The 57,671-nt window shown below is 44.8% G+C and carries 54 protein-coding genes and 2 tRNA genes; 26 read left to right on the top strand and 30 right to left on the bottom strand.

All coding sequences use genetic code 11. The features are described 5' to 3' along the window. Positions 1-320: 320 nt before the first annotated feature. Positions 321-392, bottom strand: a tRNA-Met gene (locus GVY04_01890). Between the two features lie 152 nt (positions 393-544). Further along, positions 545-1,396: a prephenate dehydratase gene (pheA, locus tag GVY04_01895; GenBank protein NBD14925.1), complete on the bottom strand. Its 852-nt coding sequence runs from the start codon at positions 1,394-1,396 to the stop codon at positions 545-547. A gap of 274 nt (positions 1,397-1,670) precedes the next feature. Here pheA and GVY04_01900 point away from each other — a divergent pair, with 274 nt between their 5' ends. Then, positions 1,671-2,255, top strand: a complete 585-nt coding sequence (locus tag GVY04_01900) for a DUF1997 domain-containing protein (protein ID NBD14926.1) — start codon at positions 1,671-1,673, stop codon at positions 2,253-2,255. A gap of 233 nt (positions 2,256-2,488) precedes the next feature. After that, the gene (locus GVY04_01905; GenBank protein ID NBD14927.1) at positions 2,489-3,721 is read left to right on the top strand and encodes a hypothetical protein; all 1,233 of its coding nucleotides are present in this window, start codon (positions 2,489-2,491) and stop codon (positions 3,719-3,721) included. Here GVY04_01905 and GVY04_01910 read toward each other — a convergent pair. After that, the gene (locus tag GVY04_01910; protein ID NBD14928.1) at positions 3,701-4,333 is read right to left on the bottom strand and encodes a ribonuclease HII; all 633 of its coding nucleotides are present in this window, start codon (positions 4,331-4,333) and stop codon (positions 3,701-3,703) included. The two genes, GVY04_01905 and GVY04_01910, sit on opposite strands and share 21 nt — an antisense overlap. A gap of 46 nt (positions 4,334-4,379) precedes the next feature. Between GVY04_01910 and GVY04_01915 the strand changes: the two genes are divergently transcribed. Then, positions 4,380-5,276 (top strand): ROK family protein, encoded by an 897-nt coding sequence (locus GVY04_01915; GenBank protein ID NBD14929.1) that lies wholly within the window; start codon positions 4,380-4,382, stop codon positions 5,274-5,276. Then, positions 5,218-5,427, top strand: coding sequence for a hypothetical protein (locus tag GVY04_01920; GenBank protein NBD14930.1), 210 nt, complete (start codon positions 5,218-5,220; stop codon positions 5,425-5,427). The genes GVY04_01915 and GVY04_01920 overlap by 59 nt, the downstream gene beginning before the upstream one ends. Before the next feature lie 91 nt (positions 5,428-5,518). Here the strand turns inward: GVY04_01920 and aroA are convergent, their stop codons facing one another. The 3 genes from aroA to GVY04_01935 form a co-directional block, all read right to left on the bottom strand. Beyond that, entirely contained in the window at positions 5,519-6,871 is a 1,353-nt protein-coding gene (gene aroA / locus GVY04_01925) for a 3-phosphoshikimate 1-carboxyvinyltransferase (GenBank protein ID NBD14931.1), read from the bottom strand. Positions 6,872-6,996: 125 nt separating this feature from the next. Further along, the gene (locus tag GVY04_01930; protein NBD14932.1) at positions 6,997-7,461 is read right to left on the bottom strand and encodes a hypothetical protein; all 465 of its coding nucleotides are present in this window, start codon (positions 7,459-7,461) and stop codon (positions 6,997-6,999) included. A gap of 92 nt (positions 7,462-7,553) precedes the next feature. Beyond that, on the bottom strand, positions 7,554-10,616 hold the full coding sequence (locus GVY04_01935) for a DEAD/DEAH box helicase family protein (GenBank protein NBD14933.1): 3,063 nt from the start codon (positions 10,614-10,616) through the stop codon (positions 7,554-7,556). Between the two features lie 269 nt (positions 10,617-10,885). Here GVY04_01935 and GVY04_01940 point away from each other — a divergent pair, with 269 nt between their 5' ends. The 3 genes from GVY04_01940 to GVY04_01950 all read left to right on the top strand — a co-directional run bounded on the left by GVY04_01940 (position 10,886) and on the right by GVY04_01950 (position 14,460). After that, entirely contained in the window at positions 10,886-13,042 is a 2,157-nt protein-coding gene (locus GVY04_01940) for a polyribonucleotide nucleotidyltransferase (GenBank protein ID NBD14934.1), read from the top strand. A gap of 144 nt (positions 13,043-13,186) precedes the next feature. After that, entirely contained in the window at positions 13,187-13,582 is a 396-nt protein-coding gene (msrB, locus tag GVY04_01945; GenBank protein NBD14935.1) for a peptide-methionine (R)-S-oxide reductase MsrB, read from the top strand. Positions 13,583-13,851: 269 nt separating this feature from the next. Continuing rightward, complete coding sequence (locus GVY04_01950; GenBank protein NBD14936.1) at positions 13,852-14,460, top strand: Uma2 family endonuclease; 609 nt, start codon at positions 13,852-13,854, stop codon at positions 14,458-14,460. Here the strand turns inward: GVY04_01950 and GVY04_01955 are convergent. Further along, positions 14,457-15,737, bottom strand: coding sequence for a hypothetical protein (locus tag GVY04_01955; protein ID NBD14937.1), 1,281 nt, complete (start codon positions 15,735-15,737; stop codon positions 14,457-14,459). The two genes, GVY04_01950 and GVY04_01955, sit on opposite strands and share 4 nt — an antisense overlap. Positions 15,738-15,896: 159 nt before the next feature. Between GVY04_01955 and GVY04_01960 the strand changes: the two genes are divergently transcribed. The 3 genes from GVY04_01960 to GVY04_01970 all read left to right on the top strand — a co-directional run bounded on the left by GVY04_01960 (position 15,897) and on the right by GVY04_01970 (position 22,130). Next, the gene (locus GVY04_01960; protein NBD14938.1) at positions 15,897-18,785 is read left to right on the top strand and encodes a pyruvate phosphate dikinase PEP/pyruvate-binding protein; all 2,889 of its coding nucleotides are present in this window, start codon (positions 15,897-15,899) and stop codon (positions 18,783-18,785) included. Positions 18,786-18,924: 139 nt separating this feature from the next. Beyond that, positions 18,925-20,637, top strand: a complete 1,713-nt coding sequence (locus GVY04_01965) for a flavin oxidoreductase (protein NBD14939.1) — start codon at positions 18,925-18,927, stop codon at positions 20,635-20,637. An 83-nt stretch (positions 20,638-20,720) separates the two neighbouring features. Then, the gene (locus GVY04_01970) at positions 20,721-22,130 is read left to right on the top strand and encodes a hypothetical protein (GenBank protein ID NBD14940.1); all 1,410 of its coding nucleotides are present in this window, start codon (positions 20,721-20,723) and stop codon (positions 22,128-22,130) included. A gap of 6 nt (positions 22,131-22,136) precedes the next feature. On the opposite strand, the gene GVY04_01975 is transcribed toward GVY04_01970, so the two are convergent. Then, entirely contained in the window at positions 22,137-23,696 is a 1,560-nt protein-coding gene (locus GVY04_01975; protein ID NBD14941.1) for a TAXI family TRAP transporter solute-binding subunit, read from the bottom strand. A 269-nt stretch (positions 23,697-23,965) separates the two neighbouring features. Here GVY04_01975 and GVY04_01980 point away from each other — a divergent pair, with 269 nt between their 5' ends. Continuing rightward, the gene (locus GVY04_01980) at positions 23,966-24,484 is read left to right on the top strand and encodes a DoxX family membrane protein (protein NBD14942.1); all 519 of its coding nucleotides are present in this window, start codon (positions 23,966-23,968) and stop codon (positions 24,482-24,484) included. Positions 24,485-24,496: 12 nt separating this feature from the next. Beyond that, positions 24,497-24,964 (top strand): c-type cytochrome, encoded by a 468-nt coding sequence (locus tag GVY04_01985; GenBank protein ID NBD14943.1) that lies wholly within the window; start codon positions 24,497-24,499, stop codon positions 24,962-24,964. A gap of 28 nt (positions 24,965-24,992) precedes the next feature. Here the strand turns inward: GVY04_01985 and GVY04_01990 are convergent, their stop codons facing one another. Then, a complete protein-coding gene (locus tag GVY04_01990) occupies positions 24,993-26,780 on the bottom strand; it encodes an N-acetylmuramoyl-L-alanine amidase (GenBank protein NBD14944.1) in 1,788 nt (595 codons plus the stop codon). Positions 26,781-26,960: 180 nt separating this feature from the next. Here GVY04_01990 and GVY04_01995 point away from each other — a divergent pair, with 180 nt between their 5' ends. From GVY04_01995 to GVY04_02020, 6 genes are all read left to right on the top strand, one after another. Further along, on the top strand, positions 26,961-28,049 hold the full coding sequence (locus GVY04_01995) for a hypothetical protein (protein ID NBD14945.1): 1,089 nt from the start codon (positions 26,961-26,963) through the stop codon (positions 28,047-28,049). Positions 28,050-28,060: 11 nt separating this feature from the next. After that, on the top strand, positions 28,061-28,468 hold the full coding sequence (locus GVY04_02000; GenBank protein ID NBD14946.1) for a hypothetical protein: 408 nt from the start codon (positions 28,061-28,063) through the stop codon (positions 28,466-28,468). Between the two features lie 57 nt (positions 28,469-28,525). After that, on the top strand, positions 28,526-29,845 hold the full coding sequence (locus tag GVY04_02005; GenBank protein ID NBD14947.1) for a sorbosone dehydrogenase family protein: 1,320 nt from the start codon (positions 28,526-28,528) through the stop codon (positions 29,843-29,845). Between the two features lie 3 nt (positions 29,846-29,848). After that, the gene (locus tag GVY04_02010; protein ID NBD14948.1) at positions 29,849-30,412 is read left to right on the top strand and encodes a hypothetical protein; all 564 of its coding nucleotides are present in this window, start codon (positions 29,849-29,851) and stop codon (positions 30,410-30,412) included. 82 nt (positions 30,413-30,494) lie between these two features. After that, positions 30,495-32,300: a pyruvate kinase gene (gene pyk / locus GVY04_02015; protein ID NBD14949.1), complete on the top strand. Its 1,806-nt coding sequence runs from the start codon at positions 30,495-30,497 to the stop codon at positions 32,298-32,300. A 335-nt stretch (positions 32,301-32,635) separates the two neighbouring features. Further along, positions 32,636-34,000 (top strand): hypothetical protein, encoded by a 1,365-nt coding sequence (locus GVY04_02020; protein ID NBD14950.1) that lies wholly within the window; start codon positions 32,636-32,638, stop codon positions 33,998-34,000. A 15-nt stretch (positions 34,001-34,015) separates the two neighbouring features. On the opposite strand, the gene GVY04_02025 is transcribed toward GVY04_02020, so the two are convergent. The 6 genes from GVY04_02025 to GVY04_02050 all read right to left on the bottom strand — a co-directional run bounded on the left by GVY04_02025 (position 34,016) and on the right by GVY04_02050 (position 38,213). Continuing rightward, entirely contained in the window at positions 34,016-34,381 is a 366-nt protein-coding gene (locus GVY04_02025; GenBank protein ID NBD14951.1) for a DUF1818 family protein, read from the bottom strand. A gap of 72 nt (positions 34,382-34,453) precedes the next feature. Continuing rightward, entirely contained in the window at positions 34,454-34,687 is a 234-nt protein-coding gene (locus GVY04_02030) for a DNA-directed RNA polymerase subunit omega (GenBank protein ID NBD14952.1), read from the bottom strand. 74 nt (positions 34,688-34,761) lie between these two features. Next, entirely contained in the window at positions 34,762-36,114 is a 1,353-nt protein-coding gene (gene ftsY, locus GVY04_02035) for a signal recognition particle-docking protein FtsY (protein NBD14953.1), read from the bottom strand. 24 nt (positions 36,115-36,138) lie between these two features. After that, entirely contained in the window at positions 36,139-36,783 is a 645-nt protein-coding gene (gene nusB, locus GVY04_02040) for a transcription antitermination protein NusB (protein NBD14954.1), read from the bottom strand. A 241-nt stretch (positions 36,784-37,024) separates the two neighbouring features. Then, complete coding sequence (locus GVY04_02045; GenBank protein NBD14955.1) at positions 37,025-37,528, bottom strand: hypothetical protein; 504 nt, start codon at positions 37,526-37,528, stop codon at positions 37,025-37,027. Positions 37,529-38,142: 614 nt separating this feature from the next. Further along, positions 38,143-38,213: transfer RNA gene (locus tag GVY04_02050), tRNA-Gly, on the bottom strand. Positions 38,214-38,325: 112 nt separating this feature from the next. Between GVY04_02050 and GVY04_02055 the strand changes: the two genes are divergently transcribed. The 3 genes from GVY04_02055 (at position 38,326) to GVY04_02065 (ending at position 41,515) form a co-directional block, all read left to right on the top strand. Then, positions 38,326-38,997, top strand: a complete 672-nt coding sequence (locus GVY04_02055) for a biotin--[acetyl-CoA-carboxylase] ligase (protein ID NBD14956.1) — start codon at positions 38,326-38,328, stop codon at positions 38,995-38,997. A 162-nt stretch (positions 38,998-39,159) separates the two neighbouring features. Then, positions 39,160-40,722 (top strand): lysine--tRNA ligase, encoded by a 1,563-nt coding sequence (gene lysS, locus GVY04_02060; GenBank protein NBD14957.1) that lies wholly within the window; start codon positions 39,160-39,162, stop codon positions 40,720-40,722. Positions 40,723-40,726: 4 nt separating this feature from the next. Further along, complete coding sequence (locus GVY04_02065; GenBank protein NBD14958.1) at positions 40,727-41,515, top strand: RNA methyltransferase; 789 nt, start codon at positions 40,727-40,729, stop codon at positions 41,513-41,515. Between the two features lie 102 nt (positions 41,516-41,617). Here the strand turns inward: GVY04_02065 and GVY04_02070 are convergent, their stop codons facing one another. Further along, the gene (locus GVY04_02070) at positions 41,618-42,361 is read right to left on the bottom strand and encodes a DUF3153 domain-containing protein (protein ID NBD14959.1); all 744 of its coding nucleotides are present in this window, start codon (positions 42,359-42,361) and stop codon (positions 41,618-41,620) included. A 179-nt stretch (positions 42,362-42,540) separates the two neighbouring features. Between GVY04_02070 and GVY04_02075 the strand changes: the two genes are divergently transcribed. Further along, on the top strand, positions 42,541-43,236 hold the full coding sequence (locus GVY04_02075; protein ID NBD14960.1) for a hypothetical protein: 696 nt from the start codon (positions 42,541-42,543) through the stop codon (positions 43,234-43,236). 447 nt (positions 43,237-43,683) lie between these two features. Here GVY04_02075 and GVY04_02080 read toward each other — a convergent pair whose 3' ends face one another. Together GVY04_02080 and GVY04_02085 are read right to left on the bottom strand one after the other, a co-directional pair. After that, positions 43,684-44,034 (bottom strand): 4a-hydroxytetrahydrobiopterin dehydratase, encoded by a 351-nt coding sequence (locus GVY04_02080; protein ID NBD14961.1) that lies wholly within the window; start codon positions 44,032-44,034, stop codon positions 43,684-43,686. 15 nt (positions 44,035-44,049) lie between these two features. Next, a complete protein-coding gene (locus GVY04_02085) occupies positions 44,050-44,685 on the bottom strand; it encodes a bifunctional phosphoribosyl-AMP cyclohydrolase/phosphoribosyl-ATP diphosphatase HisIE (GenBank protein NBD14962.1) in 636 nt (211 codons plus the stop codon). 225 nt (positions 44,686-44,910) lie between these two features. Here GVY04_02085 and GVY04_02090 point away from each other — a divergent pair, with 225 nt between their 5' ends. After that, positions 44,911-45,660 carry a DUF2974 domain-containing protein gene (locus GVY04_02090; protein NBD14963.1) on the top strand — a complete coding sequence of 250 codons (750 nt, stop codon included), beginning with the start codon at positions 44,911-44,913 and terminating at the stop codon, positions 45,658-45,660. An 85-nt stretch (positions 45,661-45,745) separates the two neighbouring features. Here the strand turns inward: GVY04_02090 and GVY04_02095 are convergent, their stop codons facing one another. The 4 genes from GVY04_02095 to GVY04_02110 form a co-directional block, all read right to left on the bottom strand. Further along, positions 45,746-46,285, bottom strand: a complete 540-nt coding sequence (locus tag GVY04_02095; GenBank protein NBD14964.1) for an NAD(P)H-quinone oxidoreductase subunit J — start codon at positions 46,283-46,285, stop codon at positions 45,746-45,748. A 1-nt stretch (position 46,286) separates the two neighbouring features. Continuing rightward, positions 46,287-47,039 carry an NADH-quinone oxidoreductase subunit B gene (locus GVY04_02100; protein NBD14965.1) on the bottom strand — a complete coding sequence of 251 codons (753 nt, stop codon included), beginning with the start codon at positions 47,037-47,039 and terminating at the stop codon, positions 46,287-46,289. Continuing rightward, positions 47,030-47,392 carry an NAD(P)H-quinone oxidoreductase subunit 3 gene (gene ndhC, locus GVY04_02105; protein NBD14966.1) on the bottom strand — a complete coding sequence of 121 codons (363 nt, stop codon included), beginning with the start codon at positions 47,390-47,392 and terminating at the stop codon, positions 47,030-47,032. Before ndhC ends, GVY04_02100 begins: the two co-directional genes overlap by 10 nt. A gap of 143 nt (positions 47,393-47,535) precedes the next feature. Next, positions 47,536-47,901 carry a cupin domain-containing protein gene (locus GVY04_02110; protein NBD14967.1) on the bottom strand — a complete coding sequence of 122 codons (366 nt, stop codon included), beginning with the start codon at positions 47,899-47,901 and terminating at the stop codon, positions 47,536-47,538. A 200-nt stretch (positions 47,902-48,101) separates the two neighbouring features. Here GVY04_02110 and GVY04_02115 point away from each other — a divergent pair, with 200 nt between their 5' ends. After that, the gene (locus GVY04_02115) at positions 48,102-48,506 is read left to right on the top strand and encodes a RusA family crossover junction endodeoxyribonuclease (GenBank protein NBD14968.1); all 405 of its coding nucleotides are present in this window, start codon (positions 48,102-48,104) and stop codon (positions 48,504-48,506) included. Then, positions 48,506-49,186: a hypothetical protein gene (locus tag GVY04_02120; protein NBD14969.1), complete on the top strand. Its 681-nt coding sequence runs from the start codon at positions 48,506-48,508 to the stop codon at positions 49,184-49,186. The genes GVY04_02115 and GVY04_02120 overlap by 1 nt, the downstream gene beginning before the upstream one ends. Before the next feature lie 30 nt (positions 49,187-49,216). Here the strand turns inward: GVY04_02120 and pyrR are convergent, their stop codons facing one another. Both pyrR and GVY04_02130 read right to left on the bottom strand, forming a co-directional pair. Continuing rightward, positions 49,217-49,747 (bottom strand): bifunctional pyr operon transcriptional regulator/uracil phosphoribosyltransferase PyrR, encoded by a 531-nt coding sequence (gene pyrR / locus GVY04_02125; GenBank protein ID NBD14970.1) that lies wholly within the window; start codon positions 49,745-49,747, stop codon positions 49,217-49,219. A 28-nt stretch (positions 49,748-49,775) separates the two neighbouring features. After that, the gene (locus GVY04_02130; protein NBD14971.1) at positions 49,776-50,255 is read right to left on the bottom strand and encodes a DUF2062 domain-containing protein; all 480 of its coding nucleotides are present in this window, start codon (positions 50,253-50,255) and stop codon (positions 49,776-49,778) included. Positions 50,256-50,446: 191 nt separating this feature from the next. On the opposite strand from GVY04_02130, the gene GVY04_02135 reads away from it, so the two are divergent. Beyond that, positions 50,447-51,379 (top strand): NAD-dependent epimerase/dehydratase family protein, encoded by a 933-nt coding sequence (locus GVY04_02135; GenBank protein ID NBD14972.1) that lies wholly within the window; start codon positions 50,447-50,449, stop codon positions 51,377-51,379. A 113-nt stretch (positions 51,380-51,492) separates the two neighbouring features. Here the strand turns inward: GVY04_02135 and GVY04_02140 are convergent, their stop codons facing one another. From GVY04_02140 to GVY04_02165, 6 genes are all read right to left on the bottom strand, one after another. Beyond that, entirely contained in the window at positions 51,493-52,572 is a 1,080-nt protein-coding gene (locus GVY04_02140) for a DUF3086 domain-containing protein (GenBank protein NBD14973.1), read from the bottom strand. A 29-nt stretch (positions 52,573-52,601) separates the two neighbouring features. Beyond that, the gene (locus GVY04_02145) at positions 52,602-53,051 is read right to left on the bottom strand and encodes a DUF3119 family protein (protein NBD14974.1); all 450 of its coding nucleotides are present in this window, start codon (positions 53,049-53,051) and stop codon (positions 52,602-52,604) included. 38 nt (positions 53,052-53,089) lie between these two features. Beyond that, on the bottom strand, positions 53,090-53,890 hold the full coding sequence (locus GVY04_02150) for an MlaE family lipid ABC transporter permease subunit (protein NBD14975.1): 801 nt from the start codon (positions 53,888-53,890) through the stop codon (positions 53,090-53,092). 1 nt (position 53,891) lies between these two features. Continuing rightward, entirely contained in the window at positions 53,892-56,588 is a 2,697-nt protein-coding gene (locus GVY04_02155) for a HAMP domain-containing protein (protein ID NBD14976.1), read from the bottom strand. Between the two features lie 155 nt (positions 56,589-56,743). Further along, on the bottom strand, positions 56,744-57,286 hold the full coding sequence (locus tag GVY04_02160; GenBank protein ID NBD14977.1) for a chemotaxis protein CheW: 543 nt from the start codon (positions 57,284-57,286) through the stop codon (positions 56,744-56,746). Positions 57,287-57,298: 12 nt separating this feature from the next. Continuing rightward, positions 57,299-57,670 (bottom strand): response regulator, encoded by a 372-nt coding sequence (locus tag GVY04_02165; protein ID NBD14978.1) that lies wholly within the window; start codon positions 57,668-57,670, stop codon positions 57,299-57,301. Between the last annotated feature and the right edge of the window lies 1 nt (position 57,671).

The following is a 57,671-nucleotide window of genomic DNA, read 5'->3' on the forward strand; positions in this document are numbered from 1 at the left end:
TGTCCTGGACTAACCCAGTTGGGCGAGATTCCGCCCTCTTACATCTAATCCAAACTAGAGAAACATCTGGAAGTGTTTACTCGCTAACCGCTCATGGCTCTATTCGCAGCTACGGGGAGGTTATCTCTCCCCAATCCCCCACCTCACGAAGTAGGTGGGGGTCATTGAATCTTGGGGTTAATATCCATGCCTAAACTTTGCCTAAATTTTTTGGGTAATTAGTCCTTTTTAGAGAGAATAGTCTAGATTGAAAAACCAGTCAACAACACAAAAAGACCGTCTGGCGATCTTTTAAGGCTTATCTTTATTCCAACTAAAAATGGCTCAGGCGTGATTTGAACACGCGACCAAGGGCTTATGAGTCCCCTGCTCTACCGCTGAGCTACTGAGCCGCTTACGAAAGCGTTTACTATGCTAACACAGTTATTTAAGGGGAGCAAGGTAAGATTCAATTTTTCTTTTCATCAATTTATTGGATCTGAAACTTGAAATACTGAGATGACCAAAATTCCTGAAGCTAAGCGCTCATTCATCACTCTGCACTTTAATGAATGGGTAACACATCATAATTCCCAAAAATTTTGAGGACTTCTGTATATTGAGGCAAATCTTCTAACGCTGCTTGAACATGAGGCTGACTGGCATTGCCTTCAATATCAATGAAAAAGAGATACTCCCCTAAAGAACGTTTAGTGGGGCGAGATTCAATGCGGGTTAAATTGATTTCTCGTTGGGCAAAAACAGAAAGCGGACGAACTAGTGCCCCCGGTTTGTTAACCCCTGTACTAAAGCCAAGGGAAATATACTTGCCGTTTGTGGCGGGTTCTAAACCGACAACCCAAAACCGAGTGCAGTTGCCAGGGTAATCATTGAGAGATGAAACTAAAATCGGTACATTGTATAGTTTTGCAGCCCGAGAGGACGCGATCGCGCCACACCGTTTACTTTCTGCTTCTTGCGAGAGATAATGTAAGGCTTCGACAGTGGAAGCGGTAGGGACTAACTGTACTTGGGGGAGACAAGACTCCAGGGCTTTTTGGCACTGGGCAAGGGCTTGAGGATGGGAATAAACGGTTTGAATTTCTTCTAAAGCAGTGGCATGAGAGAGTAGGGAATGCGTAATCGGTAGCACTAATGCCTTTTGAATTTGTAGTCCTTCCAATTGCCACAAGGTATCTAGGGTAACGGTTACACTTCCTTCTGTCGAATTTTCCACGGGAACAACTGCAAAATCGGCTTCTTGTTCAGCGACCGCCTTTAAAGTTTGAGCAATACTAGCATAGGGACATAATAGCGAGTCCTGTCCATGAGTACGCTGCAACCATTGTGTATACGCTAAAGCTGCCGTCTCGGCATTCGTCCCAGTCGGCCCTAAATGAGCAATGGAGAAAGTCATATTGTTTATTAACGAAAAAAGGAATCGCAAGGGAAGATTAAACTAATTATCTATGATCAATATCTTTGTAATCAATTTTCTATCACTTGCAGCAGAGTTGTTTTCTCAATTCCTTTGTTGCTTTGGAGAGAGGATAAAGCTAACTGGAGTTTTTTATACTTATTATTAAGCGATGTGAAGTTTTTTAATGCATACGCTCGCTCATGATTCTGCCCTGTCTTGACAGTGAGAGGATTGAAATGAGAGTCCACGCTGAGAGAGTCTTAACCAAACTATGGAAACTGTACGATTTACCGCGTCTGAGTCTGTTAATTTGACCGTTCCGCCGGAAAATACGCCCATTCAACATTATTTACGCCAACCGCAACGTTTAGTAAAAACAATTGCGAATCCTAAACTAATGACACCTCTCTCGGAGAACCGCTTTCGCTTGAAAATGCGCCCTCTCAATTTTCTGGATATTTATCATTTTCAACCTTCGGCAGTGCTGAAAGTAGTTGCTGATACTAAGGGGGCTGTTACTCTGACATCAGAAAGCTGTGAAATTTTAGGAAACGATTATATTAATGATCGCTTTTCTCTTCAACTGAAGGGCAAATTGGAACCCATTCAAGAAAATGGTAAAACTTACCTGAGAGGCGTTGCTGATTTAACCGTTGATGTGAACTTACCGCCTGCTTTGTGGTTTACTCCCCGACCGATGTTAGAGACAACAGGAAATGGTTTATTGAAAGGGGTATTGAGTCGCATTAAACAAAAGCTAATGAATCAGTTGATTTCTGATTATCACGCCTGGGCCAATCAAACGACAACAACGACTAACCAACAAGCTTCTCTATCTTCTCCCAAAACAGCTTGAAATTAAGCTCGCATTCTTGAGTTGACTAAGGGACAATATGGATTAGTTGGTAGGCTTGAAGCTGAATCATTTGTTCTTTATAAAGTAATCAGAGCATGAGGCACAACGAACCAATCATCAAGCAAGTGCCTCTAGCTAAGATAATAATTTGCTGTAATTTAAGATGAGGGTTTGTAATTGATGATTGACCTGGGCATAATTAAGGAGAAATGAATTGCTTTTCTCCTTAATCTATGTATTTTAGCGGTTCAGTTTACCATTCTCAGCATACTCTGTTTTCTCGGTTAATTTTTCCTTGTGCTCAAGTTAAAAAGCTCCTGCAAAGGGTTTATGATTTTATATTACAAAGCATTTGGACTGAGCTAATTTCCGGGAAGACTATCAAAAATGAGGTTGCGAACCTCGTTTTATTTTTTATTTTCTGTTTATTTTCCATTGCATTTTTCCACTTACAAACCTATCGAGGAATTCTGCTAGTTTTATTTTTTAGTTTGTGGCTGATAGATCGCGCGATCGCGCAGAAGTATTATCAAAAAGGCAGCAGTAAATATCCCGTTTCTCTCCACATTACTGAGAATAAACTTTATTTCAAAGAATATTTACCTAAAAATCAAACTATTGATTTAGAATTTAACCGTGAACAAATTAAAGAAAGCGCGATCGTTTCCCGTACCCTTTACAGTGATGGCTTTCAAGCAGAGATTAAGCAATGTTGGCAAGTTCTCCTTTTTTTGCAAGACGGTACCGAAATTCTAGTCGATGAACAACCTAAGCCAGAAAAAGCACTCAGTAAAGCCAAAAAATTAGCAACCCAATTAGAGATTCCGATTATTTTATTAGAGAGTGAAGGGAATCATTCTTACGCAACACATGAGTTATCCCCGATTGCAACAGCAAACTCGAATACGATTCAAATTGAGTTACAAAATCAGCAATATCATATTTATTCGCAATGGCGACTGCAAGATAGTTGGCAACTATTGAAGCAAATTTTAGTCCAGTCAGGTTTTCTCCTATTTGTCATCATTAGTACAAACTTTATGGTTCGATGGGGTGGTTTTTTAAATGCGGTTTTTATCCCTTTTTTTAACCAACAGCAAACCACTATTTATTTACCGAGTATATGGGAAATATTACGTTTTAATTTAGATATAGAAAGCTATTTTGAAATTGGTCTAGCCGTTGGCATTATCATATTTCAAGGCGCAAAAATTAGTCGTACCCAACACATTTATCTCGATCAGTCCTTGCTTAAATATTATGTAGGTCATCAGAAACAAGAGCAATTAAAGACAGCAGATATTGAAGCCATTATTTTAATTCCAGAACCTAATTTAATGGTGTTAATTGTTGCTAATCGTCAAGCCCTAATGATCGAGCATTTACCTACCCCTGACGCCTATCGAAAAATGGTAGAAAAAATTGAATTTGCCCTTAATCAGCAATCAGTGAAGAGTCATCCTTGACTGATTCTGACAAGGACGAAAAGAGAGACGATGTTGCGGAGACGGACCATATTCTTGTAGCGCAAGACGATGGGCTGCTGTTCCATATCCCTTGTTGGTTATTAGATGATACTGAGGATATTGGTTGCCCCAAAGACGGACAATCAGGTCATCGCGCCAGACTTTTGCGATAATACTCGCAGCACCAATGGCGCGCGATCGCGCATCTCCTTGTTTTAAAGTTACCTGCGACAGCTTTAAGCCGGGGACTGGAAACCGACCATCCACAAAGCAGAGATCCGGTTGCGGGGTTAACTTTTGTACCGCCCGTCGCATCGCTTGTAGAGAGGCTTGTAAGATATTAATCTCATCAATTTCTTTGGCGGTGGCGTAGCCAATGCGGACATCACTAACAACCGTTTTAATTTGTTGGGCTAACTCTTCTCGCCGTTTGGCAGAAAGTTTTTTACTATCTTTTGCGGCAATTTCGTTTAACTGCGATAGTTCTGCAACGGAGATAACCACTGCTGCTGCAACTACAGGACCAAATAATGCGCCTCTTCCCACTTCATCTACTCCTGCAACCAAAGTTGAGGGGTGCATTTTGGCAAGCGTCTGTGCTTCGAGATTCATGAGTTAATGGGATAATGGTCAGTTGTTGATCTAATCATTACTCATTGTGCAACAGCCTACAGTTATCGGCATCGATTTAGGCGGAACTGCGATTAAGCTGGGACGATTTCTCCAGGATGGTACTTGTCTGCAGCAGACAACAGTACCGACACCGCAGCCCCCTGATCCAGAAGCAGTTGCAGAGTTACTGCGGATTGCGGTGCAAGAAGTAGATCCAGAACAAACCAGTGGCGCGATCGGCATTGGTACACCGGGACCCACAGATGCAACAGGTCGTATTGCCTTGATTGCCATCAATCTCCTTGGTTGGCGCAATGTTCCCCTCGCCGATTTATTAGAAGCAAAGATTGGACTCCCCACGTTTGTTGCTAATGATGCCAACTGTGCGGGTTTAGGAGAATCTTGGTTGGGTGCGGGGCGCAATGTCAACAATCTGATTCTCCTGACTCTGGGAACAGGGGTTGGTGGCGCAATTATTATCAATAATCAATTGTTTACAGGGGCTTATGGCGCAGCAGGAGAGTTAGGCTTAATTACTCTCAATCCACACGGCGATCCCTGTAATAGTGGCAATCATGGGTCTTTAGAACAGCATTTATGTGTGCAAGCGATCCAGCGGAGAACGCAAAAAACCCCCGCTGAACTCGGAAAACTGGCAGCAGCCGGAGACAAAACGGCCCTTACCTTTTGGGAAGCGTATGGACGCGATTTAGGGGCAGGATTAGCAAGTTTAATTTATGTGCTGACCCCGGAAGCCATTATTATCGGCGGCGGAATTAGTGCCAGTGCAGAATTCTTTTTACCTGCAACTTGGCAAGAAATTGAAAAGCGGGTGGTTAGTATTTCACGGATGAATCTCCAGCTTTTAACCGCTGAACTAGGCAATCGAGCGGGAATGGTTGGTGCAGCTAAGCTGGCTTGGCAGAAATGGAAAGGGAGATAAGGGAGATAAGGGAGACAAGGGAGATAAGGGAGATAAGGGAGATAAGGGAGACAAGGGAGACAAGGGAGACAAGGGAGACAAGGGAGACAAGGGAGACAAGGGAGACAAGGGAGACAAGGGAGACACCCTCATCCCTGAAATAAATAATTGATCGCCCAATATTCTCTGTTCCCTAATGACCAATGACTAATGACTAATGACCAATGACCAATGACCAATGACCAATGACTAATGACCAATGACTAATGACTCTGACAGATCTCTTGTAAAGTCTCTGTAAAGCCTGGATAAGAAATACTCACTGCTTGCGCCCCATGAATTGTTGTTTTACCTTTAGCATTAAGAGCAGCGATCGCGAAACTCATGGCAATGCGATGATCGTTATAGGCTTCGATGTCAGTGCCGGTAAGTGTCCCTTCTCCTTGGATTTCAAAGCCATCCGGATATTCAGTAATTGCTGCGCCCATTTTAGATAACTGTGATGCCATCACCGCAATCCGATCACTTTCTTTGACTCGTAGCTCTTCTGCATCTTTAATCAGGGTTTTCCCCTTAGCAAAAACTGCTGCTACTGCTAAAATCGGGATTTCATCAATTAAACGCGGAATTAAATTCCCCCCAATTTCTGCGCCCTTTAACTGACAAGATCGGATGCGTAAATCAGCAACGGGTTCTCCGGCAATAATCCGTTCTTCTTCAATGGTAATATCGGCTTCCATGCGAGTGAGTGCCTCTAAAATACCAGTCCGTGTCGGATTAATCCCTACATTGGCAATCACTAACTCAGAATCGGGAACAATCGAGCCAGCAACTAACCAAAAGGCAGCCGAACTGATATCACCAGGCACGACCACGATTCTGCCTTGGAGTGTTGGTTGTCCCTCCAGGGTAACCGATTTTGTTTCTGGATCTGTGGTAATATTTGCCCCAAACGCTGCCAACATCCGTTCACTATGATCCCGCGATAGCGAAGGTTCAATCACAGTTGTATTCCCGTTTGCCATCAGTCCAGCCAGGAGAATACAAGATTTGACTTGAGCCGACGCGATGGGAGAACAATACTCAATTGCTTTCAATGATTGCCCTTGAATCGCTAAGGGAGTACGAGAATTGTTTTGTCTTCCCCAAATCTGCGCTCCCATTTGCAATAGCGGTTGCACGACCCGCGACATGGGGCGCGATCGCAGCGATTCATCACCATTAATGACAAAAAAACGATTTGCATGAGAGGCGAGTAAGCCCAGCATCAACCGCACTGTTGTTCCTGAATTTCCCGCATCTAAAACTTCTGTTGGTTCTTGCAAGTGGTCTAATCCCACCCCTTCTACAACAACTTCTTGAGCATTGAGTTCAGAAATACGAGCCCCCATTGCTCGGAGACAACGGGCAGTACTCCGGGGATCTTCTCCTAATAATAACCCCCGAATCCGGGTTTCTCCTCGCGCGATCGCGCCAAACATTAAAGCCCGATGGGAAATGGATTTATCGCCGGGAATCTTCACATTTCCTTGCAATGTCACCCCTTGATCCGGTCGTTCAATGACTAACGTTTGCTGTAAATCAGTCTCATGAATTGTAATGATCGAATTAGACATATTTTTTAATGAATCATAGATTCAGTGAGAAATATCAGGAAGTTTGGCTACAAATAAAATTTATGCTCATCTTACCATTATTGACTTAAATCATCAATTTATAGCGATCCAATAAGTTACTTGGTTTATCTGTTCCGATTCAACTGCCGCACTAACCAATAACTAATTGAAAGTGCAAAAATTGCCACTGCCAAAGAAATTAAATCAGTATTTGAATATTTTTTCAAATCAAAGATAATAATTTTACGTGCTACTGCAATCAGGGAAGTCGCAATGACCAACTCAACTTGGAAAATATGTTTTCTTAAATAAGCCGTAATATTATCTAACAGTTCTAACGCAATTAAAATATTTAGAAATAAGCCAAAAACTTCTAAAATCGTTTGATTAAAAAAACCAGAGGGAGGCGATCGGAATAAAATTTGGCTTAAGACAAACATCAAATCAACAAGTGCAACTAAAATAACAATAAGCAGCGCAATGGTTAAGATTTTAGCGACAATTGTTTCTACGCCTTCAGTGATATTTAAAAATTTTTCTTCTTCCCATAATTTAGATATTGATCGGATGAAATTGCGCACTTTTCTCATGTTTATTCTTAACTCATAACACGGCTTTTGCTACTCTCATCAATTGAAAAATGATAGAGACGGGTAAAGGAAAAAGGTAATATAACAATGATTTATCCCTCTTCATCAAGCACCGCTTTCCGATCTAATAACACCAAATCTCGTAACTGTTCTGTATCCAATTGCGTGAGCCAATCTTCACCGGCATCAACCGTTTGCTCTGCTAATTGCTTTTTACTTTCAATCATTTCATGAATCCGTTCTTCTAGGGTGCCGGTACAAATAAATTTATGGACCTGGACATTTTGTTTTTGTCCAATCCGAAATGCCCGATCCGTTGCTTGGTTTTCGACTGCCGGATTCCACCAACGATCAATGTGGAAAACATGATTAGCCCGAGTTAAATTTAAACCCGTTCCTCCTGCTTTAATGGAAAGAATAAAAAATGGCGGAGCATCGGGATCATTTTGAAAGCGGTCCACCATTTCTTGGCGTTGCTTTTTGCGAGTTGCACCGTATAAAAAAGGAATCGAGCAATTAAATTCTTTTTGAAGATAAGCTTGTAATAATTTTCCCCATTCAGCAAATTGGGTGAAAATTAAAGCGCGATCGCGCTCAGCCGTCAACTCTTCTAACATTTCAACTAAGCGCAATAATTTACCAGAGCGTTGGGCAGAATCTAAGACTTTTTCTTTGTTTAATAATGCCGGATGATTACACAACTGTTTGAGCTTCATTAACAGTGTTAGGATTTTACCATGACGTTGAATCCCTTCCGCCGCTTCAATATCAGACAGGGCTTTCTCGACAATTTCTTGATAGAGTTTCGCCTGTTCGCTGGATAAGCCACAATAGACATTCATTTCCTGTTTTTCCGGTAAATCTTGGATAATGTCTTGATCCGTTTTCAGCCGTCGTAAAATGAAGGGTTGAACCAGAGAACGCAGGGTTTGTAAGGAATCGCGATCGCCGTATTTTTCAATGGGGGTGGCAAAACGGCGTTGGAAAAATTGCTGTGACCCTAAATAACCTGGATTCAAAAAGTCAAGAATTGACCACAATTCAGAAAGGCGGTTTTCCAGGGGGGTTCCCGTGAGAGCAATCCGAAAATTGGCTTCTAATCCCCGCACGGCTTTCGACTGCTTGGCTTGCGGGTTTTTAATATTTTGCGCTTCATCTAAAATAATCCCGTCCCAAAGCACAGTTTTGAGTGTGGTTGCATCCCGCTGGGCTAGCACATAACTCGTAATCACTAAATCATATTTTTGGGCTTGTTTGGCAAAGGGCTGCCCTTGCTTGCGCTTTTCACCGTAATGAACCAGCGTTGAACAATAATGACTGGCAAAGCGTTGCACTTCTCGTTCCCAATTGCCTAAAACAGAAGTGGGACACACTAAAAGGACAGGGGCAGACAGTTCTTCTTTTTCTTTAAGATGGAGGAGTAGCGCGATCGCCTGAATCGTTTTCCCTAACCCCATATCATCAGCTAAACAAGCCCCTAAGCCCCACTTTTGCAAAAAGGCAAGCCAACCTGCCCCTCGGGCTTGATAGGGACGTAATTCTCCGCGAAAGCCTGCCGGTGTTGCAATGGGAGTCAGCGCCTGATTGCCACTAAGATTGGTAATTAACTCCCGCAATGCCCCGCTGGCTTCAAAATCAACAATGGGTAATTTGCCCATGGTCTGGGTTTCACCACTGGTGAGACGCACGGCATCTTCAACAGAGAAATTCATTTGTTCATCACTTACCTTAAGAAGATTTTGCGCTGCTTTCACATCACTGGGTTGTAAGGCTAACCATTTCCCATTCACTTCCACTAATGGCGATTGTTGGGCTAATAATTGTTGAAACGCTTCTGGGGAAAGGGTTTCTTCATCCACTGCTAATTCCCACTGATAGTCAAGTAAACTCTGTAAGCCTAACTTTTGTCCCTTTTTCGGGGCTTTTGCTTTCACCTTTACCCCCAAACGTCGTTCCCCGCTACCGGGGGCTAAACCGGGAGGAAGCATAATACCAAAACCATTTTCTGATAAACGCCAGGCACTGGCGCGAATAAACTCATAAGCCGCGATCGGATCGAGAGAACAACCTGTGGGCGTGGGCTGTTGTAAACTATCGCGAATCGTCGGATACAGGCGTAAGGCTAAACCTAACCCTTGTAGTAAGCTTTCTTGAGGCTGTTTAACCTTTCTTTCCTCATAAACCAGTTCAGTGGTTGCAGCCTGCCAAATCGTAGTTGCCGGTAAAAAACAATTTTCATCGTCACGGGCTTGTAAACCATATTCTAAATACCAATTTTCCGTTGCCTTTTCTGGAGGAAGCAGTTGGAAACAAGGGCGAAACGGGTTTTGTCCTAGAGATTTTAAGACCTGATCTCCCAAATAATCCTTGACAGGCGCAATCCAGAGCTGCAACGCTTTATCGAGACGGTGTAAATTCATCTCATCTACCGAAAAAGTCGGTTCGGAACTCGCCAGCGCGGTAAACCATTGTTTGAGGAGAGGGGTGGTGACAGGGGGAAAGGTTTGTACCGAACACCGTCGAATTTCAGTATCAATGACGGTACTGATAAAACTGATAATAAGCGCTTGGGGAGATACCTCTAAATCATGGGCGCGGCAACTCGTGGGCATTTGTTCGGCAAAAGTTTGTAAACGGGCTTGGTCACTCGGGGCATCAAACAGAGGTTGCCAAACCGTTTTTCCTTTCCCTGCGCTTGGCACTTGCAGTTCCGGTAAAAACTTAGATCGCGCCAGTAATTGACAACTCCAGCGGTAAAGATGCGACCAAAATTGTAAACTTCCCGTTTCGGTGGTTGTTGATAAGAACGGGAGAAGACTCGCTAGAGGGAGGTGATAGCCTGACACTCGCCAAGGTTCTAGAGAAAGATTGTCCGGCGCTGGTGGTGTTTGCTGGGAGAGAAGGGGAAGGAATTGTTGCTTACTACTGTCTTGAGTGGGAAGGGATAGTAATAATGAGCGGTAATCGGTTAATTCTTCGGCGGAAATTTGTTGCTGCGTCAACGCACGTTTCAGTTCAGCTTCATCCAGGGCAAAAGGGTGGTCACTGGGCAGATTTTCTGCCTTGATGCCTGTACAACTGCGCCAGGTTTCTCCCCAAATAAAAAATGTTTGTTCTTGCGGATGAGACAACCAAATTCCGTGTAATTTCGTCATTATTGATACTTTTTTGCTTCCTGGGTCTAACAACGCTAAAGATGCCAAGGGAAGCGCCGCTTGCTGGTTCTCCCAAGACATCTTTTGAACTGATACTTTCTACCTTACCGTGAAATGAGAGAGGGAGTGGTGGAGATCAGGTAAGGCGGTGAAAGACCAATGACCAATGACTAATAACTAATGACGAATAACCAATAACAAATTCTTTAGTGCTAGCATTGCCACAGAGAAAGAGCATAGCTATAGTCACATAAGGAAAAGAGACGATAATGATGGAATTTGAACAGTCAATATCCTTTGATGGTCGGGATATTCGGCTTCAAGTCGGACGGTTTGCACCACAAGCCGGTGGTTCTGTCCTCATTGAATGTGGAGATACATCAGTCCTGGTCACAGCGACTCGCAGCGGAGGACGAGAAGGAATTGATTTCTTACCGTTAATTGTCGATTACGAAGAAAGACTTTACGCCGCCGGTCGCATTCCCGGTGGTTTTTTACGACGAGAGGGTCGTCCCCCAGAAAAAGTGACGTTAACCAGTCGTTTGATTGACCGCCCGTTACGTCCCTTATTTCCGCAGTGGATTCGGGATGATATTCAAGTGGTGGCAACAACGTTATCCATGGATGAATTAGTGCCGCCAGATGTGTTAGCGGTCACCGGAGCTTCCCTTGCCGTCATTTGTGCGCAAATTCCCTTTTATGGTCCCATGGCAGCGGTACGCGTCGGTTTAGTGGGAGATGACTTTATCATTAATCCCACCTATGACGAAATTAATAACGGTGATTTAGATTTAGTCGTCGCCGGAACCCCTGATGGCGTGGTCATGGTAGAAGCAGGGGCGAATCAACTCCCGGAACAGGATGTCATTGAAGCCATTGAGTTTGGTTATGAAGCGGTTCGGGATTTAATTGAAGCGCAAAAGCAGTTAATGAAAGACCAAGGCATTACCTTAGCGACGGAAGAACCGCCGCAAGTGGATCCGAAATTGGAAGATTTTATTAAAGCCAAGGCCACGGAACCGATTAAAAAAGTGCTGCAACAGTTTGATCTCGATAAAAATGGACGAGATGAATTGTTGGATCAAATTAAGGAAAACGAAATTGAAAACGCGATCGCGCAACTGCCTGAAGATGATCCGCTGCAAGTTTTAGTCACTGAAGATCCCAAAGCCATTGGCAAGGTCTTTAAAGAGGTCACCCGTAGCCTAATGCGGGGTCAAATTGTTGAAGAAGGGGTGCGCGTCGATGGACGGAAACTCGATGAAGTCCGTCCGGTGAGTTGTGATGTGAGTGTGCTTCCGAAACGGGTTCATGGTAGTGGCTTATTCCGGCGGGGGTTGACGCAAGTCCTCTCTCTCGCCACCTTAGGTACTCCCGGGGATGCCCAAGATTTAGCGGATGAACTGCATCCCAACGAAGAAAAACGCTATCTCCACCACTATAATTTTCCCCCTTATTCGGTGGGAGAAACCAAACCCTTACGTTCCCCTGGGCGACGGGAAATTGGGCATGGGGCATTAGCTGAACGGGCCATTATACCAGTGCTTCCTTCTAAAGAGGATTTCCCTTATGTTTTACGGGTCGTCTCTGAGGTTTTATCCTCCAATGGTTCCACCTCGATGGGGTCAGTATGTGGTTCCACCCTCGCCTTGATGGATGCGGGCGTTCCCATCAGTAAACCGGTGAGTGGGGCGGCTATGGGCTTGATTAAAGAAGCAGATGAAGTGCGCGTCTTAACCGACATCCAAGGGATTGAAGATTTCCTTGGCGATATGGACTTCAAGGTCGCCGGAACCGATAGTGGAATCACGGCGCTACAAATGGATATGAAAATTACTGGCTTAAGTTTGGATGTGGTGCGCCAGGCGATCGAGCAAGCCCTTCCCGCACGGTTACATATCCTAGAGAAAATGCTAGCGACCCTTGATAAACCGAAACCGGAACTCTCTCCCTTTGCCCCCCATCTCATCAACTATAAAATTGATCCTGACTTAATTGGATTAGTGATTGGACCCGGTGGGAAAACCATTAAGAATATTACCGAACAAACCGGGGCAAAAGTTGATATTGAAGATAGTGGTGCAATGACGATTTCCGCATCCGACCGCGAAAGCGCGATCGCGGCGCTGAATCAAATCAAAGGACTGACTCGTAAAATTAGTGAAGGGGATGTTTGTCTCGGTCGCGTCACCCGCATTATTCCCATTGGTGCCTTTGTGGAACTCATGCCCGGCAAAGAAGGGATGATTCATATTTCTCAGCTTGCTGAGTATCGCGTGGGTAAAGTCGAAGATGAAGTCGCTGTCGGCGATGAAGTCGTGGTGAAAGTGCGAGAAATTGATAACAAAGGACGTTTGAATTTAACCCGCCTCAATATCCATCCTGATGAAGCGGCTGCTGCGCGGGCTGCGGTGGAAGCTGAATAACCCATCAAGATTCCCTCCCACTAAGCTGAAACCATAGTGGGAGTTGCACTAGCAGCCGCCTTCCTTTTCCAGTTTCCCGAACACTCTGAGGGGTTAAAAACGCTACACTACAAATAAAGACGTTAAGAATTATTAATTAAAATCATGGTTGAGAAAGTCAAAAAATCTGAGCAAGAGTGGAAGCAACAGTTAACCCAAGAACAGTTTCGGGTAACCCGCCAAAAAGGAACTGAACGCGCCTTTACTGGCGAATATCACGATAAGAAAGAACCCGGGACTTATAAATGTGTCTGCTGTGGTCAACCCCTATTTAGTTCTGAAACCAAGTACGATTCAGGGACTGGCTGGCCCAGTTTTTATGCTCCCATTAAGGATGACAACGTCAGTTATGAAACAGATCGGAGCTTGTTTATGACACGCACGGAAGTCTTATGTTCCGCCTGTGATGCCCATCTCGGTCATGTGTTTGAGGATGGGCCTAAACCCACGGGAAAACGCTATTGCATGAACTCTGCTGCTTTAAATTTTGAGCGTGAATAGTGCGCCGAAAACGACCTTGTTTCAGTGAGTTGATCGCGCCATAATACTCACCAGAAAGAGGAAAAGCGCGATCACCTTTCTTTTTAAACCGTTCTTTTGCCTCTGCCAAGGCAGATTCCATATTGTTTAATCATACCTGGCTTTTGCTTCGGCATTTGGGCGTAATTCCCCTAAACGATCACAGAGGGGGATTCTCTTAGAGCGTGAAATCAGTCTTTGCCTAAATAGTCAGTTACAAAGTCTTTAGCGATTTCATAAGATGACAAAGGATGCTAACTCAAACGCAACCCATTAGTTTTGAAGAATTTTGCGATTGGTATCCGGATGATGGCAAGCGCTACGAGTTAATTGAAGGAGAAATTATTGAAATTTTGCCCACTGGGACTCATGAAGATATTAGTGGTTTTCTCGTAGCAGAATTAAACTTAGAAATTCGTCGCCATCAACTCCCTTATTCGATTCCGAGAACTTGTCTGGTTAAACCTTCACAACCCCGATCTGGCTATCAACCTGATGTGACTGTCATTAACCGTAATTTGCTCAAAAATGAACCCCAGTGGTCACAAGCCTCAGTGCTAAAAAACGGTGAAACGATTCCGTTAGTGATTGAAGTGGTGAGTACCAATTGGCGAGATGATTATGGACATAAATTTATAGAATATGAAGCGATGGGCATTTCTGAATATTGGATTGTTGATTATCGTGGCTTGGGAGGAGTGCGATATATCGGTCAACCTAAACAACCGACAATTACGGTTTGTCAGTTAGTTGACGGTGAATATCAAATGCAATGTTTGCGAGGGAATCAAGTTTTAGAATCGAGGATTTTTCCTGAATTACACTTATCGACCACTACCATTTTTGAAGCAGGCAGTTAATTCTTTTTAAACCGTTCTTTTGCTTCTGCAAACGCCGATTCCATTGTCTTTTGAATCTTTTTGGGATCGGGTTTCTTGCCTCCCATTAAATCCCCAAAATAAACACACGCCCCTTCCCCTAACGCCCAAGTGTAAGCTGCTGCCCAAGATGCCGCGATCGCGCTGCCGAAACCCGGGATAAATTTAATCAATTCGCGTCCCACCAGTTGGGCAAAAAATCCCCCGGCAATCGCACTCACCACTCCTCCCGCTTGCGAAAAAGATAGCGGCTGTCCATATAGTTTTCCCAATAACCCCACTAAAGAGACTTGTAAGGTGGTTAAAACGGGCATTGTGGCAAAGGGTAACGGTACAGCAGCCACCGTCCCCGCAATAATGGAAAACGCTAGAATATAGCGCCGTCCAACATCTCGATAGAGGTTGCCTAATTTCTTGCCGACAGAGGTGTCTAATAGCTCATACATTGCCTTGGCTTCTGCTTCTGGGAGTAACTCCCCTAACTGATCGCGGAGGGCTTCTAAGCCATAAAAAACGGGGGGATAGCCATCTTCTTCTAAAGTGAAGTCAATTAAAACCGCGCGATCATATAGCCCAGCAAAGGTTTCTTCAATTTTCTGAAAAGGACGTTGCACACTTTCCCACTCTGGCGGATAGTCGGGATGAGTCTCTACAGAGGAAGGATACACTTCGTGGGCACAAGTGACCGCTAGTAAACAGGGAACATCTGGATTTTTTCGCCGTAAGTCAGCGGCGGTTTCTCGGAGGGTATCAGTAGCAAAATCATTAATTTTTACGGTTAAAATAACAATCCGAGCCCGATGGTCTGAACTATCCTCTAAATTAGTTTGTAAGTCCTGAATAATAAGGGGGGTATTTTCTTCAATATCGCCTAAGCCTACGGTATCTGTAAAAATCACTAACGGCAGTTCGGGCGACGGATAGGGATACTGTTCGGTATGTTGCGTATGGGGGCGAAACCCTTGCCCGACAATTGCGGCGGAAACCCCAGTTAAGCCTCGCACAATGGAACTTTTTCCCGCTTGGGGTTTACCCACTAAAATAATTTCCGTGGTGGGCAGTTCCGCGCGAACTCGTTCTAAAATTTCTCCCACTTCCGCTTCGGAAACGGTAAACCATTGGGCGAGTTTTGCCGTTGCTTTTTGGAAGGGGAGAGACGCTTGCACACGATTTGTGGTATTCTGCCAGACTGACGCGATCGCGCGCCGCCAAGATTGATTCTCGGCATTAGAAGATGAATTTTTCTGTTGACGATTCATCGGGATGAGAAGACGGCTAAAAGCAATTTGAACGTTCTTGATCCGGTAAGGTTTCGGTAACTGTCAGTTCAGGGAAAGCGGGATGTTAAACTTCCCTTGATCGGTTGTTTCCCCTTTTCCCCAATTGATCCTTTTTCCTAAAATGATTGCGTAAAACTTATGACCCTCACACAACTTGGCGGGGCTTTCCTCATTTTCATTCTTGGCCCCCTTTTCGGCGCCTTACCTCTCATTCATTGGCTGACTTTAAGTTTGACCGGTCAAAACTTAAAACGTCTTGGCACCGGCAATGTTTCGGTCTCAGCAGCATTTTATCATGGCGGCAAAGGCGTTGGAATTCTTGCCGTCCTCTCAGAAGCCGCAAAAGGGATGGCAGTGGTGTTGCTGGCGCGTTCCTTTTTTCCCAATGATCCGGCTTGGGAACTGGTGGCTTTAATTGCCTTGGTAATTGGGCGTTACTGGGGGGGCAAAGGGGCAGGAACTACTAATGTTATGTGGGGCATTCTCGTTCACGACCCGATTGCAGCGGGTTTAATTTTACTGATTAGCGGTATTAGTTTTACTATTTTGCGCGATCGCGCTGCGGGACGAAACGGGGTTTTAGTGCTAATGGCGGTGATTATTGGCTTACGCAACATCAACGATCCCCCAACCATAATGGCGGTAATTGCCCTGTCGCTTCTTTTATTTGGGATTTACTATAAAATTCCAGATGACCTGGATTTACCGAGTAAGGACGGGCAAAACAGTGCCATGTTTAAATTCTTTCGTGGCGATCGCGCGATCGTCTCCCTCGATGATGCTCTTTCAGCGAAAAAAGTTGGACAGAAAGCGGCTACTCTCTCTCAACTCAAACGTTGGGGATATCCCGTTCCCACAGGTTGGGTTCTCCCCGCTGGAGATGACCCCCTGCCTTTGCTAGAATCGGCATCTCCCTCCCCAGAGAATCCCTTAATTGTTCGCTCTTCGGCGGTGGGAGAGGACACTGAAGAAAGTTCTGCGGCTGGGCAATATCAAAGTATTTCTCATATTACTAACCCAGAAGCCCTCAGAGATGGAATTTTACAGTGTCAGGGGTCTTATCATAATCCGACGGCTGCCCAATATCGTCGCCAACATCAACAAGGAGAAACCGCAATGGCAGTGTTAGTCCAGCAGCAAATTCGAGGTGTCTTTTCTGGCGTTGCTTTCAGTCGCGACCCGATCACCCAAATGGATGATGCCGTTCTGATCGAAGCCCTTCCCGGAGAAGCCGCAACCGTCGTTTCTGGACAGGTGACACCACAACAATATCGCGTGATTCCCGGTTCCCCTCCCACCATTGAAGGAGAAGGGGAAATTCCCGAATCTCTCTTGCAAGATGTGGCCCAGTTAGCCCGAGAATTAGAGGAACGCTTTCATGGTTTTCCTCAAGATTTGGAATGGACGTTTGATGGGGAAAAACTTTGGATCTTGCAAAGTCGTCCTATTACCACCTTGCAACCGATTTGGACACGCAAAATTGCAGCAGAAGTGATTCCGGGCTTAATTCGTCCGCTGACTTGGTCGATTAATCGTCCGTTGACGTGCGGAGTCTGGGGAAAACTATTTACCCTCGTTCTCGGCGATCGCGCCAAAGGACTCAAGTTTAAAGAAACGGCAACTTTACACTATAGCCGGGCTTACTTTAATGCCACCCTTTTAGGGAAAATCTTTCGGCGCATGGGACTCCCCCCAGAAAGTTTAGAATTTCTGACGCGGGGGGCAGAATTTACTCGTCCTTCTCTGCTTTCTACCCTACGCAACCTTCCGGGATTACTGCGCTTAGCCAAACGAGAATGGCGCTTAGCCAGCGATTTTGCCGCCGATCAAGACGCTTTGTTCACCCCGACGCTACAAGACTTACAACAACAATCCGCTCGTGAGTTATCGCCCCAAGCATTGCTCACCCGGATTGAAATGATTCTCACCACTCTCCATTCCGCCACGTACTATAACATTCTTGCGCCATTAAGTTTTTCCCTACGCAAAAATGTCTTGCAAGTCGAAGATGACGCCTTAGATTACAAGGCTTTACCGGAAGTTGCCTCTAGCCAAGCTTTAGCCCAAATTGCCCAAGATGCGAGAAACTTAGTCCCCATGGACAAAATTGAACCCATGAGTGCTCCCTCCTTATTTGCGATGCTAGCGGAATTACCGGATGGGGAAAGCATCTTAGAACAGTTCCAAGATTGGTTAAAGCAATATGGCTATTTAAGCGAAACCGCCACTGATATTGCAATTCCCCGCTGGCAAGATAATCCTCGTCCCGCGCGATCGTTATTTACCCAATTTTTCTTTAGCGAACAACTCCAAACCAATCAAAAAGGGAACCAATCAGGGCATCGCAATTGGCAAGAAAATACGGTTCAGCAACGCTTAAATCTCAAAGCAGAAGTGGCAGAAGTTTATAATCGCTTATTAGCTCATCTGCGCTGGAGTTTTCTCGCCCTAGAACGGGTTTGGTTAGAAACCAGACTCCTCAATGAAGAAGGAGAGGTCTTTTTCTTGAAGTTATCAGAAATTCGCCATCTGGTGAAAAACGATGACCCCAAATTGCGCGAGGACATTTCCCAACGCGTCGCAGATCGCCGTTTCTGGTTTGGCGAAGATGAAAAACTCCCTGCTGTTCCCTATGTGGTTTATGGAAACCCTCCCCAACGAGACTCCATAGTGGTGTCTCCTCAATTGAGATCGCAACAACGTTGGCAAGGGATTGCCGCGAGTTCTGGGCAAGCCATTGGTCGGATTAAAGTGATTCAGGATCTTTCACAACCCATTACCGTGGATAAAGAAACGATTTTAGTGGTTCCTTATACCGATGCCGGTTGGGGGGTTGTGCTTACGCAAGCAGGCGGTTTAATCTCAGAAGTAGGAGGAAGATTGTCTCATGGCGCAATCATCGCCCGCGAATATGGCTTACCGGCAGTAATGGACCTCCCCAATGCTGTCCACCTCTTCCAAGACGGTCAACTCGTTAAAATTGACGGACAAACTGGAATTATTGAGTTACTTGAGGATCAAGAATGATCAAAACTCGATATAGTGTCTCTCAGTTGAGTGAAGTAGTCATTAGTCATTAGTCATTAGTCATTAGTCATTTGTTATTCGTCATTAGTCATTAGTCATTAGTCATTGGTTATCACTTCATCATTCATTATTCATTCTTATGCAACCTCGAGATACACAAGTCCTTCCCATTGCTTCTGAAACAACAGTTTATCGGTCTCGGACGTGGGATCGGCTGAAATTTGAAATTGAATATGGCTTACAACGCGGTACAACCGCCAATTCTTATCTTATTCAAGCAGACAAAACTGCACTCTTTGATCCACCAGGGGAGTCCTTTACGGAAATTTTTCTGAATGCTCTGCAGCAGCGCATTTCTCCCGCTGCAATTGACTATATCGTTCTCGGTCATGTTAATCCCAATCGGGCTGAAACGCTGAAAGCTCTCCTCAAGCTCATTCCTAATGTGACGCTTGTCTGTTCTAACCCAGCAGCCATTTCCCTAGAGAAACTTTTGGGGGAAACCAAAGCGAATTATTGGGTGATTAAAGGAGAGGAAACGCTCGATTTAGGTCAAGGTCACAGCTTAGAATTTTTATTAACCCCAACCCCGCGCTGGTCGGATCAACTTTGTACTTACGACCCAAAAACGCGGATTCTCTTTACAGATAAGTTTTTTGGGGCGCACGTTTGTGGGGAACAAATATTTGATGAAGGATGGCAAGTGTACCAGGAGGACCGTCGCTACTATTTTGATTGTTTGATGGCCCCTCATGCTAGTCAAGTGGGGAGTATTTTAGAGAAATTCCAAGGGAAACCAGCCCAGATTTATGGAACGGGTCATGGTCCGATTGTTCGCTACGGGTTTCATGAATTAACCAATGCCTATCGAGAGTGGCTGCAAGGACAACAAGCCCAAGCGACAAAAGTTGTCCTCTTATATGCTTCAGCTTATGGGAATACGGCAACGGTTGCCAACGCGATCGCGCGCGGTGTGACCAAAGCGGGTGTCGCAGTGGAGTCTATTAACTGTGAGTTTGCGGATCCTGAAACAATTAAATCGGTTCTCCAAAACACCGCAGGCTTTATTATTGGTTCACCCACTCTCGGCGGACATGCCCCGACGCAAGTGCAAACGGCGTTAGGCATTATCCTTGCCAATGCGGAAAAAACACAACTTGCGGCTGTTTTCGGATCTTACGGCTGGAGTGGCGAAGCCATCGATCTCCTGGAACAAAAAATTAAAGATGCTGGTTTTCGCTTCGGCTTTGATCCGATTCGCGTCAAGTTTAAGCCCACCGATGCCACCTTGAAATACTGCGAGGAAGCGGGAACTGATTTTGCCCAGAAGCTGAAACGGAAACAGAAAAAACAAGCGGCACGCCAAAGTGTAACCGATTCTCAAGCAGCGCGCACGGAACAGGCGTTAGGACGGGTGGTCGGTGCTTTGTGTGTCGTGACAGCCAAAAAAGGGGAATTAGCAAACGGAATGCTCGCTTCTTGGGTCTCGCAAGCGACGTTTTCGCCGCCCGGATTAACCGTTGCGGTCGCCAAAGAACGCGCGATCGAGTCGTTAATGCACGTGGGCAGTCCTTTTGTGCTCAATATTCTACCGGAAGGGAAACAACTGCAAAAGCAGTTTATGAAAAACTATTCTCCGGGAGAAGATCGCTTTGCTGACATTGAAACCGAAGAAGCCGAAAATGGCTGTCCGATTCTCAAACAAGCCTTAGCTTATATTGAATTACAAGTGCAAAATCGCATGGAATGCGGCGATCACTGGCTTGTCTATGGGATAGCGAAATCCGGGAAAGTCCTTGAACCGGAAAAAGTGACGGCAGTCCATCATCGTAACTCAGGTAGTCATTATTAATCATTTTCTTATGTCCAACTCAGATTAATATGAGGCTAAATTTCTAATCATCAGAATGCCATCTAGTCAAGATATCTCTTAAGATGACCCATACGCAAAAACAGCCTCAAGCCCAAAATTCTCAAACATCCAACCACCTAGATGAATGGCGTCAGCAATCCGGCTACCTCAGCACATCCGGGTCTGAAGCTGAGTCCATTCATATCCTGTTAGGTCGATTTTTAGCTAATCGCGATTCACCGAATCCTTTAGTTGAATGCTCACTGCTTGCTGATAATGAAACGTTTGCATGGGGGAAAGGTCAGCCGTTAGAAAAAGTAATCGATTCCCAAGCTGCCCTGGAAAAACTAATGCTGAATCCACAGCTATATCGGAACGCGATCGCGATTATCGAACCTTGGGAACATGTGGGCTATAACCCTCTCGGTGAACCCGTTCGTGCTTCAGTCAACGTTGCTTACATTGCCCAAAAGATTGCCGACTGTGACTCGATTGTGTTTCCCATTTGGGCCTCTGGCAGCTTCAACCTTGACCAGCTGATTCCCATAATTAGCGCAAGTGTAGCGATTGTGGTTGAGGGAGGAGATTCTTCAGTGCGCGACCCAGCCAGCTTTGCTGGGGCCAACTGTAGTCACGAAGAGACGGTTGAAGTGGTTGAGCAAATCCTCCTCTCGCGAGCGCAGACTAGTGCCGCTGCTCTCTTGATTTATCTCGGTCATCAACTTGCCGCTCATGCCCATGTCAGTTTGATTAAAAAGGCCGTTGCTCAAGTGTTGAAAACGGATCACTTGATTGCCGATTCCAATGACAGATTCCTGTCTGGCCTCAAGCTTGTCTGCCGTAAAATTCAAGCAATCGGAGAATCTCTGACAGTGAGAAAAGGTGAAGGGCATATCGTTGCTGTGGGTTGGGATCATCCAGAATTTGCTGTCGGGCCGAATGAGACCAAAGAAGTGGGCAATCGTCAACTGATTCCCTATCAATCTCCTGATTTGGTTAGCTCTGATGTTCCGGAAGACCTAATTCTGGCACATGAGGTGGCCGCTGACGAACATGAAGGGGTGATTGATACTTCGATCCAGTATGAACATGAGCTGAATATTTCCATGTTTCATTCCGATGAAGTGAATGAAGAGGCGATATTATTTGCTAACTGGGCCTACCGTCTATTGCACAATGCCTTGATTCCCTGCCGTCATATTATTGCTAATAGCCCTCTGTCTTGGTTGATTAAGCTGCCAGATGCGGTTGAGATTCTCTGTTCTACAGCAGAAGAAGGTAAAGTGGTAACGGAATGTTCAGCGACCTGCATTAACTACCGAGACTTTGAAACCAAAGAAGTGCGTCGTTCCTTTACCTGTCAGTTTCATCCGGAACTGTTGAGCGACCTGAGGGCGATTGGTGTCCGCCAGCCCCCTTCTTACCAAGAGTTGAAGCACGATGATGGAGCGCGCTTGTTTGCTCGTCTGCTCTATGCAGGGATGCAGGAATAGTCCTCTCTATTCTGAAGAAGATGGTACCGGTATTGTCTCTGCTGATGGTTTTGGCTTCGGTGCGAGGGTCATGACGGAAATTAGCGTTAACTCCGTTAACTCCATGTAGGCTTGAATATCTACCTGATTGGACAGCAGCATCTCTCGATATTGTTGTTTAATCTGGCTCAGTTTGCTCAGCGCAGCTTCCGGGTCACTCTGCAAGGTCTCTTGCCAATCATCTAGTAGGAGTAAGGTATTCAGAATCTGCTCACGACGTTGTTGATCTAACACCGAGCGACATTGATCGCTAAAGGTTTGAGTTGTCTGTTGGACCTGAGCATAGACATCATCGGGAATCTTACCGGCAATAAATTGCAGTCGATTATCCTGGCTGAGTTCTTCAATTTCCCCGAGGGCTTCTTGAGGCGATTGGGTTAACCGTTCGTTAATTTCTATAATGCGCTGATGAGTGCGGTCAACCAGATGTTGAGATTGCCGCTTCTGCCAATACCGCAACACCATGCCAGCAACGCTCGTCCCTACGAGGAGAAAGAGCCCAGCTTGTAAATCGCTATTGTTTTCCCAATAGCGAACCCACACCCGACGCGGATCCCCATGTTCATAGACATCCACGGCATCGGGATGAACGAAGAATAATCCCTGACGTAGCAGTAAATTTGGATCGCCCGAGTGTAGCTCAGGATAGAAAGTTGCATAGCGCCGAGCGGTTGCAATGAGCGACCAAGTAATGAGGCGAACTGTCTTGGGATTGGCATCTGGGCGAGTTATTAGCACTGTAGGCGTGGTAAGGCTGCTTACTGTTTGATTGGGGACGTTGGGAAAAACACCGTAGATGCCTTCGGGAATCGTCGCAGCTCTGTAAACCCCTGGTTTTTGCATTGCCAGAAAGTTAGTTAGACCAGAGGAAATCGATAATAACTTCAGGGAGGGGTCGCTGGCAAAAGCCTCTCGCAAGCGTTCGTTGGCTCCCAGACGCCCCACATAAAATGCCGCATCCACCTGACCTTGGCTTAATAAATCCAAGGCCTCGCTAAAGCCGACATCATTGGTTTGAATGCTACTCGGCGTATCCAGTCGAGCCGCTTGGAGGAGTTGCTCCGCCGTAAAGCGAATCCCACTACCTGGTGTGCCGATCGCGATCGTTTTACTATTGAGATCAGAGAGTGTAACCGGTTCAGCATCAGCTTTGGCAACTGTCGTCTGGCGAGTAATGAGATGGATATGTTCTTCCGCAAGGACCGCAATCGCTTTGATCTCCCCTGTTTTCATCTTGGCTTCTGCCACATCGAGTTGTACGAGCGCTACATCTATCTCCCCTTCTAGTAGCTGTTGGAGATTATCCAGCGAGCCCTCAGACTCCTGAACTTGAAGATCAAGGTTGACGGTGTCCTCTACTGAAGCTTCAATGACCTGTCCCAAACGGTAGTAGTAGCCAGTGGGAGACCCGGTGGAGAGCTTTAATGGTTCAGAAACTGAGTTACATCCGCTCAAGCTGAGGGGCAAAAGCGCGATCGCCACCGTAACTAACTTCGGTAACCCTAACGTCGGGAAGAATAGTTGCATAACGGGATAGCAACCTAAAAATATTGATTGCTCTTCAACCTATCATACGGTTTAACTGTTGAGAAGTTACAGGTATACAAACATCCTAAAGCTGTGGAATCTTGAATAGTGTGAAAGGAATCAACCAATAGGGAACAAGGTGTTCCTGCTCTCTCATTTTCCCACCTTGGTTTGATGGTTATTAATAACTAATTGATTATACAATAATTAATGAATCTAATGGCAATGACTTGCATTTGCAGCACAAACAAAAGGAGGGATGAAGTCAAATGCAACGCCTAGTGTCTGCACTCTTTCGGTCGAACCTTGCACCCAACTACTGGTCTCAAGGCAGTTGGGCAATTTTACGGGTCGTCATCGGACTGTTTATGATTCATAACGGTATTGATAAACTTTCTGATGTTGAGTCCTTTGCCCAGGCTTATGTAGAAGTGATTGGTTTACCGTTTCCGATTTTCTTTAGTTACGTTGCCGGCTATGCGGAATTAATTGGCGCCCCCTTAGTGGCATTGGGACTGTTCACTCGACCCGCAGCGCTACTGAATGTGGCGACAATGGCAGTAGCGATTTACCATCATATTTTAGTCGCGGGCTTGAGTATTCCCTACTTAGAATTAGCCAGTATCTATGCGGCAGCTTTCTTGTTCTTTGCAGTCAATGGCGGTGGCATCTTTTCCCTGGATACCTTTATTGGGAATTGGATCAGTGACCGCTTAACACCAGATCGCTCAGAAGAAGAGGAACCGATTTCAGTTCGGGAAGTTGCAGAATCCAAATCCGTTAATTAAGGAGGTGAAAACATGGTTGGGAAAAAAATACTTGCACTCTTCGTTGTGGTAGCTTTCTTAATCACAGGTTGTGGCAGTTCTGACGCTCAAAGTCCTCCCGCCTCTAAAACGGAAACCACTCCAGAAATGAGTCAACAGCCAGAGCAAACAGAAGAAGTTGCTGAGGCAAAATCAGAAGCCAGTGCAGTCGAGTTAAGTCGAGAGGCTGCGGATCTCGAAAACGGCAAACAAGTCTTCATGGCAAAAGCCAATTGCACCCAATGTCATCGTGGCGGCATCAACACTGTAATCGCAGACAAACATTTGGGAAAAGATGCCCTGGAGAAATACAATATGGATTCTATAGCAGCGATCACGCACCAAGTGAGAAATGGTAAAAACGCGATGCCTGCCTACGGAAGACGACTCAGTGACGAACAAATTCAAGATGTTGCTGCTTATGTCCTCTCCCAAGCCGAAAAAGGTTGGACCAATCAATAACTGAATCTGCCGATGATTTTATCATTGCTCAGCGTTGGGAAGACTCAGCGCTGACTTTTTCTTGCTGATTTTTCCACCAAACTTCAACCCCATCCGCAATAGTTGCTGCCAGTTTTTCTTGCGCTTGGGGATCGGTAATCCATTCAAATTCAGTGGGATTAATCATGAAACCGAGTTCTAAAAGGACAGCGAGGGTCGTGTGGGGACGAGTCAGGGCAAGCGTATTCCAAAACACACCATAGGAATCTCGATCGCGCTCATTAACCAGATAATTGTGAAGGAAAACCGCCAAGTCGTGGGCGGGCGGATTGTACCAAAAGGTACCGATCCCAGAGGTATTAATGGCATCTCCATCATCGGGAAGCGCATTGTAGTGAATGGAAAGCGCGATCGCGGGATTGACCTCATTAATGAAAGCAATCCGGTCTGCTAAAGAGACAAACTGATCGCTCTCGCGGGTCATATAAACGATTGCGCCTCGTTGTTCGAGTTCCTCTCGCAGCAACTGAGAAACCGTCAAATTCACTACCTTTTCAGGATATCCTGTGGGTCCTTTTGCCCCGAGCTCATCTCCGCCATGACCTGGATCAAGTACAATTTTCATGCCAGCTAGAGTTTTATTCAATTCTGCATCACGCTTTGGTGGATGTTTCAGAGATAAAATCAAATTGCTTCCTTCATACCTGAGCCGATAGCCCCACTGTTGTTGTGACTTCAAATGAAAAGTATATTGCACTGTCTCAGGGTCAACTTGTTTCCAATCTAAGCGTTTAATGAAGGGATCGTCATCGAAATGGATGGTATCGGTTTGCGCGATCGTATGATGCAAAGTCAGCGTAAAGGTTGCTTCCCCCTGTTCCACGCTCACTGGTACAGGAACTTGCAAGGGAAAACTAATTTCAGTGGTGGTTGCTTCTGGTTTGGCTTTGATACTGCGAATCAAGGTTTTTGGCGGAACAGCATCAGGAATGATTTGTGTCTCCTCAGCATTAATCCAAGCCCCATAAGCCAAACGTAACCATTCCCCGTCCCGTCCCGTGACGGTTGCTCTTGTTCCTTTTGGCAGGGGCGTCAGACGAGAATAGCTCGTGCCGGGACCGGTTCGGGCTGCGCCTGTATCTACCGTCACTTCCACCACTGAATACTCTTGTGGCGTTAGGATTGTGATATCAGCTGTATCAGAAGCAGTAATGGTCTGGTCACCCAATTGCATTGTATAAGTGGGATTACCTAAATTTCCAGCGACTTTTGTAGTGAAACATCCCTGATAAAGTTGGGTAACCTGAAAAAGGGGTGCATTTTCTCCGGTTAAAACCGCATAATTTGGAGGAAGGGCACGTCTTGCCTGAGGCAACAGCGGGATGACTTGCTCATCTAAAGTTGCTCTCACCTCAGCCTGGGGTGAACCCATTGCTTCTAGGCAAATCAATTCTCCTACCTGACGAGTCATGGGTTGGGAAGGCACAAGAGACTCAGAGGCAAAACCGCCAGTAGCAGGAGGAGTGGGAAAGGGTGGAACCCGAGTCACTTGGATTCTAACTTCTTGATCCTGATAACGTAAGGTAAATTGGTTGTCTCCCATGTCTAGGGGGAAACTCGGAGCAAAGTGTCCGGCTCTACTCTGTTCGATAGGGGTACCATTAACATATACTCTACCGGGAGCCGTCCCAATGAGGAAGATTTGATCAGCTGTTGTCTGGTGCTTTTGAGGAGGATAAACCACAGTTAATTCTTGTTTTGTTTCCCCCAACGCTGGAAAAGTGGCATAACTTGTCACTAGCAGTCCTGAAATGAAAGGAGTGAACCAATTTTTCATGTATCCTAAAACTCGGAATAAGATTCAGTTTGATTTCTTTTTATAGGATATTAGTTGAGTGTTCATCGGTAAAATTTTAAGACGAGTCAGAATCAAATCTGCTTGCACTTGTTTTCGTGGCGATTAGTGTTAAGCTCAGTGATAAAAATCATGCTCAAAAATTAAAGGAGAGAAATAAAAATGATTGGTGCTATCGTAGGTGCTCTCGTAGGTCTAATTATTGGTGGTGTCGGAGTTCTCTTGTTTATGAGAGATCAAATCACACAACTCAAAGAGAACCATCAAAAAAAGCTAGAACAGCAAAAGAAACAATTAGAACAAGAACATCAAAAGCGAATTGAGGAAACAACCCAACGCTTACAGCAAGATTACCAAGCGCGAACGCAAGAACAAATTGATGAGCAGATTGAACAAGAAATTGCTGCCGCCCGAGAAAATGCCCAAGCCGAGTTAGAACAACTCCGTCAGCAACTAGAAGAGACGCGTCAAGAACTAATAGCCCAACAAAATTATCAAGCTCAGGTAGAAGAGTTACAAAATGAACTGCAACGTACCAACGCCCACTATCAACAACAAATGGAAGCGTTGGAACAAGAAAAAGAAAGCGCGATCGCGCAAACAAGAAGCGAATATGAAGAGCGGCTTGAACAACTGAACCAAGAACTTGCTTCAGCGCAAGAGAAGCTTGCTCAAGTTGAAGCGACCAGTGCAAACACCACTGAATCGGTAGAACCCAAAACTCAGTTTGCCTTTGAAGAACCGGAAACCACTTTTAGTCCCCAAGAGACAGAAGTTAGGGAAGAAGTAACCAGTTTTCAAGAGGTAGACACGAACTTGAGTGCAGAGTCAGCTAGCACCGCGAGTCCAACAGAGGAAGCAACAGCAACTGATGAATTTGATGAGCTGTTTGATGACGAACTGAGTACCAGTTCTGCAACCGCAGAATCAGCCACAACCAGTCAGCAAGAATTAGATGAATTCTTTTTGGATGATGAAGAAGAATTCAATACAGTAACCAGCAATGAAACTCAAGCTTTTGATGATGACGAATTTGATGCTTTCTTTGCTGATGTTAAGGAAACAGCAACCCCTGCTAACGGCACTGCCAGTCAAAGTGAGGAAGATGAATTAGAAGAGTTAGACGCTTTGTTTTCTGATGATGAAACAGCAAAGGATCAATCTCAAACTCAACAAAAAAGTACAGCTGATGAGGAATTAGATAGCCTCTTTGATCTCTTTGATGAAGATGAAGCAAAAAAAAACGTGTAGTTGAGCAATTAATGGCTTGGGGAAATGAAGAGAAGACGACAATTATTCCTCAAGTCGAAGCTTATGCTTGGGATGAAGATGAACGGGTTCGCGCTGGTGTTGCACTTACTTTTGGTCAATTGATTGCCGAAAAAACAGTCGATGATCAGGTAGAACAAGCGCTTCAGCAGTTAGGAAACCTCAGCTGCGATCGCGCGCCCTTAGTTCGCCAATGTGCCGTTCAATCTCTCGGCAAAATTCGTTCCGAAGCCGTCATTCCTTTCTTAACTCGCGCCTTACAAGATGCAGATCTTGACGTTGTGGCCAGTGCCAGTGCTATCTTAAACAACTACAAAACCGATCCCGGGCCTTCTGCCACTGCTTCCGAACCCACCCTACCGGAAAACAGCGCCCTAAAAGCGCAAAACCAATCACTTTAATCTCTCCCGAGACGTTTAAAATAGGTTGGGTAATCATGCACTGACGCCCAACCGAATATGAAACGTAACCTGGTTGTAATTGCATCGCTCCTTTTATCTGGAATTGTTGGGTGTACCACCGCTCCCTCCACTTCCCAATTGGCAGAATCAGAGGACAAACCATCATCTTCTGAGCAGGCAAAGCAAATTGCCACTCAACCTCTTACGCCACAACCCATTCAGATTAAAATAGAGGATTTACCGCCCCCTTTTGCCACGGAAAGTGCCTCGAAACCGCCACAAGTGAGTCCGATTCCAGACCAACCGACACTCAAGGTTCCGGAAGGATTTACCGTTAACGTTTTTGCTGAAGATTTAAATAATCCCCGTTGGCTGGCTTTAACCCCCTCGGGAGATGTGTTAGTGACTGAAACTCGGGATAACCGGATCCGGTTATTAAAAGATACGGATAATAATGGGGTTGCTGATGTCTCGCAAGTGTTTGCCACTGCCGACAATGGCTTAGATATTCCCTTTGGCATGGCATTTACCGAAGATTATTTCTTTTTAGGCAATCACAATGCAGTGCGTCGCTACCCTTACGAAAAAGGGCAAGAACAACTCATGGACAAGGGAGAAAAAATTGCGGATCTTCCCGGTGGCGGTTATCGGCAACATTGGACGAGAAATGTTGTTCTTTCCCCCGATCAAAGCCAGCTCTATGTATCCATTGGTTCCCGCAGTAATGTCAGTGAAGAGCCGCTCCCCCGTGCTTCCGTACAGGTCATGAACTTAGATGGCTCAAATCAAGAAACCTTTGCCTTTGGTTTACGCAACCCAGTTGGGTTAGACTTTCATCCAGAAACGCAAGCCCTCTATACTACTGTCAATGAACGAGATGGTTTAGGCGATGACTTAGTTCCCGACTATTTAACCCGTTTAGAACCCGGTGAATTTTATGGTTGGCCCTATACCTATTTCAAACCGAGTTTACTGGATCCGCGACAAAGTAATAACGGGAAAAGCAAGGAACCGGAACTGGCGGCAAAAACTCGCACCCCTGATGTTTTATTTCAATCCCATTCGGCTGCCTTGGGTTTAGCCTTTTATGACGGCAAGACCTTCCCAGAATTTTATCGTAATGGGGCCTTTGTTGCTTTTCGCGGGTCTTGGAATCGCGATCGCGGTACCGGCTATAAAATAGTGTTTGTTCCGTTTAATGAGCAAAATCGTCCCGAAGGCGATTATCAAGATTTCCTGACCGGATTCCTGACCGATCCCAGTGTTCCCCGTACCTGGGGGCGTCCAGTGGGGGTACAGGTTCTTCCCGATGGCAGTTTACTCTTGACAGAAGAAGCTAACAACCGCATTTATCGCGTCCAATACACAGGACAATAAACCGTGAATACCCCCAGTCACTATATTTTCAATCTTGTCTTTCTGGGCAACACCATTGCCCCCCATGCCAACCTTGCCATTACGTTGGGCGCAATTCTACCCGATCTCCCCATTTTTATTTTTTATGGCATCACAAAATGGGTTTACCAACTGCCAGAAAAGGAAATTTGGGGAAACGCTTACCATGATCCCCTGTGGCAAAACCTAATTGCCCTTTTCCACTCTTTTCCCTTGGCTGCGATCAGTCTAATCCTCTGTCTATACTGGCATTGGCAAAGTGGAGTAGTATTCTGTACCAGCCTCATTTGCCATTCTCTCCTTGATTTTCCAGTTCATCATGATGACGCCCATCGCCACTTTTTTCCCTTCAGTGACTATCGCTTTATTAGTCCCCTATCTTACTGGGATCACTCTCACTATGGGCATTTTGTCGCTTTAGCAGAAGTCTTATTTGTCCTTGCGGTTACCCCCTTTGCCATCAGTTTACTCAAATCTGGAGTAAGCAAAGGGATTATTTTTAGCATTGATTTATTGTATATTGTTGGCTACATCCGCTTTTATCTCTAATGTTCCCGCTTGCTAGTCACGGGATTTGTGAGAAGATAGCAAAGACCCACTTTTGAGCCACCGCCGCTTGTTAAGGACATCTATGGAACTGCAAAATTCATCCCGCCGAACGAAAATTGTTGCGACTGTTGGTCCTGCCACACTCAAACCCGATGTCTTGCGCGATTTAATTAAAGCAGGGGCGACCACCCTCCGACTCAACTTTTCTCATGGCACCCAAGAGGATCACCAAAGAAGCATCCGCCTGATTCGTCAAACCGCCTTTGAACTCAATCAACCCGTTGCCATCTTACAAGACTTACAAGGACCGAAAATTCGCCTCGGTGAATTTGAAAAGGGTTCGATTACTCTGGCCAAAGGAGATCCCTTTATTCTCACTAGCGATCCGATGATGGGTACTCAAGAAAAAAGTTATGTCAGTTATGACTTACTGGCTGAGGAAGTTCCTCCCGGTGCAACCATTTTGCTTGATGATGGTCGCGTTGAAATGAAAGTCGAGGAAGTCTATCCAGAGAAAAAGGAGGTCCATGGGCGTGTTGTAGTTGGGGGAGTTCTCTCCAATAATAAAGGGGTCAATTTTCCAGGAGTCTATTTATCCGTTCGTGCTTTAACGGATAAAGATCGTCGGGACTTAATGTTTGGTTTAGATCAAGGCGTTGATTGGATCGCCTTGAGTTTTGTCCGCAACCCCCAAGATGTTTTAGAGATTAAGGAAATTATTTCCAGTGCCGGCAAATCTGTGCCCGTCATTGCCAAAATTGAAAAGCATGAAGCCATTGAACAGATGGAAGCGATTTTATCGCTTTGTGATGGGGTAATGGTAGCGCGCGGTGACCTCGGCGTTGAATTACCAGCCGAAGATGTCCCCATTTTGCAAAAGCGACTGATTCAAACCGCAAATCGTTTGGGAATTCCTGTCATTACGGCTACTCAAATGTTAGATAGCATGGTGGCCAATGCTCGTCCTACTCGCGCCGAAGTTTCTGACGTTGCCAATGCAATTTTAGATGGGACAGATGCGGTCATGCTGTCCAATGAAACCGCGGTTGGACAACATCCCGTAGAAGCGGTAGCCACAATGGCGCGAATTGCCGACCGCATGGAACGGGAAAAACCCAAGCCCTCCGACCAACTCGATACAACACGCACTATTCCCAATGCAATTTCGAGTGCAGTTAGTCAAATTTCCCGTCAGTTGGATGCTGCTGCCATTATGACCTTAACCAAAACCGGGGCAACGGCGAGAAATGTTTCAAAATTCCGTCCGCAGACCCGCATTTTAGCGGTCACGCCTCATGTTGATGTGGCGCGTCAACTGCAACTGGTTTGGGGAGTGAAACCTCTGCTCGTTCTAGATTTACCGTCTACTGGACAAACCTTCAAAGCTGCCTTAAATGTCGCGCAAGAAAAAGGGCTACTGGCAGAAGGAGACTTAGTTGTCATGACTGCCGGCACTTTGCAAGGTGTTTCCGGATCAACTGATTTGATCAAAGTAGAAGTTGTGACTGCGGTTTTGGGTCGGGGGGTGGGCATTGGTCACGGTACCGTTAGTGGTCGCGCCCGTGTGGCAAAAAGTGCGAACGATGTGGGAAACTTTCGTCCTGGGGAAATTCTAGTGGTTCCCAAGACGAATGCTGATTATGTTGAGGCAATCCGTAAAGCAACAGGAATTATCACTGAAGAAAGCAGTCTGACGAGCCATGCGGCAGTGATTGGTTTACGCCTGGGGATTCCTGTCATTGTTGGTTTTGAAGAAGCAACGCAAACGATTCGAGAAGGGGCAATCTTAAGTCTGGATGCTCAACGGGGGTTAGTCTTTTCGGGTGCGGTTCCGGCTGGGGGTCATTTGAATGAGGGTGCTGGTACGGGGGTTCCACTCCCTTCTTAAGGTTTTCTCTCGCTTCTCGTGCAGAAAAATAATTTCCAAACGAAGGAGAGTTCGCCAGGCAACTAACGAATGGTAATGAGTTATTCCCTCACTTTCCCCCGCCCAGTGACTCTTTTAGCAAACCCGATTTAGGATAATCATATAATTGACATAAAGTCAAGATCAGGTTCGGGTTTAAGGAACTGATCTTTACCAATACAGACAACATCAATCATCCTAGAGGTAGAAAGTAAGTTTCCTTGCTGGTGATGAGGTGAAATTGAGAGAGTGCAAAAGCCAGGGAAAGGTGAGCTTACCAATTGCTGAATCGTTGGAGTGGAAATCAAAAGTCAGAGATGAAAACCCTAATCGAGAATCAACCCATTACCTTTGAAACTGCCTTAACCATTGTTGATGCCACAGTTTTTTCTCAGGTGTCTCGCCATTTAAAGAATATTGAAATTGAAGTTTTGCGGGGGGCTTGGTACGGTAAAACCTATGATGACATTGCCTTAGAAAGTGGGTACGCACCGGAATATATTAAGCATGATGTGGGTCCCAAGTTATGGAAAATTCTCTCAGCTAGTTTTGGGGAAAAAGTGAGTAAAACCAGCTTAATTGCCCTCTTAGCCAGCAAAGCCCAAGCGAATCCCCCTCTCTCACAACAGTCCTCTCCTCTCACTGACGCTGTAACCCCAAGCCAGTCTCTAGATGGACCGATTCCTCTCCGTTCTGCCTTTTATATCGAGCGTCCTGCCGTAGAAACGCGTTGCTACAGCGAAATTACCAAATCAGGCATCCTCATTCGCATTAAAGCTCCCGCTCAGATGGGTAAAACGTCTTTGATGGTCAGAATTCTTGCGGCGGCTAAAGAAGCCTCATCAGAAGTGGCGACGGTTGCTTTAAATTTACAACAAGCCGATCGCGCTGTTTTTCAAGATTTAGATCAATTTCTGCGTTGGTTTTGTGCAGCGATTACGCGCAAATTGCAATTGCCCTATCAAGTCAGTGATTACTGGAGTGAAACGTTTGGCAGTAAAAGTAACTGCACGGCTTATTTTGAAGACTGCATTCTCCCTCATCTCAATAGCAAGTTTGTTTTGGCTTTGGATAAAGTTGATGAAGTCTTTGCTCATCCCGAAATTGCCGATGATTTTTTTAGTCTGTTACGCTCTTGGTATGAAGAAGCCTCTTATGGCGAAAGCGGCAATCCCCTGTGGCAGAATTTGTGTTTAATGATTGTCCATTCCACAGATGTTTACATTCCCTTAGATATTAACAAGTCGCCCTTTAACGTTGGCTTGCCCATTGAACTCGAACCCTTCAACGGCAGCCAAGCCATTGCCTTAGCGCAACGCTATCAACTCAATTTCACCGAAGCCGAGTGTCAGTCATTGATGGCACTGATTGCCGGACATCCCTACTTATTACAACAAGCCTTCTTTCATTTATCCCAAGGACTGGATTTGTCTCAGTTTCTCGAAACAGCAACCACAGATGCAGGGATTTATGGTCATCATTTGCATCGGCACCGGGAACTGTTGCAAGCTCATCCTGCTCTTTTAGAGGCTTATCAAGAGGTGGTGCATAGTACAGCGCCGGTGGAATTAGAGCAAGCAGTTGCCTTTAAATTACAAAGTTTGGGCTTGGTTAAATTTCAAGGGAATTGTGTTCTGCCTAGTTGCCAGTTGTATCAAGCCTATTTTCGCGATCGCGTGTAAATATCACCCCAAGGCTTAACCCATAGAAAAATTCTGCACCGCTGTAATCAATTCTGGAACCGCAGTGGCTGACCAATTCCCTTCTGCGCCACGCCCCGTTTGGAGAATCAAGCGCAGGGAAAAGGAATGGGGATAGCCTTCCACTTCTAGCCAAACTTGGTCTGATTCCGCTTCGCACGCAATTCTCTCTTCCTCAACCAATTCTTGCGCCATAGTTTCCATGGTGGTCGCCAGTTGCAATAATAAGCGACAAAAATCCTGAAATTCTGTTGTCGTTAATTCAATCGCCCATTCATCACTACCGACTAAGCCTTTATAGGTGGTGGCATAAGGATTCCAACCCAGCCGCCAACCCGGTGCTTTTTTCAGAATGCGATCCATGGTTTAAATTCATCTCTTTACTCAGAACCGATCACGAGCGTTAGCGCGATCGGCTCTTTCCCCAAATGATTATTACTCCCCAATAATTTCCGGTTGAGTCAGTTCATCCGACATTTCAATAATGGCACGGATGGGAGGCGTCATTAAGGGATCTTCGAGATTGTCTTGCGCTTTATCTTCACTACGACGACGCTTGGCGCGTTTTGCCACTTGCACCGTAATCCGATAGCGATTGGACGCAGCATTCATTAACTGTTCAGCCCGTTGGACAATCTCATCCGAGTTAAAAGAGGAACGTTTATACATTCTTAGAGTAGTTCAGCCGATTTGCTAAGCGTGATAACACATCTATCAGGATAACGTATTCCCCAAGAGAGACCTTAGCTTAACAGGGCTTCAGCAAACTCATAACTGGAAAAGGGACGTAAATCTTCAATGCCTTCACCGGCACCAACAAAGCGAATGGGAAGATTGAGTTGTTTGGAAATCGCTAGGGCGACCCCCCCTTTAGAACTACCATCCAGTTTAGTCAAAACCACACCGCTTAAACGGGCGACTTCGGTAAAGGCTTCCGCTTGCTTCAACCCATTTTGCCCTAAGCTAGCATCAATGACCAGGAGCGATTCAATCTTGGCATCAGGGGCTTTTTTGTCAATGACTTTGCGGATTTTGCTCAACTCTTCCATCAAGTTTTTCTTGTTTTGTAAGCGCCCAGCGGTGTCTACTAAGAGCAGTTCTGTGCCTTTATTTTGGGCTTTAGTTATGGCATCGTACACCACCGCTGCGGGATCGGTATTTTTTCCCGGATTTGCAACGACTTCAGTATTGGCGCGATCGCCCCAAGCTTTGACTTGTTCCACTGCTGCCGCCCGGAAGGTATCGGCTGCGGCAATCAGACAGCGATAATCCGATTTTTGACCGAGATGAGCCAGTTTACCAATGGTGGTGGTTTTTCCTGCCCCATTCACACCTGTAATTAACCAGATATTGAGCTGGTCTTTTTCTGGGGCAAAGGTGACGGGGGTATCTTTATTTTGGAACGGACGTTCTAGAATGTCTTGGACAATTTCTTTTAAATACGCGATCGCGCTCTCTAACGGTAACGCTTCTTCGCGCATTTTCGCCTGTAAGGTTTCGATGATGTAATCTGTCGCTTCAATCCCCACATCCGCTTGCAGCAGCAGGGCTTCAATTTCCATTACTGCATCATCATTGAGGGGTCCTTTTCCAACCGCTGCTTTTAATTGATTGAGGAAATTACGGCGCGTTTTCCCTAACCCCCTCCGCAACTGTTTTAACCAGCTAATTTCTTCTTCTGAAATGTCTTCCGGTTTCCGCCCTTGATTAGCTAGCACTTGTGCTGACCAAGTGGTTTCTTCATCTTCCTCACTGACAGGGGCTGCAGCAACGGGTTCCGGTTCCGGCTCAGGTTTTGGTTCTGGTTCTGGCGTATCGTCGATCGCGCTTTCTTTGAGCTTCTCCAATCCTCCTGATTGTTGCAACCAAGTGGGAGTGGCAGCGGAGGCGCTACTGGTTTCCTCACTGGCAACCGGAGATTCCTCCACCTCAGTCGGGGTTTCTTCTGTTGCGACTTCTTGTGTTTCCTCTGTATTTAACGCCGGTTCCTCTGAGGAAACTTCTTCTTGTTCTGACGCTGTTTCTGACGAAACATCAGATTGAGAGGTTTGTTCCTCTTGTTCATTAAATTGACGACGAAACCAGTTAAAAACCATGACACCTCCAAGATTGCTCATTCATCAAGCGCGAGCCGATGACGAGGGTAACTCTAAATTTTTGCTCACGCGCCGTAAAACACCATTAATAAAACGATACCCTTCTTCATCAGAATACCGTTTTCCTAACTCCACTGCTTCATTGATTGCAATTTGTACCGGCGTCTCTAAAAAGACCATTTCTGCAACGGCAATTCGTAGCAGCGAGCGGTCAATTTTCGGGAGGCGATCAAAATTCCAATCCACTAGAGAAGCCCGAATGGCATCATCAATTTCCTGGCGATGCTCAACAATCGTGGTTAACAGTTGCAGGGTATAGTCCCGTACTTCTTGTAAATTGGCAATGTAGAGAAATTCTGGTAATTCCACAGCATATCCCAGACGATTGATCGCCGTTTGGGTTAAGTCAACCGCATCCGAAACCATCGTCTTGGCACTATTCATTGTTGTGGCGCGGGTTTCACTACTCAGTAAGCGATCTCGCCCTCGCTTTAACTCTTGTGCCGCATTTTCAATGGCTTCTTCAACTTCATGAGTCAGCGTGCGAATGGCAGCGAGTACAATGCTATGTAACTCTTGCTGAGAAATTTTTTCGGGGTCTTTCCCCATTTGACCTTGACTTAAGAGAGCCAGCTCGCGGGCGACCCGACGCGGTTGTTTTCGTTTCATCTCAATTTAGGCACATTCTTGCTGAATTGTATTTAAAAGCATAGCAGTGACAAAGTCTTTCCTCATCTTCGCTCCTGGCTTGAGGGGAAGATGATCGTCCTGATCATACTGCTGCGATGAGATGAATTGAAAAATATTGTGTTTTTAAACGATGATTCGGCAATCAAGCGCAAAAAGAGGGATGCCATCGCTGCGATTGCCTGCCTTTGTGAATAAGCAGCGATGGTAATTCTGACCCCAATTAATTCTGCTTAACATCGACGTGAGTTTTGATCGCTTGCCAAATTGACAAGACTCCTTCCAACCAACCTTGGGCAAACGTAATCCGACTTTGAGGATCAACTTCCAATAAATGAGCGAAATCGGGGTCATGAAGCCGTGCTTGCTCTGGATATTCCTTCAGGTCGAGAAAACTCCATAAATAGTCGAGGACATCTTCATCGAGTGCTTCCGCGAGAGAGCTCACCCGTTCAAAGTGCTGGTAATCTTTGTAGGAGAGTTTTGAACTGGAGCGAATTCCGAGTTCAAATCCTTCTTGATGGACTTTGTTGAGAAGGACATTTTTTTCAACCCGTAGCCGTTCGACTAAATTCTCTTGTCCTTGCGCTTGTTGTTTGAGTTCTTCACAAGTAATAGCCATTTCTAAAGCCTCCTGGCAAATCGAAGAAATATTGAAGTTGTGTTTGACAGCTTGCAGCCGTTCAAATAATTCATCAGGAACGGCGATGGTGACTCTGTGGCTCACAACTTTCTCCTTAAATCTGTGTACTCTTATACAATAACCTAAATAATTACATAACAACTGGGAATGATAGATTTTGTTACATAATTTACAGATTTTAGTTGAATGTTATGTAACTGCGGATTGAGATCGAGAGAATGCGGTTATCAAGGCATACAAGTTTGGAATACCCAAAATTGGGATGATGATCCCGAACTGATTGCCGTCCCTTCTGGCAGAATCGCGATTAGCTGCAAGTAGCGGGAAAGATATTGTGGTGTGGGAACAAACTCAAAAGGTGCGGAATGCATCTTCACTGCGTCGCTTCAGGCCGCTTTCCAGCTTGAATTCAATTCAAGGTGGGTCGGCAGTTTCTTCGACCAGATGCGTCTAAATCCTCCTGTTATTTGTTGCCACTATCCCCCCCCACAGGACTCATTAAAATTAATTCTCCTGTTGGTGTTCATTCCATTGGTACATTTGGATTTGCCATGCAAAGCTGATCAAACTGTTCATCGCTCAAATGCACCGGTTTGATATCTAGAGTAAGGGGAAGCGTCCACATAACAGTACCACCTTACCAATTAGGTTAATTAGAACCCAGTGAAACTGAAAACAATTATAGATTAAATCATTTAAGCGGGCGGCGGGAATCGAACCCGCATCATCAGCTTGGAAGGCTGAGGTTTTACCACTAAACTACGCCCGCGCCCTTTTTATTCGCTCTACTAGGTTAGCACAACCGATTCCCCTTAGCAAGCTCTCGGAAAAATTGGTTATAGTATGGCTGTCATTTCCTCTCTAACACTGGCTAACCAAAGATGATTGAAGCTTACCATTGGCAAGAACAAGTTTTCCCTTGGTCTCATTATCGAGAGCTAGCCTCAACGAATCATACGGCTTGGCAACTCTTAGAAAAGGGACACTCCTCTCCTTTAATTGTCACGGCTGACCAGCAAACTGCAGGCAAAGGACAATGGGGAAGGCAATGGGCATCAGCAGCAGGGGGACTTTATTTATCTTTACTACTGACTCCACAAATGAAAGTCGAACAACCGTCTCATCTCACAATTGCTAGTGTATTTGGGGTGACAGAACTTCTCAACTGCTATCAAATTCCAGTGCAAATTAAATGGTTAAATGATATTTTCCTAGAGCGGAAAAAATTAGGAGGCGTTTTAACAGAAACTCGCATTCACAATCAACAACTGAAAGCCGTTGTAATTGGTATTGGCATTAATTGGAGTAATCCAGTTCCTGAGAGAGGAATCGCCTTAAAAGATTATCTAAATGAAAATAAAATCACAGCAAATCTTAATTTATCTCCCAGTTTAAAGAGGGAATTGATGGTTTCCTACTTGCCAGTGCAACTAACTGATTTAACGGATTTAAAGTATATTATTCTGGCTGGTTTACTATGGGGCTACCAATGTTACTCTCAAGCAGGACTGAGGGAAATTTTACCTCAATATGAAGCCCGGCTTCTCAGTTGAGGCTACCTTTAGATCCTCATGCTACGAAACGAACAGGGATCTACTATAATAGGCTGTGCTGTTGTTTCAGTCTTGGTGCTACCGCTAGACGGTGCAGCTTTCTTGCTCGGTTCTGTAGACCAGCGTTGTTCGTTTTTCAGTGTTTATTATTGATTATTGAGTATGTCCTCCTCTCCAGAAAAAAACAATCAACAAAGTGCTTCTAGTCTAAAGGATATTCGGGCTACGCGCATTCAAAAAGCAGAAGCCCTAAAAGAAGAAGGACTCAATCCCTTTGGCTATAAGTGGGACGTTACCCATCATGCAGGAGAATTGCAGCAGCAGTATGTTGACTTAGAAAATGGAGAAGAAGCGGCAGTAGAAGTTTCAATTGCAGGACGAATTACTGCTCGTCGGGTCTTTGGAAAACTCGCCTTTTTTACATTACAAGATGAAACAGGGACAATTCAACTTTATTTAGATAAAAAGCGCATCACTGCTGCAATGCCTCATCTGGATAATGCGTTTAATTTGCTTAAAAAGCAAACTGATGCCGGTGATTTTTTAGGGGTTAAAGGAACGCTTAAGCGGACAGATAAGGGAGAACTCTCAGTCAATGTCAGTGAATATGATATTCTGACTAAATCGTTACTGCCGCTTCCGGATAAATGGCATGGGTTAACGGATACAGAAAAACGATATCGTCAGCGCTATGTGGACTTAATTGTCAACCCGAATGTGCGGGAAACATTTCGGAAACGAGCAAAAATTATTGCTGCAATTCGCCGCTATTTGGAAGGCAATGATTTCTTAGAAATTGAAACTCCTGTTTTACAAGCAGAAGCGGGGGGGGCAGATGCGCGTCCGTTTGTCACCTATCATAATACTTTAGAGATGGATTTGTATCTGAGAATTGCAACCGAACTTCATCTCAAACGCTTAATTGTGGGTGGGTTTGAACGGGTTTTTGAACTCGGTCGAATTTTTAGAAACGAAGGAATTTCAACTCGTCATAACCCGGAGTTTACTTCGATTGAAGTGTATCAAGCTTATGCCGATTATTATGACATGATGACCCTTACTGAAAATATTATCACCTGTGCTGCGAATGAAGTTTTAGGGTCATTAATTTTGTATTATCAGGGAGAAACGATTGATTTAAATTCCCCTTGGAAACGGGCAACAATGCACGAATTAATTCAAGAAAAAACAGGGATTAATTTTAATCAGTTTCATGAGTTTACTGAAGCTAAAAAAGCAGTAGAAGAAGCAGGAATTGAGGTGCCAGAAGAGTGTCAATCTTTAGGAAAGCTCTTAAATGAAGTCTTTGAACAAAAGGTAGAAGCAACCTTAATTCAGCCGACCTTTGTTCTTGATTTTCCTAAGGAAATTTCTCCTTTAGCAAAGCCTCACCGTTCTAAGGAAGGATTAGTGGAACGGTTTGAGTTATTTGTCGCGGGACGAGAAATGGCAAATAGTTTTTCGGAGTTAACGGATCCTATTGATCAACGGGAACGTTTGGAATTACAAGCTGAGAAAAAAGCAGCTGGGGATTTAGAAGCTCATAATGTAGATGAAGATTTTTTGACCGCTTTAGAGTATGGAATGCCCCCAACAGGAGGCTTAGGGATTGGCATTGACCGCTTAGTCATGTTATTAACGGATGCCCCGAGTATTCGGGATGTGATTGCCTTTCCCTTGCTCAAAGGAATGACGACAACCAGTACGGAGGAAGCAGAGAGCTAAATTTGTGCTGACAAGTACCAAGAACCCCCTGATTAAAAATATTCGTAAACTTCATCAGAGTAAGTATCGCAAAGCACAAGGTCTGCTTTTGCTGGAAGGAACGAATTTGCTGGAAGCCGCTTGTGAGGCTAACTATCTTTTAGAAACAGTCTGCTATACCTCCTACTGGCAAGAAAAACATCCTCAACTATGGGAAAAACTTGAGCAACAAGCACAGCGAATTGAATTAGTATCGCCAGAAGTACTCAGCGCGATCGCGCTGACCAAAACGCCGGATGGCATTATGGCTATTGCCCCCCGTTCGTTACCACCCCCTGTCGATCTTGCCAGCATCCAATTCGGGTTAATGGTGGAACAACTGCAAGATCCGGGCAATCTGGGAACCATTATTCGCACAGCAGCAGCTACCGGTGTGGATTGTCTCTGGGCGAGTGCCGATAGTGTAGAATTTGATCATCCGAAAGTCTTACGAGCATCGGTTGGGGCGTGGTTTCGCGTGCCAATGGCAGTGGAAACCGATATTCAGTCTTTGCTTGAACAATTCCCTGGACAAGTGGTGGCGACGGTTCCGACGGCTGAGAAAACCTATTGGGAAGTGGATTTTCAGCAACCGACGCTGATCTTGCTCGGTAATGAAGGTGCCGGTTTATCGTCAGACTTAACTTCTTTAGCGGACGAATGGGTCAAAATTCCCTTAGAAGGGGGAGTTGAATCTTTAAATGCCGCGATCGCGGCGTCTCTCCTTTTATACGAAGCAAAACGACAAAGATGGGAAAACGGGGAAACGGGGTAAGGGAGAGAGTTACTTTGAATAAGGCGATACTGATCGGTGGAAGTAGGGGAAAGGAGCAAGGGAAGAAGATATTCCCTTAAGAACTGATCTCCTAAAGCAACCCTAATGAACCGCGGCACGGGAAGAAAACCGGTCTTTTAAAGATAAACCAATATAAACAATAATAACAATCGCGATCGCGCCCCAACCGAGGGGTTCGGGTAGCCAAAACACCACTTCAATTTGATTGTTTTCTCCGGGTTGGAGATACCAGATGGTTTCAGTGCCGCTTTGTTTCACTAAAGATTGATTTCCGTTGGCTTCTGGATTGATAATTTTCATTCCCCAAGGGGTTTGGAAGCGAAATTCTAAATCTAAAAGAGAACTTGCCCCCACTAGCAACGAATTTTCTCCTTTGATTGTTCCCAAAGCAGTTAAATCAATATTAAGTTGCACCTGGGTTTGTTGAAACAGAATAAAGTTATTTTGCTCGGTGGTGAGTTGAGAGTCAAGTTGCACTAACTCACTCGGTGCTGGCGTCGCTGTTGAATGAGTCGGATTAAAAAAGCGATTAAACTTGCTTTCTAATTCTTGGGCATTGGCAAAAGGAATAGTCAATTCCACCGCTTGTGGTGAAAGGCGCTGCGTTTTTCCCCCAAGTTGTCGCGATCGCGTTTGCAAACTGCCTAACCAGTCTTCAACATCGGCTTGACTAAAGTTTGTTAGTTGTTGACCTAATTCTATGTGTTGGACAATTTCCCCGCGGTGTAAACCATTAAAGTTAATGCCCACATCGTAGTGAACACAACCGGAGAGAAAAAGGGGAAGCAATAAGAGTAAAAGGCGTTTCCAAGCAGAATTGATGATCATAATCCGGTGATGGACGACAACTATTCATCATAGTGGGTTGTCGAGTTGAACAGAGGCATAAATAACGAGACGAATTCCTTAATTAATCCAGTTTCTAGAAAACGTGTCAAGATACATTACAATGTGTTACGATTTATTAAGTTTGTGACTTAACATTTTATCTTCGCTTTCCCTTCATGACCTTTTTTAACGTAACAGAACCTGTCCTCCGTCGTAAACAAACTGCCCTTGACGTGCAAGATCTGTGTGGATTGCTTAAAATCAACATTGAAATTGGGAATAATCAAGTCTTTTCTGCACTTTACACGAGAATCGATCAAGTTTTACTGTTATGGAGCGCGATCGCGCTGGCAATTTTTTCCTGTGGTCAGTTTCTAGCCATTAGCTGGATCACTCAAGCTTACCTGTCATCGCTTCTGACTTTAGCAGCGATCGCAATCATGATCCTGTTCACTCGCTTCTGGACACAAGTCGAACAATTATCTTGGGTCATGTATTTCTGGAGTGGCTTAATGCTGCTGAGTTTAAGCCTGACGAATTTAGGTATTTTGGGCGGTTGGGGATTGATTCTCCTTAATTTGTGCCCCCTCTGGCTGGGAAGTTGCGGTCTTGGGTATGTCGTGACCGGTTTCGGATTGCGTTCTCGTCTCTTCCTTTTGATTGGCTTAGCGCATCTGGGGGGAATTCTCCTCTTACCGCTGATTGCCAGTTGGCAATTTTTATTTACAGGTTTTCTCATTGCCAGTAGCTTAGCTTTGTTATCCGCAGTGCAGTGGGATATGCGCGAACCGATTGCTTCTCCTGTCTTATCAACCGCTGAGCAAGAATTTAACCGCCAACAGCAATCATTTAGACAACAACACGACCATTAATCCGGAAGAACTTTAGAAAAAGTTTAATTTTTTTGTAGTTTATCTTACAAAACCGGTAACAATTATCTATCCTAGAAATAAGGTTATTTAGTGAGTACTCAGTAGCATTGCCTCTATCAGCAGTTTTGCTGTTTGGGCTGAGAATTTTCTTCCGAAGGAGAACGACGTCAGGAAGAAAAAGGGCATTGAATCAAGAAAGCGCGAATTGAATCATGAAATCATCCAACACAAGTTTTGATTGAGTTACGGGTTTGGGGTTTTTGTCGTTTCCCCCAATTTGCAACTTTGAAGGGAGTGCGAAACCACTCATCAGAACAGTCTGACAAGGTTGACCTACTTGAGACAACATTAAGTTAACAATTAACTCAATCAAGACTTTGCTTCTTTCAAGCCAACCCCCTGCTCAAAGCGAACAAAATCAGCTTGGGCAGGGGGTTGGGATTTTATTTAAGAGTTGACTTGCTCAACAACCTCATCTGTTTTGGCTGCCATAATAAAATCATTCTGATGCAGACCATTAATGGTATGGGTCCACCACTGAACCGTTAATTTCCCCCATTCCACAATTAAAGTGGGATGATGTTGTTCTTGTTCGGCGATGTCTCCAACCTGCTGCGCTAATGCGAGGGCGCGTTTAAAGTTGGCAAGCGTATAGCTGCGTTCTAAGTAAGACGTTCCGTTTTCATTCTTGAGAGACCAATCAGGAATTTGCGGTTTATATTGAGCAATTTCCTCTTCAGTAACGGGTGGAACATTGCCTTGACAGGGAACACATTGCTGTTGAGATAAAGTTGCCATAATTGATTCCTCCCTTCATCGTTTTCGCTCTTGTAGTTTTTTATAAACTGCTTTCACATCGACGTTATGGTGAGACATAGCGACTAATGTGTGATAAAGCAGATCAGCCACTTCCGACGCGATCGCGCTGGGGTCATCATCTTTACACGCCATCACCACTTCCGCTGCTTCTTCGCCAATTTTCTTGAGCATTTTATTATCGCCCCCCGCCATCAAGTTACAAGTGTAGGAGTCGGGGGTGGGATGATCGCGGCGCTCACAGATAACATCATAAAGCCCAGACAAAGTATCGGCGGGCGGATCCGCTTTACTCCCATCCACTTGATGGAAACAGGATCGTTCACCGGTATGACAAGCAATCTCTCCGAGTTGTTCAACCGTAATTAGAAGCGCATCACTATCGCAGTCGTAGCGCACAGCTTTCACTTTTTGCAAATGCCCAGAGGTTTCTCCTTTGTGCCATAATTCTTGGCGCGATCGGCTCCAAAACCAAGTTTCTCCTGTTGCCAAGGTTTTTTGCAGAGAGGTTGCACTCATCCACGCCATCATCAATACTGTACCATCCAAATAATCTTGGACGATGGCAGGAACTAATCCTTGTTGGTTGTAGCGAATTTGATCAACCGGAATGGCTTGGGAAAAATCAGTCATCTTTGCCGATGGGGAGTTTTGCAGTGAAATTATAGCATTCGGAGGAAACGGTGCTGCCATCTTGACCAGAGAGGGCAATCGAGAGCCGTCATCTTATAATAAATACGTAAGTGGTGAATTTCATAATTTGTATAAAACTTTTCAGAATTGCATTTCACTGTTACTCATCCACTGCTTGCTTCGATCATTGCACCTCATTACTAAAATTTTAGAGGCATTAGAATCATGAATTACGCCCAAGCCACTCAATGTGCTCTTCTTTCGGAAGAGATTTATCAAGAGTTTTCCCAGATTCAGTTTAGTCATTTTCCGAATCTTACTCCGGTGTTAATTGACAAAGAGGATACGGGGACTCAATGTGCAATGTTATTAGATTCAACGGAAGATGCCATTTATATTGTCTTCCGAGGAAGTGAAGAAAAAATCGATTGGACTACCAACTTTGATTTGAATAAAGTCACATTTGAAGAAAACGTTATCCACCAAGAAATTGTTGACAAGCTTGAAGAAGTCTATCCTTACGAAGAAAAGAGTCAATCCGGTGCCAAGATGCATCAGGGGTTTGTGAATGCTTATCTTTCAGTCCGAGAGGAGATTCATCATCAGATCAAGAATTATACTGCTTCTCAAGTGGTTGTAACCGGTCATAGTTTGGGTGGGGCATTATCAACCTTATGTGCCGTTGATATCCAATATTGCTTCGGCCAACAGTTTGCCATCTCTACCTATACCTTTGGTTCTCCCCGCGTGGGGAACGAGGGGTTTAGAGAATCGTTTAACAAGCGCGTACCCAATAGTTATCGCTTTATTTATGGCATGGATCTTGTGCCGGCTTTACCCCGACCTTGGCAAGGATATCGCCATGTGGAAAAAGAATATCGGCTAGGACCTCGTTTCAGCTTGAATTTTCTTTCTCAACGTTTCCGCGATCATGACATTATGAACTACATTACCGCATTGAAAGCATTAGCTTGATGAGTCATCTTGATTGCTAAGATACAGATTAAAATCCCCCCAACCATATACAGTTAGAGGGACAAGCAATCGTGCTGAGATGGCCTTAATAAGCGTGTTGAATTTCGTAAAATTCTGGAGAAACGTAATCTTTACGCAGGGGCCAACCCACCCAATCTTCATTCATCAACAGCCGTTTCAGATTGGGATGTCCATCAAAAACGATACCGAACATATCGTAAGTTTCCCGTTCTTGCCAATCAGCCGTTTTCCAAATCCAATAAACTGATGGCACGCGAGGATTGTCACGGGGTAAAAAGACTTTGATGCGCACTTCCTCAGTGGAGTCAGCATCATCATACACTTTTGCTAGGTGATAAAAGCTCACTAACTCCTTCCCGGGACCCGCATCATAACCGCCCTGACATTGCAGATAATTAAATCCATTCTGATAAAGGGCAGTTGCAACCGGTAGCAAGGCATCTGCCTCTACCCGAATCATTTCCACGCCCCGATGGTCGGCGGGGAGGGCTTGATTCTCTAAGCCATTATTAGAAAGCCAGGAGGAAACCGCACCGGGTTCAACCAGTTGCGATTCTTCTTGATTGGCTTCTTCGTTTTGAGTCTGTTTTTCTTGTTCAGCCACCTTAAGCCTCCTCTTTTTGGGTTTGGGATTCACTCAACGCTGGTGAGAGAGGTGCTTCCATTGCTTCGGCAAGTTCCTTCGGCGGCGTTTCCCAAGTGCCTTTTCCTAAATATTGTCCATCATGGATGGGCTGAACCACTTTCATGTTGTGAGTCGTGCTGTAATAGCGATGGGTTTGTTCAATAGAACCTGCCCGTTCTTGGATTGACTCGTTCGCAATTTTCTTCCGGAGTTTGACAATCGCGTCAATAATGGCTTCGGGACGCGGTGGGCAACCGGGAATATAAGCATCTACCGGAATTAATTTATCAACCCCGCGCACGGCTGTGGGAGAATCCACACTAAACATCCCACCGGTAATCGTGCAAGCGCCCATGGCAATAACATATTTCGGGGCAGGCATTTCTTCATAAAGCCGCACCAACGCCGGTGCCATCTTCATCGTAATCGTACCGGAGGTAATAATTAAGTCGGCTTGCCGAGGACTGCAACGGGGCAATAAGCCAAACCGGTCAAAGTCAAAGCGAGACCCAATGAGAGCGGCAAATTCAATGAAGCAGCAAGCAGTACCATACATCATTGGCCAAAGACTCGATAACCGCGACCAATTGTAGAGGTCATCAACGGTTGTCAGAATCACGTTTTCTGATAAATCTTGCGTTACTCCCGTTCTACTAGCAGGATTCAAGATTTTTTCTTTCTGTTGTTCTTCTAAAGTTCCTTGATTCATAGTTGATTCAGAATTCATGACCATTCTAATGCTCCTTTGCGCCATGCGTACACTAATGCCACAACAAGAATGGCAATAAAGATTAGGGCTTCGACAAACGCGAGTAGTCCGAGTTGACTAAAGGCAACTGCCCAGGGATATAAAAAGACTGTTTCGACATCAAAGACCACAAACACCAGCGCAAACATATAGTAACGAATGTTAAATTGAATCCAGGCTCCGCCCATCGGCTCCATCCCAGATTCATAGCTGGTGCGTGTCTCTGGTCCCCCGCCACTGGGTCGTAATAATTTAGCCGCAGCGAGGGCAATGACAGGGATTAATGAGCAAATGAGCAAAAATCCCAAAAAGTATTCATAGCCAGTTAGTGCAAACACGCGGTTCTTTCCCTCTTGTTAAGTGCAAACTTTGTTATGTTTCTTTACGTTCTACTCTCTATCGTATCTTAATGCGTTGCTAGTAACGGCTCATTCGCTAGGGATAATTAGATGATGAATATTTATAGTGATCTTTAGCTGTTTCATACCCAAACATCATTCTCTGCCGTTAACTCACCGCCCGTATCACCCGTATTTACGATACCCTTTGGCTCGACGAGCATTATCTTGCACTCGTCTTTCGCAGAGGGTTTATGCTCGACCCCTCGCGGAATAACGTACATTTCTCCGGCTTCGAAAGTCACTTTGCCCTCCCAAAATTCGATGTCGAGCTCGCCATCAACGACGATAAATACTTCGTCAGTATCGGAGTGCTTGTGCCAGACGAATTCGCCTTGTAATTTAACCAACTTGAATTGGTAATTATTCATCTCAGCAATAACTCTAGGAGACCAATGCTCATGAAATTTAGCGAATTTATCTTTGAAGTTTATAGGAGCGTATTTCATAGGAGTGCTGCAACAAATAAACCATCCATAATGTCTTGAAATTTCCCTAAGCAGCCTATAGCTACTGGATGATCATTTTCTTGGATTACTCTAGAATCTCCATACAGCTAACTATTAGTTATTCTGCCACTCGGTTCAGGATGTAGGTAGAGTAGTGACAGCCATATAAAATAACTCATAACCTTCTACCTAAAAGTGCATTGACGAGATTCGAGTTTATAGTAGATGGTCCGCCAGTCTCACAACAGACTCGCCGGCGTGAGCGTCTTCGAGCTTGGAAGAGCATAGTACGGCAAGAGGCTGAAAAATGTTGTTCACCAGAGCAAAAAGTAGCCACTGGTCCGATTATGCTTCAAGTGACCTATTTCTACGATGCCATTGCAATCGATGTGGACAATATCGTCAAGCCAATTCAAGATGCCATAATTGGATTAGCTTATATTGATGATGATCAAGTAACTGATGTTCTGGTCAGGAAGAGAAATTTGTCAGGTAACTTTAAAGTAGAAAATATGACGCCCACCCTTGCCGAAGGCTTTTCTCGGGGAAATGAATTCCTTCATATTGTCGTCATGGATGCTCCTGATCAAGAGGTACTTATCTGATGGTAACCCCAACTGCGAATTTAGAAAGAGAGAGATTACTGCAACTCGCAGAGGAATATCGTAACAAGGGGTACGAAGTTTCCTTTCATCCCAATCCTGAGGATCTACCTGATTTTCTTAAAGGTTATCGCCCTGACTTGATAGCAAGACACGAAAATGAATCTGTGATCGTTAAAGTTACCTCACGCTCTTCTCTTGATTATTCTTCTACACAATATTTACGTAATCTAGCCCAAGTTGTAGAAAAACATCCTGGTTGGCGATTTGAGTGGGTGATGACTAATCCCGAGGATGCTACTTATGGATCAAAAGCGGAAAGGTCTCTTCAGAAACCTGAAATAGAAACAAGACTAGACCTAGCAAAGCAACTTGCCAAACAACATCCAGAATCAGCAATTCTCTATTGTTGGTCTTTAGTTGAAGCAACTTTAAGGCTGATTGCAGAGCAAGAGAAACTGAGTTTACAAAGATTCGATCCACTTTATCTAGTGAAACAACTAGTGAGTGAGGGTGCGATTTCTCGAACTGAGTATCAGGTACTGATGAATGCACTCTCATTACGTAACGCGATTGCTCATGGCTTCAAAACCCCCCAACTGACGCAAGAATCTGTGTATGAGCTCATTGATCTGACAGAGCAATTCTTGAAAACTTTACCCGCTAGTACCAGGGTAGACTGAGCATTCACCTATAGCCAACAGTTGAATCATTCAGGACTTAGTCAGTTCCACTGCATCTCGCCCATCTAAAGCTTCTAAATAGACCTTCACTTGTTCTTCATTAGCGGTGGGTAGCTTTTTCCCGGTAAAGTCGGGATGAATTGGGAGTTGGCGATGTCCGCGATCTACTAATACCACCAACCAAATTGCTTCTGGTCGCCCATATTCGGTGACTGCATTCAGGGCAGCGCGAGCGGTACGACCTTTATAGATTACATCATCCACTAAAACGATAATTTTGTCGGTGAGATCAAAGGGAATGTCAGTTCTGGCAGGAGTGCGGGTCTTAATTTGGTCGAGATCATCCCGGTAAAAAGTAATATCTAAGGCGCCCACGGGAACCGTGATGCCTTCTAAGGTTTCAATTTGTTGGGCGAGACGTTGGGCGAGGGGAACACCACGGGTATGAATCCCTAAGAGGATTAGCTTTGAAGGGTCACTGGCTTTTTCTAGGAGTTGGGAGGCTAACCGCGTAATCGAGCGTCTAATTTCTGCAGCGGATAAAATTTCAATGACTGTCATGTTGCTACAAGTGAGGGGTTGTGAGTCGCTACCTTGAGTGTTTTCTGAGGCGAGGAATGAGCCATAAGCCAAGAAAATAAGCAATAATAGCAGCGATCGCGCCGACAACGGTACAACCCAAAAGTAGGGTCACGGCAAAAACTTGTCCGGCTTGCAGTAACTCTGTCGTCGATGTCCAATCGACATCTGTTGATAACTCATGGGTTCCCAGGAGAAGTTGTCCCACTTTGAAGTTAAACAGATAAATGGGAACATAGGTAAAGGGGTTACTAATCCAAGTGCCCACAGCCGCAGTTAACTTATTTCCCCGCACGAGAATCGCCAGGAAAACGCCAAGAATGGTTTGCGCCCCAAAAAAGGGAAATAAGCCTGCAAAGACACCCGTTGCTAACCCACGCGCGATCGCGGGAGTCGTACTACGTAAGCGAATAATTCGCAGATAGACATAACGGAATTTTCGTTTCCACCAAGCCTGTCGTTTCTTAATTAAATAATAAGTGGGTTGCATCAGTTGATTGGAGGCAATGTGAGTCATCACAATATTATTATCATCTTAACCAATGCTCAGCGCAGACGTCTTCGCTGACAGATAGAGTTCATGGCGAAACGACATTTGTCTTTTTGATAAATTCTCCCTGTGCTTCAAAAAGGATGAGACAATAAAATGATGATTGCTTGTGTTAAAGGGAGTCAAATCTAATGCGGATTTTAATCATGGGTGGTACCCGTTTTATTGGGGTTGCCCTAACTAAAATTTTAGTCGAACAAGGACATGAAGTAACCTTATTTAATCGAGGGAATAAACCCTCTCCTCTTGAGGGGGTGAAAGAAATTCATGGTGATAGAAAAGATCCAGAACAACTCAAAGAAAGGTTGGCAACAGCAAGTTTTGATGCCATTTTTGATAATAATGGAAGAGAATTAAGTGATACACAACCCTTAGTAGAGTTATTTAAGGATCAAATTGAACATTTTGTTTATGTTAGTTCGGCAGGGGTTTATTTAAAGTCGGATCAAATGCCTCACTATGAAGCGGATGCGATTGATCCGAAAAGTCGCCACAAAGGAAAACATGATACAGAAACCTATTTAAGTGAAATGGGGGTTCCTTGGACCTCTGTGCGCCCGGTTTATATATATGGGGCAGGGAATTATAATGATTTGGAAGCGTGGTTTTTTGATCGGATTGTGCGCGATCGCGCAATTCCGATTCCCGGTCATGGCGAACATATGACTCAACTGGGTCATGTCCAAGACTTAGCCTATGCCATGGCATCAATTTTAGGGAATAAAAAAGCCTTGGCACAAGTTTATAATATTTCAGGCGAACGTTATGTTACTTTTAATGGGATTGCTCGCGCTTGTGCAAAAGCGATTGGAAAATCTCCCGATCATTTAAAGTTAGCTCACTATAATCCTAAGGATTTTGACTTTGGTAAAAAGAAAGCCTTTCCCTTACGAACGCAACACTTTTTTGCCGATATTAGTAAGGCAAAAATGGATTTAGGTTGGCAACCCCAATACGATTTAATTAGCGGCTTAAAAGAATCTTTTGAAAAAGATTATCTCGCTCAAAATCGTCACGAAGCCGAGATTGATTTTTCCCTTGATGACCAGATTCTTTCCGCCTAAAAAAAGACAACGAGCCCGGGGAAAAGCTTGATTCGGGAAAAAGGATCAAGGAACTGCTTCAATCCCTTTGTCCTTTCTCCCTTTCGCTTCCTCACCCAGTTTTCTTTCAAAGATCAAAAGTCATAACTCGGAGAATCTTGAAAATCTTTGGCAAACGCTAGCCATAGCGGAAACTGCAGTAAAGAAAGATCCACTTCATTTTCACTTTGGTCAATAATAATCAATGGTAGATCTTCATCCTCGACAATACGATCCGCTCTCTGAACCAGTGATTCTGGACTTTCAAACAAGACCACTCCCCGATTGGGTCCAAAATCGCTCCGAGAAATACCTAAACAATCTTGTAGCCCACGACGCCATTCCCCTAATCGTTCCGGGGAATCTGCTAAAACCAGGGTGCGCAACTGTTCTCCATACAGCTCTCGCAACACAGCAATAATCGCAGAAGCCACTAAAATATTCTGTAAACGACTCCCCATTGTAGGAATTGTCCCTCTCCCTGCTAGGGTGAAAAACCATTCCTGAGCGCGATCGGCATGAACCGGTTCAAACGTCCGCCGTAATTGCCAGGGGGGACCATAATAATCGGGAAAAGTTCGATATTGATCGAGTAAGGTCCGAATTTGTCGAGCTTCTTCTTCCCATTCTTGTTGGGCAAATTGTGGGAAAGCCTTTTTCGGTTCCGGTGGCGGTGTAGCCGGTAGCGGATTTTCTTCGGCAACGGGTTCTTCTAAGCTGGGTAAATCGAGTTGTTCAGCAGCAACCGCTAAATCCTGTAAACTTCCGACGAGATAGTCTTTGAAGCCTTGCACTCGTACTGCTAGTTCTTGAGAAACCCCGGCAAAAGTAGTGCGCATTTCTTCGGTCGCGCGATCGCGCCGTCGTTCTAACTGCTCAACCGACTGTTGCAAATTTTGCCGTTTTTCTTCTAGTTCTTGCACACCCTGTTGGATCATTTGCGCGATCGCGCGCTTGACAGCAGCCGTTTCCTCGGCAATACGTTGTTGTTTTTGGGCTTCTAGGGTTTTAATTTCTTGTTCTAATTGTGCTTTTTGGGCTTGTAACTGTTCTAAATCAGCGCTTAAATCCACTGCAGGAAAGTCCTGTTGATTGGTTTTCAACAGGGCTTGTTCATGAATATTTTTCCGGTTTTGATCAATGGGTTGGGGAGAGTTAGATTCTTCAATTGGCATAAATGAATTACTTTTATTATTTATTATTTTTATCGTGAATTAGGGATTGCTTCTGAACGATCAAGTTTTATTTTTTCTTCTAAACACTGCTTTAATTGTTTGGGACTAAAGAGAACGGGAACAAAATGAATACTTTTAACTTCGCGGAAGTAAAACAAAATCGGGACAGACGGCCAAAAAATCTTCCAATTTGACCAATCCTCATAAGGAAATTGGCGGATTCGTTTTTCGGAACGATAAACCTCAAGCGAAGTTTCCGTAAAAGCGAGTCTGATAATAACCGTTTGTAACATCAAGAAAAATGAAAACAAACTAATAATTATGCCTAAAATAACTCCAACCAAAGCCAAAATTTTGCTGCTGAAGACAAGGGTATTGCCCAGGAAAATCAAAGCCAGCCCAATCACGAAAACAGCGAGTGATAACCGATAATCAGGAGATAACGTGATCGTTTTTGAGGTAGAAGGAGAAGATGTCATGATTAATAAACCTCATATCTAGTATTTTTTCTATCGTCTCATGAAACTCCTTGAAACGCACTGCCTGCCCCTTGAAACATCAGCCAGGATAATAAGAAATTCGCAATAAAAATCGCTAATAAGGCAGTGACAACTGCCGTTGTTGTCGATTGTCCCACTCCTTTTGCCCCACCGGTGGTGGTTAACCCCCAACTACAACCAATAATTGCAATTAAAGCGCCGAAAACGCTAGCTTTAATCAAGGCACTGACTAAATCCCACAATTGTAAAAAATTTTTAGCCGAATCTAAAAAAACCGTATCGGAGAGATTATAGACAGTGGTTGCAATTAGTAACCCTCCTGCCATCCCTGTCATTAGCGATAAAATGGTGAGAATAGGCAACATTGTACAACAGGCAATCATCCTGGGAATGACCAAATATTCGATTGGATCTGTCTTGAGAACATAAAGGGCGTCAATTTGTTCAGTTACTTGCATGGTACCAATTTCAGCAGCAAAAGCAGAGCCAACTCTCCCCGCAATGACCACTGCGGTTAAAACCGGTGCCAATTCTCGCGTTAGCGCGATCGCGAGCACCCCTCCGACAGCGGTTCCCGCGCCAAAATTAATAAACTCCCGTGCCACCTGAATCGTAAATACCATACCGACAAAACTTGCTGTAATCAAAGCAATAACAAGGGAATCAGGACCCACGACCGCCATTTGTTCTAAGGTATTGCGACGATGAATTTTGTGGGGTTGTAAGTGTAACAGGAGTTGTCCCCCTAAAAATAGTGCTGCCACGACCCGCTGCACCCATGACCCTAACCCGGTTTTCAACGTCATTTGATTAGTGATTCTATTTATCTTCAGGATTAACGCGGAATCGTTCCACCGAAGCCAAAAGATCCCCCGCTAAACTTACCAAATTTTGGAGTGCAGTTGAAACCTGCTGCGATTCTTGAGAGGTTCCTTGTGCTGTCATTTCTACCGATTGCATCACCTGCGCTACCGATTGAGCGGTTTCTGATTGTTCCACTGTATCAGCCGTAATCGACTGGACAAGAGAGTCAATGCGATTAGAAACTTGAATAATATCTTCCAAGGCATTTTTGGCTTGTTCCGCCCGTTCTGTTCCCTCAATTACCTGTTGGGTTCCTTCTTCCATCGCAATCATCACCGAGCTGGTTTCACTTTGAATTTGCAGTACAATTTTTTCAATCTCCCGCAAAGACTTCGTTGAACGGTCAGCAAGCTGTCGGACTTCATCAGCAATTACGGCAAAGCCCCGTCCGGCTTCTCCCGCACGCGCTGCCTCAATGGAGGCGTTTAAGGCTAAGTTGTTCGTCCGAGTGGCAATTTGGGAAATGACCGAAACAATCTTAGAAATTTCTTGAGAAGATTCGGCAAGACGCTTCACTTTGCGGGTACTTTGCGCCACGGTTTCTCGAATTTGGAGAATCCCAGCCACGGTACTATCCACCGCTTCTCCTCCTTTGAGTGCTGTTTCTGAGGCAGTACGAGCAACCGATTCCGCTTCTTTGGCATTATCCGCAACCCGTTGAATGGACTCTGTCATCATCTGTGCTGAATTCAAACTGACGGCTAACTCTTCGGCTTGTCGCAGGGCATCTTCCGATAATCCGCCGGCAAAAGAGGCACTTTCCGCTGCCCCTTCATTCACTTGTCGAGCCGCTTCTTTCACCTGTTGTACAATTGTACGGAGACTACGAATGGTTAAGTTAAAGGCATCAGCAACTGCACCGAGAACGTCGGCACTCACCTGCGCCTGAACCGTTAAGTCTCCTCGGGCTGCCCCCTCTACATCATCGAGTAAGCGAATCACTTGACGCTGTAAATCTTCTTTTGCTTGTTCTTGTTCTTGGGCTTTGCGTTGGGCTTCATTCATTGTTGTAGAGACCACTCGCGTCATCTGGTTGAAACCGGACGCCAATTGCCCAAATTCGTCTTGAGAATAGACTGTGGCTTTCGCATCAAGATTTCCTTGCTGAACGGCATATAACTGTGCTTGTAAATCGCTAGTAGAACGTTTAATTTGCTTAACGACCACACCACCCATTACCCAAGTAACGGCACCGCTAGCAGCACCTCCCACTAATCCAACTGCACTTGATTTGACCAAGTTACCCAAAAAGGTCGGTTTATTTTCTCCAACTGTGGATAGAGCAAAACTTCCTACGGCAACTACTACAGCAGAGGCAATTCCCACAGCACCCGAGAAGATTTTTTGTTTTTTCGCTAAAGAAGCATTTTCTAAAAAGGCAAGTGACCCTTGTTCCTGTTCAACAACAGGTTCGTCATCTTGGCTGCTGCCATCTAACGAGCGATCTGCCCCTACTTCACGAGTCTCTGCCGTATTAAATAATTCAGCACCTTGCCTTTGCTCAGGAGAACTGGCAAATAAGCCTTGACCGCCACCTGTATGATTTTCATCAGTTAAGATTGCGCTCTCTTCCTCTGAAAAGGCATCAAGGGTTTCTTGGCTGGTTACTGTTTCGTGATCGTGACCCTGAGGACTTTCTTGATTTTGCGAAAAAGCACCAGAAGACCCCCCTTGGCCGGAGGATTTCGTGTGACCCTCACTCAAATTAGCAGACTGTTCTGTTGGCTGGGGTTGTATGTAACCAAAAGTATGCAAATCATCATCTTCCCCGTCTTCTAGAAAGTCTTCATCATCAGTATATTGATCAAAGTCAAATTCTTCCTCAATCAAGCTAGCATCTGTACTATCCCCTTCTGAAAATGATGCTGATGCAGCGTTTTGAGTATGCGAAAGAAGCGTGCCTTGATTTTGTGAATCATCATTGCCACTAGTAGAACCAGTACTATGATTGAAGCGAGTTGGAGCTTGATTCTCTAAATTTTGCGAGTCTTGAGAATGAAATGAGTTGGTCATGTCTGATGCTTCTAAATTAGTGACCTCTTCATCTTCTTCATCAAAATCATCATTTAATGCAGAAATAGCAGTCACTTCATCTTCTGACAACTCAGTAAAGGGATTGACTGGTTCTCCTTCTGTCGTAGCGTTGGCAGGAGCCTCATCAAAAGGATCTGCTAAATCCTGACTTAAATCCCCTGTATATTCATCTTCATCGTCTTCAAACTCTGAGTTTTCTTCCTCTGACCAAATCTCCGTTATATCTTCTCCGTCAGATCCAGATTGAACGATATGCGTTGTTGAGGTTGTCGACCATTGACTGGTATTTGTGGTTGCGGGTGCTTGAGTTGATGCAGCAGAAAAGTTTTCAACTCCTTCTCTTTCCCATTGCTCAACTGTTTCCAACCCGGAATTAGCGCATTCAATATAATCTTCGTTGTCGGTGTTTTGAATCACTAAATTATATTGTTCTTTAGCGCCTTCAAGGTTTTGAAAATAACAATAAATATGACCTCTCAGGAGTAAAAATTCTGGATCATTGGGTGACTCCTGAACTAACTTTTCAATGATTTCTGCTGCCTCTTCATAGTTGTCTGTGATATAAGCCGTCTTGGCTCGCTCATATTCTTGTTGGTTTTTGTGGGTCCTTGATGCCATTTCCCGTTGTGCCTCCCAATTTGCTATTTAATAATAAATTTTTCTCAGGAGAGATGATTTTTTTGAATTTTATAAGAGGGTAAAGACCGCCTCTCCAGCTTAACTTTATCCTAAATAAATTAGACTCAGTTTTCTCCCGAAACTGAGTATTTTTTTTAGGCAGCCCACCGCGCTGAACGCAAAATTGCTGAAGGATTGAGTAAGAGTAAAGAAGAATTGTCGAGTTCCCATTCTCCTTTAATAAAAGGAGCCATTTCATCAGATAAGTTACTGGGAAGTTCTAATTCTTCTGGTTCAAGCCATTCCATACCAGTAATTTTCTCGACTGCTAGTCCCATCATCATTTCTTGCTCTTCGATTGTAATAACAGGAATTTCAGATCGCTCAGTTGTTAAGACGCCAGGGTCTCCTAAAAACTTTCCTAAATCAGCAACCCAAATCACTTGTCCTCGGAGATTCATTGTACCCAATAAGAGGACAGAAGCATTAGGAATCGGCGTAATTAAGTTTGGGGATTGGGAGACAACTTCTCGAATGCCAGTTGCGGGAATTGCGAGTTCGGTTTGCGAAGGAAGATGAAGTCGTAAATGCAATTCTCCTTCTGGCGGTTCGTATGACTGGAGGTCTGAACTCAGGTCATCTTCTGGATTAAAAGAAGAGATTGAGGCGTTTTCATTAAATTCTGCCGGATTAGTCATTACAATTTCACTCTATCCCCTTAGCAACTGCTTAATCGTGCCGATTAGTTCTGTGGGCTCAAACGGTTTGGCAATATAAGCATCCGCGCCTTGTTTCATTCCCCAGTATTTATCAAATTCTTCTCCTTTAGAAGAACACATAATAACCGGGACATTTTCGGTATTAGGGTCAGTCTTAATTTGACGACAGACTTCATAGCCATTCATCCGAGGCATGACAATATCTAAAACAACGATATCAGGTGGTTGCGTTTTAATTTGTTCTAAGGCTTCCACTCCATCCCCAACACTGATGACAGACGCATTTAACCCACTCCCTTTTAGTAAATCGGAAATCATCTGTCTCTGGGTTACACTATCTTCAACGACTAAAACAGTACTCATA

The sequence above is a fragment of the Cyanobacteria bacterium GSL.Bin1 genome (genome assembly GCA_009909085.1).
GTDB lineage: Bacteria > Cyanobacteriota > Cyanobacteriia > Cyanobacteriales > Rubidibacteraceae > Halothece.

Bases quoted from the DNA above. Each gene is read 5' to 3' on its own strand.
- pyrR (NBD14970.1), bottom strand. From the start codon at position 49,747: ATGACAGTCATTGAAATTTTATCCGCTGCAGAAATTAGACGCTCGATT.
- GVY04_02080 (NBD14961.1), bottom strand. From the start codon at position 44,034: ATGGCAACTTTATCTCAACAGCAATGTGTTCCCTGTCAAGGCAATGTT.
- GVY04_02090 (NBD14963.1), top strand. From the start codon at position 44,911: ATGAATTACGCCCAAGCCACTCAATGTGCTCTTCTTTCGGAAGAGATT.
- GVY04_02155 (NBD14976.1), bottom strand. From the start codon at position 56,588: ATGGCATCAAGGACCCACAAAAACCAACAAGAATATGAGCGAGCCAAG.
- GVY04_02020 (NBD14950.1), top strand. From the start codon at position 32,636: ATGAAAACCCTAATCGAGAATCAACCCATTACCTTTGAAACTGCCTTA.
- GVY04_01975 (NBD14941.1), bottom strand. From the start codon at position 23,696: ATGCAACTATTCTTCCCGACGTTAGGGTTACCGAAGTTAGTTACGGTG.
- GVY04_02130 (NBD14971.1), bottom strand. From the start codon at position 50,255: ATGCAACCCACTTATTATTTAATTAAGAAACGACAGGCTTGGTGGAAA.
- GVY04_02025 (NBD14951.1), bottom strand. From the start codon at position 34,381: ATGGATCGCATTCTGAAAAAAGCACCGGGTTGGCGGCTGGGTTGGAAT.
- GVY04_01950 (NBD14936.1), top strand. From the start codon at position 13,852: ATGCTAACTCAAACGCAACCCATTAGTTTTGAAGAATTTTGCGATTGG.
- GVY04_01910 (NBD14928.1), bottom strand. From the start codon at position 4,333: ATGAATCTCGAAGCACAGACGCTTGCCAAAATGCACCCCTCAACTTTG.
- pheA (NBD14925.1), bottom strand. From the start codon at position 1,396: ATGACTTTCTCCATTGCTCATTTAGGGCCGACTGGGACGAATGCCGAG.
- GVY04_02120 (NBD14969.1), top strand. From the start codon at position 48,506: ATGGTAACCCCAACTGCGAATTTAGAAAGAGAGAGATTACTGCAACTC.
- GVY04_02160 (NBD14977.1), bottom strand. From the start codon at position 57,286: ATGACTAATCCGGCAGAATTTAATGAAAACGCCTCAATCTCTTCTTTT.
- GVY04_02165 (NBD14978.1), bottom strand. From the start codon at position 57,670: ATGAGTACTGTTTTAGTCGTTGAAGATAGTGTAACCCAGAGACAGATG.
- GVY04_01955 (NBD14937.1), bottom strand. From the start codon at position 15,737: ATGAATCGTCAACAGAAAAATTCATCTTCTAATGCCGAGAATCAATCT.
- GVY04_01980 (NBD14942.1), top strand. From the start codon at position 23,966: ATGCAACGCCTAGTGTCTGCACTCTTTCGGTCGAACCTTGCACCCAAC.
- GVY04_01935 (NBD14933.1), bottom strand. From the start codon at position 10,616: ATGACGAAATTACACGGAATTTGGTTGTCTCATCCGCAAGAACAAACA.
- GVY04_02000 (NBD14946.1), top strand. From the start codon at position 28,061: ATGGCTTGGGGAAATGAAGAGAAGACGACAATTATTCCTCAAGTCGAA.
- GVY04_01985 (NBD14943.1), top strand. From the start codon at position 24,497: ATGGTTGGGAAAAAAATACTTGCACTCTTCGTTGTGGTAGCTTTCTTA.
- GVY04_01940 (NBD14934.1), top strand. From the start codon at position 10,886: ATGATGGAATTTGAACAGTCAATATCCTTTGATGGTCGGGATATTCGG.
- ftsY (NBD14953.1), bottom strand. From the start codon at position 36,114: ATGGTTTTTAACTGGTTTCGTCGTCAATTTAATGAACAAGAGGAACAA.
- GVY04_02030 (NBD14952.1), bottom strand. From the start codon at position 34,687: ATGTATAAACGTTCCTCTTTTAACTCGGATGAGATTGTCCAACGGGCT.
- GVY04_02145 (NBD14974.1), bottom strand. From the start codon at position 53,051: ATGACATCTTCTCCTTCTACCTCAAAAACGATCACGTTATCTCCTGAT.
- GVY04_01970 (NBD14940.1), top strand. From the start codon at position 20,721: ATGACCCATACGCAAAAACAGCCTCAAGCCCAAAATTCTCAAACATCC.
- GVY04_02140 (NBD14973.1), bottom strand. From the start codon at position 52,572: ATGCCAATTGAAGAATCTAACTCTCCCCAACCCATTGATCAAAACCGG.
- GVY04_01965 (NBD14939.1), top strand. From the start codon at position 18,925: ATGCAACCTCGAGATACACAAGTCCTTCCCATTGCTTCTGAAACAACA.
- GVY04_02110 (NBD14967.1), bottom strand. From the start codon at position 47,901: ATGAAATACGCTCCTATAAACTTCAAAGATAAATTCGCTAAATTTCAT.
- GVY04_01990 (NBD14944.1), bottom strand. From the start codon at position 26,780: ATGAAAAATTGGTTCACTCCTTTCATTTCAGGACTGCTAGTGACAAGT.
- nusB (NBD14954.1), bottom strand. From the start codon at position 36,783: ATGAAACGAAAACAACCGCGTCGGGTCGCCCGCGAGCTGGCTCTCTTA.
- GVY04_02100 (NBD14965.1), bottom strand. From the start codon at position 47,039: ATGGTCATGAATTCTGAATCAACTATGAATCAAGGAACTTTAGAAGAA.
- GVY04_02005 (NBD14947.1), top strand. From the start codon at position 28,526: ATGAAACGTAACCTGGTTGTAATTGCATCGCTCCTTTTATCTGGAATT.
- GVY04_02075 (NBD14960.1), top strand. From the start codon at position 42,541: ATGACCTTTTTTAACGTAACAGAACCTGTCCTCCGTCGTAAACAAACT.
- GVY04_01930 (NBD14932.1), bottom strand. From the start codon at position 7,461: ATGAGAAAAGTGCGCAATTTCATCCGATCAATATCTAAATTATGGGAA.
- GVY04_02085 (NBD14962.1), bottom strand. From the start codon at position 44,685: ATGACTGATTTTTCCCAAGCCATTCCGGTTGATCAAATTCGCTACAAC.
- GVY04_02055 (NBD14956.1), top strand. From the start codon at position 38,326: ATGATTGAAGCTTACCATTGGCAAGAACAAGTTTTCCCTTGGTCTCAT.
- pyk (NBD14949.1), top strand. From the start codon at position 30,495: ATGGAACTGCAAAATTCATCCCGCCGAACGAAAATTGTTGCGACTGTT.
- lysS (NBD14957.1), top strand. From the start codon at position 39,160: ATGTCCTCCTCTCCAGAAAAAAACAATCAACAAAGTGCTTCTAGTCTA.
- msrB (NBD14935.1), top strand. From the start codon at position 13,187: ATGGTTGAGAAAGTCAAAAAATCTGAGCAAGAGTGGAAGCAACAGTTA.
- GVY04_01905 (NBD14927.1), top strand. From the start codon at position 2,489: ATGTATTTTAGCGGTTCAGTTTACCATTCTCAGCATACTCTGTTTTCT.
- GVY04_01900 (NBD14926.1), top strand. From the start codon at position 1,671: ATGGAAACTGTACGATTTACCGCGTCTGAGTCTGTTAATTTGACCGTT.
- aroA (NBD14931.1), bottom strand. From the start codon at position 6,871: ATGTCTAATTCGATCATTACAATTCATGAGACTGATTTACAGCAAACG.
- GVY04_01960 (NBD14938.1), top strand. From the start codon at position 15,897: ATGACCCTCACACAACTTGGCGGGGCTTTCCTCATTTTCATTCTTGGC.
- GVY04_02135 (NBD14972.1), top strand. From the start codon at position 50,447: ATGCGGATTTTAATCATGGGTGGTACCCGTTTTATTGGGGTTGCCCTA.
- GVY04_01995 (NBD14945.1), top strand. From the start codon at position 26,961: ATGATTGGTGCTATCGTAGGTGCTCTCGTAGGTCTAATTATTGGTGGT.